This is a genomic window from Rhizobium aethiopicum (assembly GCF_900094625.1).
GTDB classification, from domain to species: domain Bacteria; phylum Pseudomonadota; class Alphaproteobacteria; order Rhizobiales; family Rhizobiaceae; genus Rhizobium; species Rhizobium aethiopicum.
In genome coordinates, this window is record NZ_FMAJ01000005.1 from 393,612 (window position 1) to 446,332 (window position 52,721).

Sequence of the window (52,721 nt, forward strand, 5' to 3'; positions counted from 1 at the left end):
GTCTGTCGAGCGGCTCGCCGGCCATCTGCTCCGGTGATACGAAATCCGGCTGGCCGGCGAAGGCGAGGTCGAGTTGGCCATGCCGGCAGCCTGTCTCGATCGCGATGCCGAAATCGGCAATCTTCAAGCTGGAGAGATCGCCGTCGGCAAAGAGAAGATTGAGCGGCGACAAGTCGCAATGCACGAAACCGGCGGAGTGGACGGCCACCAGGCCGGACAGCACCGAAGTCATGATCGAGATGACTTCATCCGGAGATAAGGGTTTTTCCTGCAAGCGATCCGCAAGCCGGTTCCGGAGCCATTCCATGACCAGGGCAGGACGTCCGTCGGCAAGGCGCAGTACGGTCTGCATTCCCACAATATGAGGATGGCGGAGCTTCATCCCGACTTCTGCCTCGCGCAGCATGAGTTTCCTCAACACGGGGTCATCGGCGTGGTCGGGCCGCGGCACTTTGATCGCGTGAAGCGTTCCGAGATCGCGATGGCGGGCGCGATAGACCTGGGTGGCTGCGCCATCATGAACCAGCGCTTCGAGCACGAAGCTGTTGGCGACGATCTCGGAACCGGTATCGCTCAGGCGGGCCTCGCCACGATCGAGCGCGTCCCTGACCCGGTCTATCAGGATCTGCCGGGTCTCGGGCGAATGGGGACGATCCGCACCGTGGTTCAATGCCTGCCAGAGGTGTGAAAAGCGACGCGCGATCTCCTCGAAATCCACGAAATGATCATGCGTCATCGGTGGTCACGTCGATCACGATGGCGCTCAGGTTTTCCCGGCAATTGGCGATCAGCCCTTCCTGCACGAGAATGTCGGCCGCCGTTTCGATTTTTGCCGAAAGGAGAATTTCGGCGATGCTGCGCTCGGGAACGGCGTTCGGAAGGGCCGCGCTACAGAGCAGGAGCCGGTCGCCGGCCTGCAACCCGCCGAAGCGGGTTTCGGGAACGAGATGCCCGCGCATGCCGATGGCGCGCGAGAGCGTGCGCCGAAGGCCGACGTCCACATGGTCACGGGTCAGGCAGCGCATCATGCCGTCGCGCAGGAGATAGCAGCGGGCATCGCCGACCCAGAGCAGCGCGCAACTTTCCGGAAGGGCTGCGAATACCACGATGCTGGCGGCTGATGGTTCGCGCCCCTCGGAAAGATGGGCCGACTGAAGCAGGCCGTGGGCGCGCCCGAGCTTGCCTTTGATTTCCTGCATCAGAGCTTCGATCGTCTCGTGCGGGGCGGTTTCAGCCAGCACATGGACGGCGAGCTTGCCGGTTTCGGTAGCGGCATTGCCGTCGCCGACGCCATCGGCGACGGCAAAGAGCGAGGGCGTCTGAGAAATGAGCAGCGCGTCGGCATTGACGTTGAGCCGTGTGCCGGGATGTGTGGCGTGGCTGTGCCGGAGAACCAGGGAATGATGATGCGGTTCGACAATCACAGGGCGCGGTGACGCGGGCGTTTCGGGTTGCGGCGGCGGTGAGACCATGCCGGAACTCTCGCGCAGCAGCTTGGCGAAATGTGCAGGTTCCGGCGCGCCGCTGACGCCGAAACCCTTGGCCCGTCGTTCCTCCGGATCGATGTGCCACCAGATCGTGCCTCGGCTGGAGGCTCTGTCCTGCATTGTCTCGTTTTCCGCAAGATCGGCCGGCCGCAAGCTCCGCAGCCGCTTCAGGCTTGCGGTGAATTGGTTGATGTCGAAATCGCGTTTGGCCGAGCTTTCGGCGATCGCCTCAACTGCCGTAAACCATGCGTCGTCGAGGTAGAGCTGGCGCGGGTGCTCGGCGAAGCCGTGAAGCTGGGCGGCGATGATGAGGGGGAAACTGCGGCCGACGCGGTCGAGGCTGGGCAGCAGGACGCCGGCAACGGTCGCCGATCCCCAGAGACCGCGTTCGACGATGAAACGCCATGCCGGCATCGTGCGGAAACGGCGTTCCCAATCCTCGCCGAGCTCCTGATGCGCCGCCTGCAGCCCGGCCTGCAGCCAGGCATCGAGCGCGGATTGCAGGCTGCGGCCGAGCCCCATCGAAACGAAATCGCCATGGCTCGGCAACTTGCCGTAGAAGCCGATCCTGTCGGCTTCGGCGGCATTTCGCTCGAGGGTGGCGCGCTCGTTCATACCGGGCCGATTAGAATTGTGCCGGGCACGAGAAGGCGCCGAGCGCCTCCAGCCGGAAGGGATTGAGCACCGAGCCGAATTGCACGTCGAACTCCGCCGCCTGGTTATCCTGCTGGAATTTCGCCCGGAATAGGTCGTCGCCCTGCATGATGACATTGGCAGCGTCGAACAGCCGGAAGGGCGACCAGTCGCCGTTCTCCGTCAGGGCCTGCTGCCAGCCACCCGGCTGGAAAGCGATGCGCGACGCATTGCTGGCATCCGTCGACGGCCAGGTGATCGATTTCGATTGGATCGGGCCATGGAAATAGACGACACGTTCGCCCTCGATCTCGAGCATCACGGCGCTCGCCGCATCTGTCAGTGACACCGGTTTGACGTTGATCGTGATCGACGGGTTCTCGCTGCCGGCCGGGAAGAAGGCACGGTTGATCTTGTCCGCATTCTCGAATTGGGCGATCGCAGCACTCGGAATGCTCGCCGCGCCGAAGGTGCCCTTCCAGCCCCATGGCGAAGCGCTGGTATCGACGAAGGCTTCGAGATTCTCCTTGAAGAAGGTCTTGAACAGGCCTTCCGGCCCGAACAACCTGACGAAATCGCTCATCGCGACGTCGCGAGCCGAACTCCGGTCGAAAGGATAGCGGCCGGTAACGACATGCGAGCAGAAGCCGGCGCCCTCTGCGGCCCAGGCGTCGCTGATGCGGGACCGGGCGGATTTGACGGCCAGCGATCCGACATCCGCGGCAAGCCCTGCCATCCAGGTGTCGACCGGGGCGGGTAGTTTGCGCGCCTGCTGCAACAGATCCTGATTGGCCTCGGTCAACTGGCTGTCCACGTCGAAGACCTTGGCGACTTCGGCGGTCGAGGTCGTGGCGCGCGAAAGCTGTTCCTGCACTCTTTGCAGGATCGGCTCCAACTGCCCGATCTCCGATCGCGGCGCATCCTTGGACTGGTCGGTGGCTGGAGACCGGCCGGAAGGTGCTTTCAGCGCGTCGCGCAGACGCCCGAAGGGATCGGGCGCATTCGCGGCACTGGCGTGCGCCGTGGTCGATGCCGGCAGATTGTCGCCGGCGGCGGCGATCTCGGCGCCGGGTGCGCGCAGGTCGGTTGCGGCGGCAATCGATTTCGCGATCGTCTCCACCGGACCGGGTTTGCCGGCCAGGATGCGGGTGGTTTCGGCCGCATCGCCGATCGTCTGCGAGGGTTTTACCCTGATATCGGCGAGAAGTGTGGCCCAGCGCTGATCGAAATTATCGAAGTAAAGCTGAAGTGTGGCCAGAGCGACTGTGTCGACCGTGACGCCTGCGGGATTGAGATCGCCGCGAACCCATTGCTCGTCGAGCGCTTCGCGCGCGGCGTCGGTAATCCCGGGCAGAACGACGGTGCGATAGCCCGTCGCGGAGAAGAGGCCGGGAATGCCTTCGCCGAGCGGCGCTTTGGAAGTGCGCTCGAACGCCTGTTCGCCGAGCGGCCCGAGCGCGCCGGCCGGGCTCCAACCGGGAAGGGCGCGGGATGCGCGGTACTCTGCCAGGATATCGTAAGCGCGGCTGGCGATATTCTGCGAGCGAATGATCGCGCGCGCCTTGGCGATCAACGTCTTGTCGAGTTCGATCGGCGGCAGCGCGCCGCGCGCCATGGCTTCGGCATGGGCGATCAGCGCCTGCCGGGCCGCGGCCCTGCCTTCATCGGGATAGAGCCTGGTGAACATGTCCTCCGCCTCGAGCGAGGCAAAGTCCGCATTCACAGGGCCGAGCCCGCCGAGCATGCCGTAGAGCTTCAGCGCGTCGAAGGTTCGGGTGACGTCGGTGGTTTCGGTCATCTCCTTCTGAAGCTGCACCAGCATGCGCGGCAAAAGCAGCGTGTTCAGAGCCCGCTGATAGGCTTCGCGCTGGCGGCTCGCGACCTTGCTCTCCTGGTCCAGGCCGAGGCTTACCGGCCAGACGCGGCTCTTGGAGAAATCGGTGGTGACGGCGGCGAGATTATCGAGCGCCGGCAGGATCCGCAGGAAGTCCGCATCCGAGACGTCGCGAACCGGCACGCCGCGCACCAGCTGCTCATAGGCGTCGATGCGCCTTTCCGCGCCGGCGAGCGCGGTGGTGTTCTGGAAATAGGTAGCCGTCCAGCTTGTCAGCACGACGGCAAGGAGCAGCACCGCGCTCGCATAGGCGGCGCGACGGAAAAGGAGCTGCCGGCCCGAAAGCCGCTTGTCGCGAGCAACCAGAGAGGCCTCGCCGAATATCACCTCCTTGAAGAGGCGTGAGAGAAAGTAGCTGCGCCGCAGGCGGGGAACGGCGACGGTTTCCTCCCGCTGGGTACCGGAGGCGAAATAGATCCCGCGCAGGAGCGGCGACTCCACCAGTTTCGAACCCGAGCACAACTCCGTCATGACGTCGTGCAGGCGCTCCTTCAGGGAGGCGAGCTCGGCCGGAAAGCGGAAGATGCGGCCGCGCAGCTCCGGATTGGGCTCCTGCTGCAGGCGCTCGATCAGCATGGCGTCGACGCGCTGCTGCAGCAGGGTGAATTCTTCGACGAAACGGTCAGGCAGATTTGCCGCCTTGTAACTCTCGTCGAGGCCGAAGGTCGTGCCCCAGACCTGTTCGCGATCGCTCTTGTTGAAGCCGTCGAAAAACTCGACGAAGCCGGTCAAGAGGTCGGCCTTGGTCAGCAGCAGGTAGACCGGCACACGCGCATGCAGGAGTTCGTCGAGTTCGGACAGTCGCTGGCGGATCGCCCTGATTTCCTCGCGCTGCGCTTCGGGGTCGCGCGTCAAGAGATCGCCGATCGACAAGGTCACCAGCGCGCCGTTGATCGGCTGCGAACGGCGGTATTTGCGCAAGAGGCCGAGAAAGCCTTCCCAGCCGGCCTTGGCGGTGCCGTTCAGATCGTCCTGCGTCGTGTAGCGGCCGGCGGTATCGATGAGGATGGCCTCGTCGGTGAACCACCAATTGCAGTTGCGCGTGCCGCCGATGCCCTGCACGGAATTGCTGCCGAGCGCATCGCCGAGCGGGAACTTCAGGCCGGAATTGGTGAGCGCCGTCGTCTTTCCGGAGCCCGGCGCGCCGAAGATCACATACCAGGGCAGCTCGTAGATATAGCCGAAACGTCGCTTGGTGATGCGGCGCAAGAGCTGCAGCGCTTCCTTCAACCGGCTGTGGATCTCGCCGACCTCAGCCTGCTGGCTGGCCGCAGCCTCGGCTTCGGCGTCACGTTCGATCCCTTCGACCAGTTGCTTGTCGCGGCGGCGGTCTCGGATCACCGTGAGGACGAGGTAGGCGAGCCAGGCGGCGATGACAATGCCGATCAGCGTCAGCCGTGCCGAGGCGCTCGCCAGCGGCTTGACGTCGCCGTAGGCGGCGAGATAGCCGTAGAACCAGATGACGATGCAGATCGCCGCCACCCAGATGACCGAGATGAAGCGGCGGCCGAGCAGGCCGGCATAGGCCTCCACATAGGAACGCAGCGTATAGAAGTAGCTTAAGGGATTCATCGCGGAGCGCCTCCTGCTGCGGGCGCCGGTTCATTGGGGTTTTCGGCCTCGATCGGCGACGTCTTGAAACCCGCGTCGCTCAGCCGTTCGCTCGGATCGGTCAGCACCAGGATCTCGGTGCGGCGGTTCATTTCCCGGCCTTCCTGCGTGTCGTTGGCGGCAATCGGATCGCTGTCGGCGCGTCCCTCGGTCAGGATCGCGCCCGGCCCGGTGAATGCGCTCAATATGTCGCCGACCGCCTTCGCGCGGGCTTCCGACAGGTGCCAGTTTGAGGGGAACTGAACGGTGCGGATCGGCACATTGTCGGTATAGCCCACCACGACGGCGCGGAATTTTTCCGCGGCGAGCGCGCCGCCGATCCGCTGCAGCAGATCGTGGAATTTCTCGCTGACTTCGGCGCTGCCGGTGGCGAACAGGCCGGAATTGCTGATGCGGACCAAAAGCCTGCCGTTCGAATCCGACAGCGTGACCAGCTTCTTCTCGACCTCCGGCTGGAGGAAGGCGAGCAGATTGTCGAGCCGGCTCGGCGGCTTCACCTGCGGCGGGGGAGGTGGCGGCGGGGTTTCGGCGACGACAACAGGCGGAGGTTCGCGTGGATGCTCAGGAATGTCGATGAGCACGCTTGGGGTGTCGCGCGGCGGCAGGTTGGCCAGGCGCTCGAAAGTGCCGTCGGAGGCGCGGTTGAGCGAAAGGGTGAAGAAGAGGTAGCCGAGCGCCAGGATCAGCGTCAGGACGGAAAGAAGCGTCCAGAGCGCGGCGGCGGTCCGCAGCGGCTGGTGCCGGGCGGAAACGCCCTTCCAATGCGGGGAAAGCTCGCGTTCGAAGACGCCGTATTGGCCGAGCAGCGTCTTGTAGAGGCTGTCGCGGATACGGGCGAGTTCCAGCCCGCCGCGCGCGGAGACGCGGGTGCGGCCCTCGAAGGCGAGCGACAGGCAGAGATAGATGAGGAGCAGCAGGTCCTTGTTGGCGCCGGGGCTCTGATGGAAATGGTCGAGCAGATCGAACACCCGCTCGCCGCCGGTCACGTCCATATGGAAGGTGGAGACAAGGCCCGAGCGAGCCCAGCCGGCGCGCACACCCCAGGCCTTGCTGAGGACGACGTCGTCGACCGTGGCGCAGACGACATAATGGGCGGCGCGCGCCCGCTCGGGACTGATGCGCGCGCTCGCGAGATCCCGCTCATAGCGGCCGACCGCTGCGATCGCCACCGCGCGCAGCTCATGGATGTCGGGCTGCTCTTCGGTGTAGCGCAGGCCATGGGCAAGGTTGAGAAGCGGTGCTGCCGAGCGCACCAGGGTCGGCACGTCCTCGGCCCCGAAGCGGAAATCCTTGACGAGCGTTTCGACGGATGCTCCGCCCTTTGCAGGCGCTCCCGCCGGTTCCGTTGCCTTTCCGCCTTCGGGAAAATCGAGAACGTCGTCCAGCATCTCCGCCATCTTGCGGGCGGATTGCTTTTTCATCACGCCATCTTCTGTGAGTTCGACGATAGTCGGAAGATTCTGCCAGTTGGAAGCGGATTCGTTCTTCATTCTCTGAGGGCCCACAGTTCGATTTCGAGCCCGGGGAAATCGCCGGCGAGGTGCACGGCGATGGCGCCCGAAGTGTCGAGTTGTTTCCAGAGCGGATTCTTGGTGTCGAGTTCGAAATAGATGGTGCCGGAGCGATAGGGGAGCTGGCGCGGCAGCACCGGCAGCGGCCGCACGGGGATGCCCGGCAGCGCCACGTTGACGAGGTCGGCGATGCGCTCGACCGGGCCGACCTTGATCTGCGCCGGCAGCTTGCGACGCACGTCCTCGGCCGGCATTTCGGCCCGGACCGCCAACACGAAGCCGGCGTCGCGAAGCAGCGTGCGGTCGTTGATCGTGCCGATCCTGACGCCATGCCGGCGTTCGGCAAGCTCGATTGCCACGGCCGCCTGTTCGAGCACCGAGGAAAGCGAGGCTCTGAGATCGTCGAAGACGGCGGCGAAGGTCGCCTTCAGGTCGTCGTGCCGGTAAGGCGGGAAGTCGGTGGCGCGCTTACGGTCGGTCGTGAAGGTGGCGAGTTCGCCGGCAAGCTGGATGCAGTTCTCGTAAAAGACGATAGGATGGATGCGCGTCGCATTGGCCGAAATATGCTTCAGCATCGGATCGGCGCGGTTGAGGATCTGCAGGAGCAGGTAGTCGCCGACCTCCGCCGTGCCGCGGATGGTGGGATCGCCGATCCGTTCGGCGATGGCCTCGGCGCGGTGGCGCACGATGCCGAGAAGCTCGGTGATCAATTCGTTCAACCGGCCGGCGGCCGTGCAGTTGAGGCTCGGCAGGATATAATCGGGATCGAGGATCACCGCCCTGTCGGAACGCACTTCGATGATGCGCGCGAGTCCGATCAGTTCGTAACCGGCAAGCTCGTCCCCGGTCCTGAGATAGCGCAGGCTGAGGCGGCCGACATCGATCGGCGCCATGAAGTCGGTTTCGACATTGGCGTCAGGCGCCTCATAGGGCGAGGCGACAAGCCGGACGCTGTTGCGCTGAGCGCCGCCGTTCAGCGCGACATCCGCCTTGCCGGGCTGGCGGGCGGGCAGCGCGAGATAGATAATCGCATTCTTGGTGCTCTCGTCGAGATCGAGCGGCGGCGGCAGATCCGCATCGACCGGAGCTTCGAACGGCGTGCCGTCGGGCAACACGCCGCGCAGGTTCGACAACGCGAACTGGCCGATCGCCAGCGCGCCGCGGTCGATGCCGATCTCCGTTATGCCCCACGGATAGGGCGACAGGCCGTGCGTGGCGGTGCGCACGAGCCGCTCGGTCCAGCGGTCCGCCTGCTGGAAATGCTGCACGCGAAGGAACATGCCTTCGCTCCAGGCTACCCGGTTCTCATTCCTCATGATGCGCGTCTTTTCCTTCCTGCCTGTCTTGCGGACGAGGTCCTGCCTCTCTGCCGTTGACCGCGCCTGATATCGCGTCGCGGAAAACATCCTGGATCGACCGGTTCTTGCCGTCCTTTTCGAATTCCGCCCGGTAGGCCTGCCAATAGTTCCGGTCCCGCCAGGGCAGACCCCAGGCGCCGGTCTCGACCCGTGCTTCGACAATGCGCGGCTCCAGCCGGCCCGCCGCCTGGACAAGGGCCTCGAGTCCGGAATTGAGCTTGAGCTGTTGCCCGAGCAGCGCCTCGAGGCGGGCGAGGAGCGCTTCCTCCCTGCCGGCAAGCAAATCCTGCTCCCGGCTGGAGGAAGGCGCATTCATCTCGAAGACACCGTAGGCACCTTCGACGGCCTCTTCGAGCCGGGCGAGCAGCGGCTCCAGACGGTCCGTCAAAGCTTCGGGCCGGCCGATCGTCAGCGTCGGAAACGCCTCGGCTTCGGGATGTGGATCGTTGTCGTTGACGATCGCGATCACATCAGGCCGGCGCTGGGCGATGGGCACGGAGACGTGGGTGGCCGCGCCATGTTCGAGGTGGCTTCCGTAATCGGTCTCGTCGGAGTTCCAATCCTCCGGCAGAAGCTGGGTGAGCGAACGGGTCTCCGGCGGGCCGCTCCAGCCGATCTCGACATTGCGGGAAGAAGGCGCACCCTTCTTGCCGCCCTGTTCGGGCAGGGCCCAATCATCGGCGGCGCGCTCGCCGAGAATGCCGCTTGCGGTACGGCCGCCCGGCGCGATGTCGGCGAGGATCGCGGAAATGGTCAGCGGCTCGTCGCTGAGCACCAGCCCGGCATCGGGATCTTCGATTTCCTGGTCACGGCTGCCTGATATGTGGACGGAAAAGGTTAGTCCGCCAATTTCCAGCCGCGACCGGTCGGAAAGCCTGGCGATCTCGCCTTCATGCACGGTGACGCCGTCGACGCGGGAGCCGTTTGCGCTCTGATCGCGCAGCAGGAAGCCGTCGCGGTCACGCTCGATGATGCAATGGAGTTTCGAAATCGAGCGCCGGTCCTCCGGCAGCCGCCAGTCGCAGTCGGGCGCCCGGCCGAGCGTGCGCCGGCCGCGCTCGAAGAACCATTTCGGCCGGGTGACCGTCGTATCGCTGGTGATCTCTCTCAGTTCGAGCCGCATTCTCGCCTCCTCACCGCATCTTCGGCCGGCAGCCGCTCGACGATCACCGCGTCGCCGCTGTCCTTTGCCGCCGGCGCGATCCGCGCCCAGCTGTTCCAGCCGAGGCGCGGCGGATCGCCGGCCTGCCCGAGCCGGCAGAAGGGAACGTCCTCCTTCTTCAGGATGACCTGAATGTCGAAGTCGAGGGCTGCGCCGACATAGAGGCGCGCCAGGGCGAAGAGTTCGGTGATGGCGCGCCCGCCCGGCGCAAGCGAGAGATAGTCGGCATAACCGAGCGGACCGATGACGATGCGAAAGCCGCCGCTGAAATCGTGGATCGCCGCACCCGCCGTCGCATTGACGCCGAGCTGCACGCCCTGCGGCCGGTCCATGCGGCTGCGCTCCTCCATCGGGATGGTCAGCCAGCGGCCGCGGAACAATTCGATCTCCACCGGCAGGCCGCTGAATTCGGTCAGCATGGCGCGCAGGTTGACGGCATTGCGGTTGCGTGCGGCGAAGAAGCCGGAAAAGCGCAGGATCAGCTCCTCGTCGACGCCGCTCTTTTCGACGAGGCGCTTGGTGCCGAAGCCGGTGAGCGAGAGCAGCGTGGTGAGGAAGGCATTGCTTGCCCATGTGCCGCCCCAGCGCAGGCGCCGGGCGATACGATATTTTTCGCAGGCATCGGCGAAGAGCTCCGCCATGCGCGCGCTGAAGAGGTCGAAGAAACCGGCGAGCGCCCGCGACCGGTTGCGCTCCTCTCGCATGATGAGTTCGTTATAGGCCGAAGGCATGGAACCGAGCGCGCCGACGAGGCCGGCAAGGGCGCTGCGCAGGCTGGCGCGACCGGCCTTGCGCTTGTAGCCGCTGACCGCAAGCGGCGCCGGCGAGACACCGACATGGGCGGCGACATCGAGCCGCCCTTCGCCGACCGACGCCTGCGCGACGCGAAAAGCCGTCACCGGCTCGAAGCGGCCGGGGTCGCGCTCGAGCAGGTCGGTCAGCGCGTCTGGCTTGCTGGCGGTTTGCATGTCCATGATTGGCTGGCGGTCCTTCCTTAGAGAAGCGGGCGTTCGGCGGCGCGCGCCGGCCATCGGGCGATCGGTCTCGACTGCCCTTTCATGCCGACTGTGAGCCGGGTGAAGCTGTTGACCGAGGTGTAGAGGCTGAAGAAGCGGTCGAGCAGGCTCCCGAACAGGAAGGCCGAGGGCCGGTCGATGGCGGCCGGGTCGAATTCCAGTGCGATCTCCGTGCCTGGCACCATGCCGCCGCTGCCGAGACGGGCGGTCGAATTGGCAGCCTTGATGCGGACGAGCGCATCGACCAACTGTTTCGTCTCGGGGCTGTCCCGGAAAGCGTAGAGCGACAGGATGTCCTTCAGCGCCGCGCCGCCATTGTCGAAGAGCGAGAGGTGGTTGAGGACGAGGTGCGAGATCAGCCGCCAGTTTCGGCCCTCCCGGTCGTTCATCCGGACCGAGGGCGTCGGCGGGATCAGCGCGTCGGCCCCGGCCACCGCCTCATGGCCGGAGGCGAGCTGCAGGAACGGGTGGCCGCCGCCGAAGGGAAGCTGTTCCGGCAGGTCGCGGTTGAGGCAGAGTGTATCGACGCTCGCGACCGTATCAACGGGACCGGTAGAGCGGCGCTGCCGGTCGACGAAGGCGATGTCCATGTCGCTCGTTCTGTCGTCTTCGTCGAAACGGCGATAGGCCTGCCAATAGGTGGCACTCGTGCCTGCCCGCTGCGACCGCCCGAAGAAGGGCTGGCAGAATTCCTCCTGGCCGCGCGACCCGGTCAGCAGCACCCGGTCGATCGAATAGATCTCGCGGGTCTTCTGGCGCCGTGCATCGGGCAGGAGCCGGTATTCCGTGCGCGTGCCGTCGATGGCGATCGGCTCGCAGACCTGGCGGAAGAGGTTGACAACCGGCGTCGCGTTGAGTGCGAAGTCGCGGACCGACACGGCGCGCTCGAGCTTTGCGTCGCTTTCCTTGAGATAGATGAAGAGTTCCAGCGTTTCTCCCGACCAGGCATCGAGTCCTTCGATGTCGAGAAACAGAAACTTCCGCGGCAGAGCAAAGAATTCGGTCAATAGCCGATAGCCGGTAAAGCTCGGCGCCGGATAGGGCAGCATGGCCTCTTCAGGCTCGAAGCCGACCGGCTTGAGATTTTTCGCCGGCAGGAAGACCGGAGAACGGTCGTCCGCATGTTTGGCGAGCGCGATGCCGAGCGTGTGGTTGGCCAGCAGTTCGTAAATCGCCACCGCCTGCTGCCAGGGAGAGGGAATATGCAGGCGCAGCCGGCTCACGCCGAGGCTGCCGAAGGGCTTGCGGACGTCGAGCGAACGGATGGAGAGCCTGAGGCAGCCGGCAATGCCGGCATAGGGCGAAAGCGGCGCATTGACTGGCTGGCCGGAAAGGGTGGCGCTTGTAATTTCGATCGGTGCCATCTCCACGTCCTGCGTGGTGCGGAAGCGGCAGGCTTCGCCACGCACCGGCTCGGCCAGGATCTCCGTATGGCGCGGCACGGTCTGGACCGAGGCGAGCGTATCGCTCGGCCGGAACTTGACGATGCTCATCGACGGTAGCGGCGCGAGGTAATGCGGATAGAGCGTTTCGAGAAGGCTATCGGTCAGTTCGGGAAATTCGTCGTCGAGCTTCTGGCGCACGCGGGCGGCCGAATAGGCGAAACTCTGGATCAGGCGCTCCACATGCGGATCGTCGGCGACGTCGCCGGTCATGCGCAGGCGGCCGGCGATCTTCGGGAAGGCATCGGCAAAACGTGCGGCCCGGCGGCGCAGCGCCAGCAGTTCCTCGTTGTAACGGTGCAGGAAGCCTTCAGCCATGCGCGGCCTCCACCAGGAAACGCTGGGTGGACGGGTCGATGGTCGATTCGAAGCTGATCGGCGGCATGCCTTCATGCAGGCGGAAGCTCGCCTGGATGCGCAGGCGCAGCGCCCGCTCGGTCATCGTCCGGCTTTTCAGGATCGTCACCCTGACATCAGAAAGCCGCGTTTCGAAAAGCGCGATGCGCCGCTCGATCGCCGCCGCCAGCTTGAGCTTCGCCTCGTCGGTCATCAGATTGGCCGAAACGACGCCGTCGACACCGTAGCTCACCAGCGCGTCCTTCAGCTCGGCAAGGGCAGCCGGCGGCGTGGCCGGGCAGCGCCGCGTGTTGAGCAGCGCTTCGAGATCGCGGCGGATCGCCTCGCGCATCTCGCGAACTTGGTCGACGAAGCTCATCGGTGGATCGGCGGCGCGATCCGGAGCCTCGTCGATCAGCCTGTCGAGGATCGAGCGGGCAAGGACGCGGTCGCGTTGCCGGTAGCGTTCGAGCGGATCAACCATGCGCGGCCTGCCTGTCGGCGGAGCTTGCCGGCACGATCTCCAGCTCCTGGGTATCGTGGAAGGAGACGAGTTCGTCGCCGGCGAGGAAGCAGCGCTGGCCGCGGCCGGTGGTGATGCCGGTCGCTTCCTCGATCCACGCGGTTTCGCGGCCGAGCCTGAGCGCCGCATCCTGGCCAGTGCCGTGATAGACCGCCGGCAGAAGCACCGACGCAGCCGCACCATCGATCAGCGACAGTTCAGCGCGACGGAAGGCGAGATCGCGCGGCCGGGCGATCGGCTCTATGGAGACTGCCGCGATCTTGGCGAAATCGATCCAGAGATAGGCGCCGCCGGTCATGATGACCTCGAGGGCATGGGGAATTCGGTCGTCGAGGTCGCGGAAATCGGAAATCGCCTTGCCGTTCCAGATTAGCGGACGTTCGCCCCTCACGGTTTCCAACGCATCGAGTGCATTCCTCGTATCACGTGCATTGCCTTCACGATGGGCGATGCCGAGGCGCAGCGCCAGCTTGTCGAGGTCGCTCGGCCCTTGCGGAAATTCCGGTACGGCGCCGCTTGCAAACCATGCATCGCGCGCCGCCATCGCCCGAAGCTCGTTGCGCAGCAGGGCAAAGCCCATGGTCGCGTCGGGGGAGAGGGTGGCGGCGAGGCTGCACTGATTGTCGGCGCGCTCATATTCGCCTGATAGCACCAGCAGATCGATATAGAGGTGCCGCGCCTCCTGATCCGATGGCTTGGCCTTCAGGTGCGCCTTGACCTCTTCCAGCGCCTCGTCGAGAGCGTCATTGCTGAGCGACTGGGCGATATTGGCGGAAAGCGTCATGCGGACATCCTCTGGGGCATAGCGACGGGGCGGCTCAGGATCTGGCCTGTGGTCGCGGTCTCGGCGATCAGGTGGAAGCTCGTGGCGACGTCATCGAGCTGGAAATGCGGCTGCAGGCGGACCGTGCAGGAAAAGCTGCCGGGCTTGCCGGGAATTTCGGCGACGCTGATGCCGGCGGAGCGCAAGGGGAAACGGGTGCGAAGCGCTATATCGGCGTCGTCGTTGCCGAGCGTATAGGCGGTCAGCCAGTCCGCCAGCTTCCGCTCGATCGAGATCGCATCGGAGAGCTGGCCGATCTCGTCGCGCATGATGACCTTGAGATAGTGCGAGAAGCGCGAGGCGCAGAGCACATATTGCAGCATGGCGGCGAGCCGCGCGTTCTGGCGGGCGTGCTCGTTGGAATAATGCGGCGGCGCATGCAGCGACTGGTTGGAATTGAAAATCGCCGAAGAGGAGAGATAGGTGGTCGCGGCAGGAATGATGCCGAGATCGCAGAGCTGTTGCTCCTGGCCGCTGGTCAGGTGGAGTTCCACCGGCGCCTGGGCTGATAGACCGTTGCTTTCGGTGCCGAAATCATAAGGCGGCAATTCGCTCGCACTCAGCAGGCCGCCGTCGACGGCATCCTGCGTGACGCCGCGGATATCGGCGAACCAGCCGGAATTGATGAAATTCCGGATGACGACAGTCGCAAAGGCGAAAGCGGCATTGCCCCAGAGCAGCGAACTGCCGTCGGCGGCAATGCTTTCGCGGAAGGGAAAGCCGTCATTGCGATGGCGCGATTGGGGCGTCAGTGGCGAGCGCATCAGGATGCGCGGCGCGGCGAGCCCGAGGAAGCGCGAATCCTCGCCTGCGCGAAGGCCGTTCCAGCGGATGCGGTCGGTATCGTTTGCGAGCCAGGAGAAGTCGTTGACCCGGTTCAGCTCGTGAAAATCTTCCAGACCGATCGCCGCCGGCGCAGCGCCGGCGACGAAGGGGCAGAAGGCAGCGGCCGCCACCATGCCGATCTGCGACAGCGTGCTGACCGGATCGCCATCGGCGGGATCGGTTGGAGAAAGGTGATAATCACCAACAAGCAGGCCGAAGGGCTCGCCGCCCGGCATTCCGAATTCGCGGCTGTAGATCAGTTCGAAGAGATGGCTCTGATCGAAATCGCTGGCGCGCTCCATGCTGCGCGCGAGTTCGCGCCAGCTGACACTGAGCAGCTTGACCTTGACATCGCCGCTGCGGCTTGCCTCGTGCACGAGCATGGCAAGCCCACGCCATCTCGCCTCCATCGCCTGGAAATCGGGATGGTGCAGTATGGCATTGACTTGCCTGTTCAGCGCTTCGTCGATCAGCGTAATCAGCTGATCCGCCCGGCGCCGCCATTCAGTGCTGGAACTCATCGTCAACCTGACACAGATTTAAATGCAGGGTCGGGCGCGACGGAACGCCCGTCGCGCCCGAGCTGATTTCATCAGTTCTTCGAAGGAATCCGGGCCACCATGCGCAGCGAAGTGGTCAATTCCTCCATCTGCAGCCACGGGCGCATCCAGGCGACGGCGTTGTAGGCGCCTGGCCTGCCGGGGATTTCCTGAACAGTGACTTTCGCCTCGCGCAGCGGATATTTCGCCCGCGACTCCTCGCCGGCGTCGTCATTGGCGTTGACATAGTTGGAGATCCAGCGATTGAGCCAGGCCTCGCAATCCTCCGCTTCCATGAAGGAGCCGATCTTGTCGCGGCCCATGACCTTGAGGTAATGGGCAAAACGCGAGGTCGCCATCATGTAGGGCAGGCGGGCAGAAACGGCGGCGTTGGCATTCGCCTCGGGCCGATCGTAAAGCTTCGGCTTGTGCGCCGTCTGCGCCCCGAAAAACACGGCATAGTCCGTGTTCTTGTAGTGGCAGAGCGGCAGGAAGCCGAGCTTGCCGAGCTCAGCGTCGCGGCGGTCGGTGATGCCGACTTCCGTTGGGCACTTCAGGTCGAGATCGCCGTCGTCGCTCGAGAAGATGTGCATCGGCAGGCCTTCAACCTTGCCGCCGTTTTCCGCCCCGCGGATGGCGGTGCACCAGCCGTTCTTGGCGAAAGCCTCGGTCAGACGCGTGCCCATCACATAGGCTGCGTTCATCCAGCAGTAGGAATCATGCGGCAGCTCGCCGGTCTTGGAGCCGCCGGTTTCGTCGAAATTGAACTCCTCGATCGGGCTGGTCTTCGGACCGTAGGGCATGCGGGCGAGCACGCGCGGCATGGCGAGCGTCACGAAGCGGGAATCGTCGCTATCACGCAGGCTGCGCCACTTGGCGTATTCCACCGTCTCGAAGATCTTCTCGAGATCGCGCGGTTTTGCCAGCTCACGAAAATCCTCGAAGCCGAACATGCGCGGGCTCGCGGCCGAGATGAACGGGGCAAAAGCGGCAGCGGCGATCATCGAGACGCCCTGGAGGAGCTGGACGTCGTCGAAGGAATTGTCGAATTCGAAATCGCCGATCAGCGCCCCCATCGGTTCGCCGCCGGGCGTGCCGAACTCGTCTTCATAGACCGACTTGAAGAGCCTGGACTGGTCGAATTCGACCGCCTTGGCGAGATCCTTGGCGACATCCCGCTTGGAAGCATTGAGCACGCGGATCTTCAGATTGGCGCTGGTCTCGGTGTTTTTGACCAGATAATGCAGGCCGCGCCAGGCACCTTCGAGCTTGGTGAACTCGGGCGACTGCATGATTGCCGCAAGCTGGCTCGATATCGCTTTGTCGATCTCGGCAATGGCGTTGTTCAGGGTGATCGTCAGGTTGCGGTCATAGGTGACGGTGCCTTTGAGGGCTTGGTCGGTAAGGGTACGCAGAAGGTCCTGCGCACGATCGGGCTCGGTCTGGCGGGTTGCCGCAACAACCTTCGAAAGCAGGTCCTGGTCGGGCGCGAAGTCTGCTTCTTCCTTAGTCTGCAATTGTGTTTCAGCGGTCATCTATCGATCCTTTTTCAGAAAGCGGCGGCCCTCGGGATGAGGGTTCCCTTCAAAAAGGGACCGCTGCCGGACAACGACTTTTCAGGCATCCAGGGCGCGGGTCGCTATCGGGCCCGCGATCCCATGCACTCAGTTCAAAACGTCCTTTGCCTCGTCGGCTTTGCCGCGGCCAAGCTCAGCCACCAGCTGCGAGAGATCGGCTTTGTTCTGCAGAATGTCCTCGAGCAGACGCTCGAGCTCTTCGGAGCGATCTGCCTTGCTCATCAGGTCGCGCAGCTGGTTGCGGGCGTTCAGCAGCGCTTTCAGTGCCGGCACCTGGTCGACGACGGCGCCAGGTTCGAAATCCGCCATGCTTTCGAATTTCAGCGAAACGGGAAGCTCGGTTGCGTCCCTCACCAGGGTGTTCTCGACCGATATGGTGAGACCGGGCGTCATGCGCCGCATGACGTCATCGAAATTGTCGCGGTCGACCTGCACGAACTTGCGCTCGCCAAACGGCTTCAGCGGCTGCGTGGGATTGCCGGAAAAATCGCCGAGCACGCCGACGACGAAGGGCAGTTCCTTCACCACCATCGCGCCTTCGGTTTCCACTTCGTATTTGATGTGGACACGCGGCTTGCGGACCCGTTCCAGTTTCTCATGCACACTTGCCATCGAGATTCTCCTTCGTCTCATCGGCGGATTGCGGATTGAGGATGCTCCCCGGCCGAGGCCGTTAGCCTCCCCTGTCGATTGCGGGCTGTATGCCGGCTGCGGTCAGCACCGCGTTGCGCGCGTGCTGTTCCGGCAGAAGCTCGGCAAGAAGCTCGGAAAAATCCATGCGGCCGCGACGCACCAGCGTCTCGATCGACATGGAGATCGGTGAATGGGGTTCGGTGCGGCGGAAATAGCGCGCAACGGCAGCGAGCAGTTCGAAGGCCTCCTCGCGTGAACGAATCATCTCGGCGCTGACGGGACGCATGCGGACGGCCTCGGCATCGGCGACATTGGTCGCGTTGGGCTCGGAGGTTTGCGAGGGAGAGGTTTCAGACGCGTCCGAGGCAGCCTCGATGCCGGCGAGCATCCGGATTGCAGATGCCGCTTCCTGCAAAACATTGCGTGTGTTCGAACTCGGCGGCGCCTGATCACCGCAGTGTATGTCAAGTATTTCGACGATTCGATCGAAAGCGGCGATGCACTCGGTCACCACGCTGAGATGAGCTGACATCTGAGCGACACCGGCTTCTGCAGCCGCCTGCTGCAATTCCTTGCGCCGCTCGGTTTCGTTCGGCCGCTGCGAAAGCTGGAAATCCCACAGCGAAAACTGCGCGAACTTTCCTTCCGGGATCAACGAAGTCAAACGAATAGCCTGGATCAGCGTTCCCTCGCCGCCAACACCGTTAAGACCCGCAAACGGCGCAAACCGCTCCTCGAAATCGCCATCTCCGATCGAATGCAGAGTGTCGAAATGGTTGCCCAAAAGCGACATGGTTGCAACATAGACGTCGCGCAATCCTGAGAAGCCACGCAGGCGCAACTGTGCCTCTGCAAGCCAGGCCAATACTTCTATGTCTTTGCTACGGGAAGAAAGAATTTGCAATCCAAGATTGCTAACGTCGTGCCAGGCAGGTGCAAGCGCAATAACATCACCCGGAGAAATACTACGCTCGGCTGTACGCGCGGCATTCCTGGCGTCCTTTATTCTGTAGTATATTTCACGTGACGCAGTATTAATCCGGACGTTTTCTCCGCACGGACAATCCTTTTCGAGTGGCTCTATGATTTCGCTCACATTCACGCTTATAAATACCTCAAAAATGAAAGCATACTGCCGAAGTCGGACATTTTGTGCGGCCTGTATTGGGTTGTCAACCATCTCCGGCTGATGACGGATTTATGACGAGCTTTAGATATGTTCATCTTCAAAAATAGAGTCGTTTTTCTTCTGGACAAGGGTTTATGTGCGCCCTAGTTGTTGCTTCGCATCATGAGGGCGCACTGAATTTCGTCGTTAAAACGGGACTTGCGGATGTCGAATATCGATCTCAATCGTCTGATAAGAACGCTTGAGCCCAATCTACGTGTCGGTCTTGAGACAGGGGCGTCGCTTGCCGCGCGCCACCAGCATGCCGTCGTGGACATCCCCCACTGGCTTCGTTCCCTTCTTGATATCGCAGGACTTTCGGCTGTCCTGGATGAGCTCAAGCTCTCCGCCGAAACGCTGAGGACGGAGCTCGACGCAGCGATTGCCGACATTCCCCGGGAGGACGGCGCTTCGCTGGCGCTCTCGGCGAACCTGCTTGCCCTTGCGCGTGAGGCCTGGCTGGTTGCATCGCTGCAGTGCGGGCGCCAGGTGGTGCTTTTTGCCGATCTGCTTTCCGCGCTGCTGAGCGATCCGGCATTGCGGGCGGTTGTGCGCGGCATCGCCCCGTCGATCCGCAATGTCGATAGAGCAATGCTCGACAGTCTGCTGGAGAAGGCGGTTCCCGCTCAGCCGGACCATGTATCCGTGCCCGGCCCACGCTCCGGAAACAACGAATTCCTGCGGCTCTACACCCGCGACATGACTGCGGACGCTCGCGCGGGGCGAATCGATCCGGTGATCGGCCGCGACCGCGAGCTGCGGCAGTTGATCGATATCCTGATGCGCCGTCGGCAGAACAACCCGATCCTGGTCGGCGAGGCGGGTGTCGGCAAGACCGCGGTGGCGGAAGCACTCGCACTCGAAATCGCCGACGGCAATGTTCCGGACCGGCTGAAGGATGTGAAGCTGCTGCTCCTGGACCTGAGCCTGCTGCAGGCGGGCGCCGGCGTCAAAGGCGAGTTCGAGCGGCGCCTGCACGGCGTGGTCGATGCGGTGAAGACGTCGCCGGAACCGATCATTCTGTTCATTGACGAGGCCCACGGGCTGATCGGCGCCGGCGGACAGGCAGGGCAGGGCGATGCCGCCAATATCCTGAAGCCGGCTCTGGCGCGCGGGGAACTGCGGACGATCGCGGCGACGACATGGGGCGAATACAAGCGCTTCATCGAGAAGGATGCCGCTCTCACCCGCCGCTTCCAAACCGTTCATGTCCGTGAGCCGGACGAGGAAGCCGCGATCCGGATGCTGCGCGGTGTCGCGCAAAGCCTGAAAATCCATCACAGGGTGCGCATCCGCGATGAGGCGATCGTCGCCGCCGTCCGCCTTTCGGCGCGATATCTGCCGGATCGGCAACTGCCGGATAAGGCGATCAGTCTGATCGATACGGCCGCCGCTGCCGTGGCGCTGGCGCGCCAGACGGTGCCGGAGGCGCTGAAGCAGCTTGCCGACGAGCGCGATCTGCTGGAAACGGAGGCGAGCTGGCTTGCACGCGAACCTGAGACGCCGGAAAAGATTGCCCGGCTCGGCGAGATCGCCGGCAAGCAGCAGGAAATCGTCGCGGAGATCGAGGCGCTCCGCTCGCGCTTCGAGGAAGAAAACCGGCTTGTCCGGGAAGCCGACCGGCTGGAGGAATTTTTCTCGCCGGATGATGCCATCGTCCCGCTGGCGCCGGACAATGCCGGCGACGGCACGAACGTCGCGCCTTTCCCGCCGCAGGCGATGACGGCGGAAAGCGCGCGCGCCGCCCTTTCCGTGACCGAACGGAGCCTTGCGGCCGTGGCGGAGCAAACGCCGCTCCTGCCGCGGGTGGTCGACAAGGAGGTCGTTGCCGCCATCGTCGCCCGCTGGACGGGAATCCCCCTGGGCAGGCTGCTCGCCGATCAGATCGAAACCGTCAAGACGCTCGAGATCAGGCTGAAGGAGAGGGTACTTGGTCAGGATGCCGCGATCGATCGGATCGCTGCGGCCATGCGGGCGGCCCGCGCCGGGCTTTCCGATCCGCGGCGCCCGCCGGCCGTCTTCCTGCTGGTCGGCATGTCCGGCACCGGCAAGACCGAGACGGCGCTGGCGCTTGCCGACATGCTCTATGGCGGCAGCCGCTACCTCACCACCATCAACATGTCCGAGTTCAAGGAGGAGCATAAGATTTCCATGCTTCTCGGCTCGCCGCCGGGTTATGTCGGTTACGGCGAAGGCGGCGTGCTCACCGAAGCGGTGAGGCGCAGGCCCTACGGAGTGCTGTTGCTCGACGAGATCGACAAGGCGCATCCGGGCGTTCAGGAAATCTTCTACCAGGTGTTCGACAAGGGAACCCTGCGTGACGGCGAGGGCCGGGACATCGATTTCAAGAACACCACCATCGTCATGACGGCGAACACCGGTTCCGAAATGATCGCCGCCCTTTCGGCCGATCCCGACACGATGCCGGGAGCCGACGCGCTCGAGGCGCTGCTGCTGCCGGAATTGCAGAAGCATTTCAAGCCCGCCTTCCTCGGCCGCACGACGATGCTGCCTTTCATGCCGCTTGGGCTCGAGACGCTGTCGGGCATCGTCGATATCCAGATCGGCCGCATCCGCGAGCGGGTGGGTGCCGCCTACGGAACCAGGCTTTCGCTGTCGCCGGCGGCCCGCGACGCGCTGATTGCGCGCGCACAGACCAGCGAGATGGGCGCCCGTGCGATCGAGGTCATGATCGCGCGCGACCTCTTGCCTGTACTTTCGACGTTTTTCCTCGATGCCGTGGCAGGGGGGAAGAAGTTTACGGGGATCGTCATCGGATATGACGGGCAAAGCTTCGGCCTCGAGGCCGAAGAAGCCGCCCCGCAGGAATTCGGCACGCCGGGGGAAAACCGGTTGTCGGATGAAGTAACCCCGAGCCGCAAGCGCGCTCGGGGAGCAGCGAAAAGAAAGGCAACTACGCCTTAGACGCAACTAGGCACTCAACCGCCAATAGGAGAGCTGACAGCATGCCGATTTATCTTCAGATCGACGGTATCCAGGGCGACGCTACCCACGAGCAGCATCGCAAATGGATGGACATCGAAGCCATCCACTGGAACGTTTCCCGCAACATGAACACCTCCGCTGGTTCGGCGGCCAACCGCGAAGCTTCCGAGCCGACCGTTTCGGAAGTGATCCTCACCAAGGTCAGCGACTCCTCGTCGACCAAGCTCTTCCAGGAGGCCTGCTCGGGCCGCACCGGCAAGCGCTCCGTCATCCATCTCGTCACCACCGGCAATCCTGGCGACACCTATATCGAGTATTCGCTCGAGAACACGCTGATCGCCAGCTACTCGATCGATTCCAACGGTGACCGCCCGGTCGAGACGATCAAGCTGAACTTCACCAAGATGGAAGTGAAGTACACGCCTTACGACGACAAGCACTCGCCGCAGTCGCCGATGATCGCCTCTTACGATCTGGCCACCACCAAGGCAGCCTAAGGGCTTCTCGACATCGGCAGTGCCGGCCTTGCGGCTGGCACTGCAGCTCGTGTTTCCGGCTGCCTTCCCTGCTCTCGGGGAAGGCTGAAACATGCTGTTTCCGCAGATGAATTGAGAGACATCCTTGCGCTTTAGACAATGGAGATGATCGTGTCGGCTGCAATTGATCGTTTGAACGATATTCTTGTAGAATTGCCCAAGTACAAGTCCCAATGGGAGGCGAATGTCTCCAGTCCCTATGTCAGGGCTTACGATCTCGCCATCGACAATTACCAGAAAACCACGAAGGCTCAGGAAGCCCGCGACCGGATGCTGGCCGAGCTCTTCGTGTTTTCCGCTTCGATCCTGACGGGCAGCATTATGATGGCCGCCTTCGCGACGACCTCGGTGCGTGTGCTGGCCGGCCGCGCCGCGCTGAGCGTGATCTGCAACAACAACCTCAACCGCACCTTCAACGTCATGCATGCCGCCGCGGGCAACAAGGTGGTGATGTTTGCGCTCGGTGGTGTGCTCGACGAGGCCAAGAAGCTCGCCAACAAGCAGGTGACCAGCGCTGCGGAGAAACTGACGAGCAGCGCGCCGATCGCCGCGGCGCCGACCGCTCTGAACTTCAAGACCCGGATCGACGATTTCATCGCCATCAACCACGTCTGCGTACACGATTTCGTCAGGGGCGTGCAGCACGACAACACGATCAGCGAAGCTGGCAAATCCAGGCTTGCCGATCTTGTCGGTCAGACGCCGTTCTGCAATCCGCCCGAGAGCAGGCGTGTGGACGAAAACCGGCTCTCTCAGAAGATGGAGCTTTTGTTCTACATGAGCGCGGTTCTGGATTCCGATAAGCTCGTGACCTATGCGCCTTCCACCGGCGGCACTGTTGGTGGCACCGGCCGCGACATCGAATACAGCAAGAAGGCCATCCCGCAGCTGCCGTCGGCAGCCGATTATCCGAAATCCATTTCGCCGCGCCTGACGGGCCGGCCCTTCCAGCCCTACGATCCCGGTCAACGTGTCGAATACGACAATATCGGATCGGTCGTGCGGGATCGCATCAACGCGCTCAGCCGTCTCACCGGCAATTCTTCCTTCTATCCGGAGCAGAATTCTCTCGAGAAGCTGTTCATCGACCCGACCGGCGGCGCCCAGATGGCAAAGGCGGAACAGATCATCAACCGCCTTTCCACCGATGCGCGGCCGAAGCAGCTCACCGACGTCAGGATGATCTAAGGCGGTGTCGATGCGGTTAACCGGTCTTCTCAAGCACGGGTTTATGAGGCGCATGCGATGGCCGCTGGCCGCGGTCGCTCTCGCGGGCGTCATGGTCGCGAGCGCCGCCGCCATGGTCGGCGCATCCGACTCCACCGATCGCTCCCTGTTGCAGATCGAAGCGGTGTCGTCGCGCCTTTCCGCCGCGCCGGCCGCCGTCGAAAGCGTCGCCAAGGCTGCCACCGACCGGAGCGTTCCCACGTCGGATGCGCAGCCGCTGCTCGAGACCGCCGCGCGGTCTTCCTTTAACGTCGACGGCATGCTTGCCGAAATTTCGAAAGCGGTGGCTGCGGCTGGCAGCGATGCCGTGGACCCCAAGGCTTTCGCCAAAGCGGCCGCGGCATGGCAAGAGGGGCAGGCAAAGGTCGCGCGCATGTATCAGGCGCAAGATCAGGTAGCGGCGAAGGAGATCGAAACACGCCTTGCCGACCCTGACAAAGGCCCCGGCATCAAAGCGCTTGCCGATCTGATGGCCGGCCCGGATCTTGCCGTGGAAAGCGCGGTCACCTCGCAGCTCATGTATCTGTCGCTGGAAGCCGTTTCCAGCGCCGATGCCGGAAAACTGGCGTCGGTTTCGCGGGACAAGCTGCAATCCGAGATGAAGGGTGTGATCGCGTCGCAGCGCGCGAGGAGCGAGAACGAAAAACCGCTGCCCAAAGATATAGCGCGGGCGGACGAAAAGATGCGGCTGACCTTCGTGCTCGCCACACTTTCCCAGGAAGATCTGTCGGTGCTGACGGATTTCTACCGGAGCGCAGGCGGAAAGGCCAAGCGCGACGCGCTCGTCGACAGCTACAGGCGGGTGTCCGACCAGGCCAATGGCGAGATGCTGGGACGATATTTCCAGGCGCTGGCGGATTACCTCAAGACCCATCCTCGGCCGCAACAGCAGCAGTAATCGGCTTTTGAAGACGGAACACGATGTTATGGACGATTTGCAATCCTTCGCCGCCGATTTCATCCAGGCGAACCGCATTCTGAAGATCGTCTCGCCGCTCGGCGAGGACCAGCTTCTGCCGGAGCGGGTGACGATCGAGGAAGGCATTTCTTCGCTCTTCGAGATCAAGCTTTCGGCGCGCGCGAAGAAGCCGTCGGTCAAGCCGGAGGAACTGATCGGCCGGCTGATGGATATCTCCGTCGAGGTGCAGCAGGGCGATGGTGAAGGCGCCGTGCGCCGGCCGTTCAACGGCCTGGTGACCGAACTGAACGAGGGGCCGCCGATCACCCGCGGCCTCAGATCCTATTCCATGGTGCTGCGCCCGCAGATGTGGCTCTTATCGCGCCGTTCCGACTGCCGCATCTGGATGGACAAGACCTCGATCGACATCGTCGAGACGCTGTTTTCCGAGCACGGCATCCCGGCGCCGGACACATCGGGCGTCATCACGCCACCGCCGCCGCAGCATTATTCCGTGCAGTGGAACGAGACGGACCTTGCCTATCTCACCCGCCGCTTCGAGGAAGACGGCCTTTTCTACTGGTTCTCGCACGAGGACGGCAAACACAAGCTGCATGTGGCCGACAGCGCAAGATCCTGGCTCGGCCCGTCGCCTTCGGCGCAGGGCGAGGGCCGGGTTCGCCTGGCGCAGGGCTCGGCCGACCGCAACCATATCACCGAGTGGAGCCGGCGCTATTCCTACGTGCCGGGCCAGCGGGCGGGTGCGGACTGGAACTTCGAGACGCCACGCATGGTGCCGGGCACCATGACCCCGTCGCTCGTGCAGATGCCGGAGGCCACCAAGCGCGAGCTTTACGAATACCCGGCGCGCATCTCCTCGGTAGCCGAGGCGGAGCGGGCGGAAAAACTCCGGATGCAGGCTTCCGAAGCCGACCACGACCGCGTCTTCGGCGGTTCGACGTCCCGCATTCTAGAGGCCGGGCGCCGCTTCACCCCTTATGAGGTCGCCCATCCCGACCATGTCTATGAGGAGCATGTCGTGGTCAAGGCGGTCCATACCGTCGTCGACCGCTCCTATGAGACCAACAGCAACGAGCCCGAATATACCAACACCTTCGAGGCGGTGCCGTCACGCGTGCCGATGACGCCGCATCGCGAGACGAAGCGGCCGCGCATCGAGGGAGCGCAGGTGGCGATCGTCGCCGGCCCCGCCGGCGAGGAGATCCACCCAGACCAGTACGGCCGCATCAAGCTGTGGTTCCCCTGGGACCGCAAAGCGAAGAAGGACGGCTCCGACACCTGCTGGGTGCGCGTCAGCCAGGTCTGGGGCGGCGGCACCTGGGGCGCCCAGGTTATTCCGCGCATCGGCATGGAGGTGATGGTCGCCTTCGTCGATGGCGACCCCGACCGGCCGCTGGTGACCGGCGTTGTGCCCAATCCCAGCAACACGGTCCCTTACGATCTGCCGGCTAATAAGACGCGCATGGTCATGCGTTCCAACACCCATAAGGGCACCGGCTTCAACGAAATGACGTTCGAGGACGAGGCCGGCCAGGAGAATATGTTCTTCCATGCGCAGAAGGACCAGACGACGCGGGTGCTGAACGACCGCACCAAACGCGTCGATCGGCACGAGGTGTCGGCGATCGGCGGCAATCGCGCGGTGGAAGTCAGTGGTAATCAGAAACACGAGGTCGGCGGCTCGATGAACACCGTCGTCGGCGGCACCGGGCCGATGGCGATGGCGTTGATGGGTTCAGTGCAGGGAATGGCGGGACAGACGGCGAGCCTGCTTTCACAGGCTGGTCAGATTGCCGGAGGCGGTGGGCCTGGCCTCGGTGCTTTTGTCGGTACGCTTGCTTCCTCTGCGCTGGGCTTCCTGAGTATTGGCGGGCTTGGTAGCCGCCAGGGCGTCGTCTCAGGTCCCAGCCCCCGCTCCGATGCGGGCACGGCTCTTGCCGGGTCCGGTACCGGCGTCGGGGAGGACGCCTCAAACCTGTTTCCGTTGCCAGGCATCATGAACACGATTGTCGGATCATTTCAGTCCACCAGCGTCGGTGTGGCGAAGGCCGAACAGATTGGCGTGAGCAAGGTCACCAATATCGGCCAGACGGAGATGATCAACGTCGGCAAGCAGCAGAACCTGGCGATCGGAAAGGTACAGAGCATCACGATCGGCGAGGAGCAAAACACTAATATCGGAAAGGCTCAAGGCACGGTCGTCGGCGAGAAAATCACCGTGAATGTCGGGAAGCTCTATGGCCTCGTAGCAGGTGAAAAATACCGCGGTGAATCAAAGGTCTGGGAGGTGTTCGCAGAAGACAAGATCTTCCTGTCCGCCCCCGGAGGCTACATCGAAATCAACAAGACCGGCATCCGCCTTTACGCATTGAAAATCGATATCGAAGGCAATCAAATCAACTTCAAGAAAGGCGGTCCTGGGCAGGAGCCGTCTTGCCTGCGGCAGATGTCGAAGTCGTCCACCCCGTTTGTAAGGATCTGATGATGGAAGCAACCCCAGTAATCGATCTGCCGGACATCGCCGAGTCTGCTGGAGTTCTAAGGAAGGCTGTCGATGAGATGAACGGGCCTGTCGTCGTGGTGCTGGACGGCGGCGCCTTTGACGATCTGCCGGATGCACTTGCCTCCGAAGCAATCTCCTGCCGCTCGCTGTTCCTGGAGGGGGTACCTCTCGATTTTCGTCGTGCAGGACCATGGATGGCCGAGGCGTTGTCGGCATCGATGCGATCACATGTCGAATGGCTCGATACGCATCACAACTGCGCGGTCTATTGGTCGTGCCCCGCAGGACCGGACGCGCTCTATCGCCACCTCAGGACGCTGAACGAGGTCATGATCCCGCGCGAAGATGGGGAGGACAGACAGCAGGGTGGGGCACAACAGCAGCGTTACGAGCGGGTTCTCTTCCGCCATTGGGATCCAAACGTCCTCGGCGCGGTGCTGCCGATCCTGACGAGAGCGCAGTTCGCCCGTTTTCTGGGACCAGCAGATAGCGTCGTCTTCAATGGGCCTGATTACGGGGGCGTCCGACGGGCGCGCAAGGCCGACAACATGCCGGATGCGGCGATCGGCCCGCTTCGGCTGGAGCCGGACCAGATGGAAAGGTTGAAGGCCGCCATGCTGCACTCATCGCGGCTGCGGATTGCCCGTTACCTAAAGAAGAATACACCGCCACATTTTTCGGGCGTGGACGACGACTTCGTGTGGGGAGCCACACTGGCCAGCGAAAGAACGGCCGATGAGCTTAAAATTCGGACCGAGCGAGGACGTGCGCGCTGGGCATATGTAATGGTCGTGTCGGACGGCAAGGCGGCGGATCTTCCGGAAGTTCGAAGCTTCATCCAGGAAAAGGGAGCGTCGCCGGACACCCGGGTCAAGGAACTGATCGGTCACACGGTTGACGCGCTACGTTTCGGCAACGTCCTTAATGGTGCGGCATCATGACCTCAGTGGCGGCAGGAACTGTAGGCCAGATCGGCGGCCAAATCGCGGGCGGCGCTCTGGGTGGAGCTATCGGAGGCGTTTTCGGCGGGCCGGTTGGAGCCTGGATCGGTCGCGCGATCGGGTCGAGAGTCGGAGGCATGGCCGGCCGCGCGGCCGCGGAAGCCATCGCGAGCTACATGGAAGGCGCTAACGAAGCCGCCGAGACCGAGACCAAGGAGCAGGAAGCGGCCAAACCGTGTGTCGACTGTGGCGAGATCGACTGCTTCAATCCGCCGGAAGGGTCGACGCCAGAGCAGATCGAGGAATTCAAGCGCCAGCTCAAAGAGCAGCAGGACGCAATCAATGAGATCCCGCCGGATACGCTTGTTAAAAATATGGATACTTACGAGGACCTCGGTCGAGGCGCCAAGGATGCTGTGGATCGGGCGAACGCCCGGGAAGCCTGGATCAAGAATAGAGCTGCAGAAATCGTGAAGCAGGATCCTAGCACGACGGCGAAAGCTGCTAGGGAAGCGGCGGCGAATGATATCAAGACGATGGATGTCATTCACACGCCGGATTTGTCCGCCGGTGGTACGGGACGGCTCTCGACGGAAAACGGCGGCATGGGTCCGAGGTCTACTAATCGGTCGATCGGTTCGCAGTGGTCCAAAACAGGGCCTAATTCCGACAAGACAAGGTTGCAGCAACTCAAGGAGCATGCGCAAAAGGCCAAGGAAAAAGGCGAGCGTACCAATGCCGACTTGAAAATCTGCGAGGATGGCAAATCTTCCAAATCGGGCAAGAAGTCCGGGGGCTCCAGCGGCGGCGCAGGTAAGGGACAAGGTGGTCCCGGCAATATTCCCATGTCATAGTCCCCAGCCACTGGATTTTCTGGGTATGTCTGTTTTTTATTGGAGGTCGCGTGAATAACTATCAAGCAAGGCTCGATTCTATCGTCCAGGACTTTGGCTCCCCAGAAAGTGGGGCTGCGGAGCCTGATCTCGGACACTATCGCGGCAAGGTTCCGGAGGCGATGATTGACTTTTGGCAGCAGAATGGCATCGGTGCTGTTCTCGATGGCTATTTTCAATTCTGCGATCCTGGCCAGTATAGCGGCATCTTGAAGCTCGTCTTCGATGGTGACACCGATATCCGTGCCGAGCAAACCCACGCTCTGGGTTTCGGCGCGTTCGGAACGATCATCGCATGGAATGAAGTTCATCAAGACGTGACCATCGATCTGGTGAAGGGGCAGGTTTCATGTTCGGCGCTGGTCAACGGCAAAAGATACGACCCCAATCTTGCGGTTACTGGCCAGTTGATGCTGATCGACGATCCGACTCTCGACGAATACGATGCCAACGCCAAGAAGCTTTTCAAGCGGGCGCGTTCCAAACTCGGCAAGCTCGGCGTAGGGCAGATCTATGGATTTAAGCCGATCCTGGCGCTCGGCGGGAGCAGGGCTCTCGCCAATTTGTCGATCTACGAAGCGATGCCCCATATGGCGATCTTGGCGCAGGCGCACGAGATGCACTTGATGGACAATGCTACTTTCCCGCCGCAGCCGGTGCGCGTGATCGGAGGCTGATGCCAGACGCCTGTTTGAGCAGTTCGCAGGCCAAAGGCTTGTGGCTCGAAGCAGGTTTGTCGGTCTCAAAACGAGGAGTTCTAGAATGGTCGGGAGTCCAGTCACGCTCAAAGGCCATATGCATGTCTGCCCGATGGTCGATCCCGGTCCAAGGCCGCATGCTGGAGGGCCGGTGTCGTTGACATCTCAATCTTTCGTCTGCGTCGAAGGCGTGCCAATCGCAACGGTCGGCGACAAATGCACATGCACGGGCGTTCCGACGACGGCCGGTATTACAAGTGGATCGTCGATCGCCAATATCGGCGGCCAGAAGGTCGCCCGCTTCGGCGATGCCTGCGAGCATGGCGGCCGGCTGGTCCAAGGCATTCCTTGGCTAACATTCGATTAGTACGCGGCGGTCGCCCACGACATCTTCGTTATCGCGACAAACCGGGGACGGCGCGCGGGATAAAATTGGGAACTGTCGAGAACATCTGCGAACCGATCGGGCGTGCCGCGCATGTTCGCTGCGAAGGTTCGCCAGTGTATCCCGGCGGGTCGCAACAACAACAAATAACCCGCTCCAGGTGCCGTCGATGCGCCGCACAGGGATTTGGGCTGCGATTGTCGATGCATTGACTTCCGGCGGGGGGCACGCGGGCGCAAATAGAGACAATGTTGTCCGAGCTGGCCAAACAATATCCGCCGTTGCCTGGTGATACGCTTCACGCGTTGCGGACAGGTGCTAAGAGAGGTGCAAATGCAAGACCTTAAGAGCGCGAACAGCACGATCGAATTCACTCGCGCCTGTGCCCGCTCCGACGACGTCGTTATAGTCAATGCCGTCATGACAGGGTCTGACGTATATACTCCTGAATCCCGTATATTCCGCTTTGAACACGACGCTCGGATCGGAGAGCAATGGTATTTCGACGACTTCGATTTCCATATGCAGGACATCATCTTGTTCAGAAATCCGGAAATCGACGCTACGGCAGACTATCTCACCTACCTGTCGTCTGAAGGTGACGTTTACCATGGTTGGTGGAAAGGAACTTTCGCGAAAAAATCCCTGGCGCGGGAACCTGGGTCACCGACGCCAAAGGACATGGACGAATGTCTGCCATCACCCAGGTCGGCGACAAACTCTATGCATGTGGTCAGGGCGGTCAAATATATCGGCGACAGGGTCGAGACAATTGGAACCTGCTGACCCATAAATTGCTGTTCGACATGGCCAGTTATCAAAAGAAAAAAGAAGGGCGGCCTCGCACTGATGATCCCGGTTACCTCTCGTGGCTAAGAGAGTTTCAGCAACAAGCGCCCAAGAACATCTCCTTGAATGCGATAAAAGGCTTATCAGAGGATGCGATATATGTGTGTGGATCAGAAGGGACACGGCCGGTCCTCTATTTCTGGGACGGCTCGGCGCTTCACGAACTCAAGGTTCATCTTGCAGAAGCTGCGTTGACGGGCATCTACATCGAGCATGTGGATAGCGTCTGGATCTGCGGACGCGAAGGCGTGCTGCTGCACGGCAGCTACGCACGCGGGTTCACGCCTGTCAACCTGCGTCGACAGCTCAATCTTTTTCACATGATCACGCCCTATCGAAGCAAGCTAATATTGCCTTCGAGCGTTCGACCGGGCGGCCTATTCGAACTCGCTCCCGGCACGTCCGATCTGCGTCGTTTTTCTCCCGCGCTGCCGAAGCTGCGCGGTGAATATATTTTCTATGCCGGGCTGTCGGCGATGTTCTTTGGGTGTTGGTCAGAAGGATATTCTGCGGCTCGATGGGAATGAATGGGGGATCGAGCATCCTGATCTTTAGAGCGAGGTGGTGACGCCAAAGGACTGCCCTGACCATGTCGAGCAACCCGAGCCAATATGTCTGTTACACCTCGGCGCCCCCTGTCGGAAGTACTGGATGAATGCGGGCCACGCAAAGACGGTACGGCGGTTTCTGCTTCGCAGGCTGAGGGATATCGCGGGAAGCTGCCTGACGCCATGGTTGATTTCTGGATCGAACATGGTCGCGGACAGTAACAAGGGTCTTTTCTGGATCTGCGATCCCGAGCCGATCATGCCTGTTTTGCACGTGTTGTTTGCCAGTGATCCGGAATTCGATGCCGGGAAAATGGTGCCATTCATGCGTGATGCATTCGGCGAAGTCAGTGTCTGGCATCCCAAGTTCAAGCTGATCACGCTCAATATGAATCGTGGAACCGTCACCACCACCGACATTACCACCCAGGTCATTGAGGGTGTCCCACCCCTCGATGATGATATGGCGGTAGCTTCCGCCGTGGACGCCAGTGTGTTCGATGGTCATGGCTGGGTGGATGCGAGAACCGGCAAGCCCGTTCGATGCCGCGCGCAGACGGCTCGGGCTGATCGGTGCCGATCAAGTGTATACCATGGTCCCACATTTCCGCCTCGGCGGTACTCTGTCGCAGTTGAGCGGGGTATTCCGCCGAGAGGATGTGGCGGATATCCAGGCCTCAGGTTACCCCGGTGGTGCTGTTATTCCCTGGGCGGCGGAAGACTTGCATCTCTACGATCTCGATACGCTGCAGGAGCATCAAGTCGGCTACCGGATCGATGCTAAAGGTGGTTCGGCCTCTGCCGGCTGGCCTGACGTTTGCTACGTTTTCGCAGACGCGAGTGCAAATCCATTCGTCCCTACTTCCGATGGTGCAGTGCATTTTACCCGCCATGGCGCCGGAAGCTCGCGTTTCGAAAGGATCGCCGATGATCTGCCGACCTTCATCGAAGATCATTGCGGAATGGATAACGTTCTTCGTGGTGGAGAACGGCAGAAACATCACGGACGACGATTTCGAAGTGTTGCCCGAAAAAATGGCCGATATTGGCACAAGAGTTTTGGCGAAGCTCGATGACCACGGAAAGGCCGCCGCCTTTATCAAGGCGTTGGGAATCTAGATTGTAGCTGGGGGCGTCTGGGACGGGTGAAGAAGAAATGCGCGAAGCAGGAGGACGCAAGGGCCGCAACTCTGATTGCCGATGGTCGAACCGGAGCCGAAGCCGCATGTGGGCGGCCTGATCTCGGAAACGCGGACACTGGCGACGGTGGAAGAGGTTCCCGGTTGCAGTCGTCGGGAGCCGACATCAGGGTTGGCCGCAGGCGGGCGGCAGCAAAGCTCATCGCCTGATGACTGGAGAGCTGAATTGGGAGCCAATGCCGTAATCCGTCGCCCGCCTCGTCGAGGCGCTTAGTTTCTGATGGTACGGACGTAGCATCGCAGCGCGCTCCAACCGACCAGCGCGGGAGAGTGTGGCTCTGTGGGTGCATGCGCAGCTGCCGGCGCCCTGATCCAATTCGCGCCGCTTAGTCATGATCAAAAAGCGCAGAGACTATCCGCTCTGCGCGAAAAAGAGCCAGCCTGCGGAGGCGGTGAAGGATTTCGTTAAGCGTTACCGCCTTGGATGGGGTCGCTTCTGTCACCCAGCTTTGCTCGAATGTGGCGGCGGCGAGATCGGTCGGCAGGCTTATGGGAATACGACATGGTTCATAGCAGTTTTGCTCTCATGCCCCACTGCGGGTCCTGCGGCAACGGTGTTTCCTTCTAGGGCCGGTGCGCATGGTCGAGACAACGAACGGCCCCGGCCAGGGTATGAAGTATCGCGACCGCGAGGCCGGGGAAGCGGTGACCGATCCCGATCAGAAAGCCAGATTCTGTGCTGAAATCGCGGCATTGGTCCCTGCCGTCATCTGCGGTGATCTGACGAGGCGCATGAGTGACGACTATGCGGATTCGGATTTTCGCCGTTCGGCAACCATTCTCAATGAACTGGTCGCGGTGATTCATGACAATCTGTCCGATTTCAATGCGGCGATGGCCGCTCTCTCTCAAGGGGATCTCCAGGCCGGCATGCGGGACAAACATCGCGGCGCGTTTGGACAGTTGCAAAAGAATTTCAATCTGGCTCTGGCGACGGTCCGCACGGTGCTTGGCGAACAAGGCTCCGATCAGTCGCGGAGAGGGCGACGAAGTTCCGCCGCATGCTCGCGCGCTCCGGATCGAATGAGGTCGCTTTCGAAATCCGGGCCTCCGACGAGGATTCTCGGCCGATTCCTTCGCCGCCGCACGATCTCTGGCTGACGCTTGCCGAGGCTCTGGCGCGCTTGTCGGTCTGAGTGCAAACGCACCACGATGGACTAACCTCTGCAGTTCGACATTGCCTTTCCCTTGGAAGGGCCGATTGTTAATGTCGCCTCGAAATGTCTTTGAGACCGAGGAGATATCCTGTTCTTGATTGGAGGTCGCGTGAACAACTACCAAGCAAGGCTCGATTCCATCGTCGAGGACTTCGGCGCCCCGGAAAGCGGGACTGCCGCCCCTGATGTCGGATCCTATCAGGACAAGGTACCGGAGGCGCTGATCGACTTCTGGCAGCAGAATGGCATCGGTACCATTCTCGACGGCTATTTCCAACTCTGCGATCCTGCCCGATATAGCGGCATCCTGAAACTCGTCTTCGCTGGTGCCCCCCATTATCCATCCCGAGCAGACGCATGTCCTGGGCTTCGGCGCATTCGGAAGGATCATCGCGTGGAATGAAGTTCATCAGAATGTGACCATCGATCTTGTGAAGGGACAGGTGTCGTGCCAGGCGCTGGTCAACGGCAAGACCTACGATCCTAATCTTGCCGTTACCAGCGAATTGATGCTGCTCGACAGTCCGACATTCGACGAATACGATGCCGACGCCCAAAAGCTTTTCAAGCCGGCGCGTTCAAAGCTTGGCAAGCTCGGCGTGGGGCAGATCTATGGGTTCAAACCAATCCTGGCGCTGGGCGGCAACCGGGATTTGGCAAATCTGGTGATCTGCGAAGCGTTGCCGCATATTGGATCTTGGCGCAAGCGCATGAGATGCTATTGATGGACAACGCCTCTTTCCCACCGCAGTCGGTACGTCCGATCGGAAGCTGATGCTAGGCGCCGGCTTGAGCAGAGGGAGCCAAGGCTTTTCATGGAGCAATATCGGGAAAAACTGGAGGCCGTAATAGCCAAGTTCACTGCCGCTGGGGCCGAGAAGGGCCACGGCGGTGCGGCGGATCCGCGCAAGTACGAAGGACGCCTCCCCACATCGGTCTTCCAACTCTGGGAAAGGCTCGGCTTCGGTGTTTTTCTGGACGGCTATTTTCAACTTTGCGACCCGGACACCTACCGTCCGATCCTTGATCAGGCACTGGGGCGCGACTCTGATCTAGAGCCAAGCCGGACACATCCGGTCGGCTTCAGCGCATTTGGCGAAATCATCGCCTGGAACGAGGACCACCGTGATGTCCGGGTCAATCTCGTTGACGGCCAGGTATCCTGCCGTTGGCTTTTTGCGCCCAAGAGTGGAATCGATCCAAATATAACGCTTTTGACGCGCCTGCTGCTGGCCGACGACGCTTCCTTCGATCCACTCGACGCGAAGGGGAAGCCACTTTTCAAGTCCGCCCGGTCGCGGCTCGGCAAAGTGGGGCCTGGGCATATGTACGGCTTCAAACCTATTCTCGCTTTCGGCGGCAATCGCACCGCCGCTTCGCTCGTTGCCTGCGAAGCCTTGCCACATATGAGCATTCTGGCGCAGGCACAGAACCTCAAACTCATGGGCATGAATTCATATCCGCCGCGTGTGGTGCGGACGATCGGGTGATCGGCGACCGGCGCCTGCGTTGTTTGCATGAGCCCGAAAGATAAGGCAACAATAATGAGCGAACTTTTCGTTACCTATCAAAATGCTTTGAAGAATTTTGGCGAACCGCAGGGCGGATCATCGTTGCCGCCAGCTATCTTGGATGCCTACCGCGGTCGTATTCCGGATAGTTTTCTTGACTTTATGAGCCTTTATCCCGCTGGAAAATGGCTCCAGGGCTATTTCCAGTTCTGCAATCCGGAGGAGTATAAATCGGTCCTGGCGCTAATTCTTGGCGGCGATGAGGACCTGAAGCCGGAGCGAACGCATGTTCTCGGATTTTCGGCTTTCGGGGAGATAGTCGCCTGGAACGAAGATTATAAAACCATCAAAATCAATATGCTTTATGGACGCGTCAGCTGCTCGGAATTGTTTTCGCCCGAGCCTGATATGGACTCTAAAATCACGTTGGGCATCGTGATCGGCAATGTGAACGCAGAGTCCTACGACAATCCCGACGAGCAGGGAAAGCCGATGTTCAAACGTCTCCTCAGCGCACATGGCGAATTGGAGGTGGGGCAAATCTATGCGCCCAAACTCCACCCGGCTCTGGGCGGGCCGATCACTATCGACAACCTCCGCCCGGCAGGCGCACTCGCGGCGATGACGATTGCGGCCCAAGCAGCGCCCTTCACTCTTTACAACACCACCATACCTGCGGTCCCGGCGGTGCGCGACGTAGGTGCATAAAGGAGGTAAGTCGGAGTCCTATGGCTTGATTAACCTCCGACCGGCGCATCACCTCGCATCAGTCCGAGCGATTTCAGCTCCTCCCAAAGCTCGCGAGGGATATGTCTGTTCCGCGCCCGGTCGTTTGACGCCACTTGATCGATCGACTGGCCGCCTGGGATGACGGAAACGACAGCCGGATGGAAGAGTGGAAAGTTGAGAGCCGCGTCCGAGAGGGCGAGATTGTATTTCAGGCAGACGTGCTCGATACGCCGGACTTTGTCGAGGATGTGTGACGGGGCGTCGGAGTAATTATATTGCGCGCCGGCAATCGGGCCTGTCGCCAGTATGCCGGAATTATAGGGCCCGCCGAGCACGATGCCGATATTGCGGGCGACGCACATGGGAAGGAAGGATTCCAGCGCCTCCTGCTCGAGTAGAGTATAGCGTCCGGCAAGCAGAAACAGGTCGAAGTCGCCTCGCTCGGCAAGCGTCTGGCACATCTCCCACTCGTTTATTCCGCCACCGATGGCTTTCACCACTCCCTGGTCGCGCAGCGAGATCATGGCCTGATACCCACCGCTCATGAATTGTTCGACATATTGCTCGCAGACCGCCTGGGTGCCGTGATTGAAGACATCCAGATCGTGCACGAACAGAATATCGAAGCTGTCGAGCCCCGTGCGCTCGAACGAGGCTTCGAAAGATCGCATGACTCCATCGTAGCTGTAGTCGAAAACCTCTCGGCGATTGGGAGTGTCGAAGAATTTGCCGATGCCGGTCCGCTGTTCGGGTCGGCAGACTTTGAGGAGCCTGCCGACTTTGGTCGACACCACGAAGTCTCTGCGCTGTTTCGTTGCGAGGAACCGGCCAACCCGCCTCTCGGCGAGGCCAAGCCCGTAGAGCGGCGCGGTGTCGAAGTAGCGGATGCCGTGTTGCCAGGCCGCATCCAAGACTACTTCCGCCTCCTCATCGGTTATCGCCCGATAAAGATTGCCGAGCGGTGCGGTGCCGAACCCGAGTTCTGTAAAGGCCAGCCCGCCGTCGCCCCTGCGATCCCAATGTCGCGTCCTCATGTCAAGGCTCCGCATTCCATATTCGTTTGCTGCTCGTGCTCGACACTGCATTCTAACCAATAACGCTTCTGGGTGGAATCGAGCCTGAGAAACCTCGGTCTGCGATGGTCCCGGACAAGGGCGCCTCATCCAGCCGGATCCCGCAGAAGAGCGGTATATTCGGTGCATTCGCCGGTGAATGGCGCAACCAGCTGTCCGACTTAACGAAGCCCAAACCAGTGTTGTCGTATGACATGTTTGTTACATGGTTTGGAAGGTGGACCCAACGCGGTGAATGGCATCTGGACGCAATTTGGTGGCAACCTTTCCTTCGTGTCTCTGGCGATGTCGCTCTGGGCGCTCTTTTCGATCCAGTTTCAGCGTCGTTCCTTCACGCAGGAGAAGATCGCGTTCGGGATAATAGCCGGCGGCGCCTCCATCGGATCCATATTGCTCGCGATCGAGTTTCATCCCGGCATCTATATCGACCTCAGATTTTCGCCGCTTGCATTGGCCGGCATGTTCGGGGGGCCGATTGCGGCGGCTTTTGCCGCATCGCTGGCGATCGCCTTCCGTTTTGCCGTCGGCGGCACGGCGATGGTCGATGGGATTATTACCATTGCATTCGCGGCTGGCATCGGCGTGGCCGGCCATTTCTGGACCCGCAAGAGATCTCCTAGCTTCACCGACGTTGTTCTGCTCGGCGTTGCCCTTGGCGCCACTCTGGTTGCCGCAATGGCCTTGCTTCCCACCCTTGTGACCGCCCGCGTGCTGGCCGGAGTGGGGTTTCCGCTGACGGCCTTGAATTGTCTGGCAACCGTTCTGGGCGGCTTTGTCCTCCTGAAGACGCAACGATGGGAGCTCGAACGCAGCATTTTGGTGACGGCATTTTCGCAATCGCCGGACTATCTCTATGTGAAGGATCGGAACAGCCGCTTCATCACCGTCAATGAAAACATGACACGCCTCTTCCGTTTCAGAACGACGGCGGAGATGACCGGATTGTCGGATTTCAATCTGATGTCGCAGCCGCTCGCAGAAGAATTGTATCATCTCGAGCAGCAGGTGATGGAGACAGGGACGCCGCTGATCGACTCCACCGAGCGGATCGAAGGCCGTTTCCTGCTCGCTTCCAAAGTGCCGCTCAGGGACAAGCAGGGACGGATCATCGGCCTTGCAGGCGTGACGCGTGATGTGACCGAGCGCACAGCGCTGGAGCGGGAGCTGCGCGAAAGCAAGAACCTGCTGTCACATGCGATGGCGAACATGTCCGACGGCATCGCGATGTACGACAGCAAAGGCTTTCTTCTGTTTTGCAATGATCAGTATCGCGACGCCTTCCCGCTGTCCGGCGATGGCCGCGTGGTCGGCGCGCACATCAGCGACATCCTGCGCCGCGTCGTCGAAACCGGCGAGCGGCCGGCTATCGCAGAGGGTGATCCGGAAGAGTGGATCAAGGCTGCCAGTGCGACGCTGCACAGCAATAAGGATGAAGAGGTTCAGCTTCACAACGGCGACTGGCGCGGCATCCGCACACGGATTGCGGGAGACGGTACGGCGATGGCCGTCGTCTCGGACATTACGGCGACCAAGCAGGCGGAAATCGCGCTCAGGCTGTCGGCGGAGCAATTGAAGAATCTTGCCGAGACCGACGGGCTTACCGGCATCGTCAATCGCCGCGCTTTCGACGAAGCCTTCGCGCGTGAGACTGCGGGCAGCGCCAGGAAAAACACGCCTTTCAGCCTGTTGATGGTCGATATCGATCGCTTCAAAGCCTATAACGATACCTATGGCCATCCCGCCGGCGACCAATGCCTGCGCGTCGTCAGCAAGTGTCTGCGCCAGTCCGTCAGTCGGCCGGCGGACATCGTCGCGCGCTACGGCGGAGAGGAATTCGCCGTGTTCCTTCCCGATACCAGTGCCAAGGGGGCGATGATCGTCGCCGAACAATTCGCGCGACGCCTCGCCCAGGAGAATATCATTCATTCCGGCAGCGAATTCGGCCGGGTCACCGCCAGCATCGGCCTATCCTGCGCGACCGGCGCGACCCTGCGGACCAGCCCGAACCGGTTGCTGGCCGAGGCCGACGCCGCGCTCTATGAGGCCAAGACACACGGCCGCAACCGCATCCTGGCACATGCCCCCGAAAACGGGCATGCCATGAAGGAAACCGGTTAGACTCGAATCCCGACAAGGCTTCACTCTCTTGATAGGATTCTTCTATCGTGCCATCGCGCGCACGCCCTTGATGTTTATCGCAGTTCGACAATACAGGGCGCATGGACACAAAATTCATTGGGAAGAAATCGGCGGCAGCCGGCGGCTGGGGCGCTCTGAAAAGCTGCGGCAAGCAATTGCTGCAAAGCGGCATGCCCATTTCCGGGGCGCGGGCGATGCTGAAGGCGAACCAGCCGGATGGCTTCGATTGCCCGGGCTGCGCCTGGGGCGATCCGGAACACGGATCTTCGTTCGAATTTTGTGAAAACGGCGTGAAGGCCGTCGCCTGGGAGGCCACGGAAAAGCGGGCGACACCTGCCTTCTTCGCGGCAAGGACGGTCTCCGCGCTTCGCCAGCAGTCGGATTACGAGCTCGAGCTCAACGGCCGCCTGACGCATCCGATGCGCTACGATGCAGCAAGCGACCGTTACCTGCCGGTGGCGTGGGAGGATGCTTTCGCTGAAATCGGCAGCATCCTGCAGGGTCTCGATAATCCCGACCGGGCGGAGTTCTATACCTCCGGCCGCGCCAGCAACGAGGCTGCCTTCCTCTATCAGTTGTTCGTGCGGATCTACGGCACCAATAATTTTCCCGATTGCTCCAACATGTGCCACGAGGCGAGCGGCATCGGCATGCGTCAGGCGATCGGTGTCGGCAAGGGCACCGTGCTGCTTGAGGATTTCGAACAGGCCGACGCGATCTTCGTGATCGGGCAGAACCCCGGCACCAACCATCCCCGCATGCTCGGCGACCTGCGCCGGGCGGCGATGCGCGGAGCGCGGATCGTCGTCTTCAACCCGATCCGCGAGCGCGGCCTGGAGCGTTTCTCCGACCCGCAGGACAAGGCCGAGATGCTGCGTGGCGGCTCAACCGACATTGCCAGCCATTATCTCCAGCCGCAGCTCGGCGGCGACATGGCCGCGGTCAGAGGCATGGCGAAGGCGGTGCTGGCCGCCGAAGACGCGGCGGCCGCGGCCGGCCTATCCTCCGTTCTCGACCATGCCTTTCTTGCCGAACATTGCGCAGGTTTCGCCGAGTATCGGGCGGCGGTCGAGGCGACGAGCTGGGCTGAGATCGAAGATCAGTCGGGACTGAGCCGGGAGGAGATCGAACGGGCGGCCGATGTCTATATCAAGGCCGAACGGGTTATCTGCACCTGGGCGATGGGTGTCACCCAGCACCTGCATTCGGTGGCGACGATCCGCGAGATCGCCAACTTCATGTTCCTGCGCGGCAATATCGGAAGATCAGGCGCCGGTCTTTGCCCGGTGCGCGGTCATTCCAACGTTCAGGGCGACCGGACCGTCGGCATCAATGAAAAGCCGTCGGATGACTTCCTCGATGCGCTGGAGACGCATTTCCGCTTCACCGTTCCGCGCCAGCATGGCCACAATGTCCTTGCCGCGATCGGTGCGATGCTCGACGGCTCGGCCGAGGCCTTCATCGGGCTTGGCGGCAATTTTGCCCGCGCAACGCCCGACAGCTCGCTTGTCGAAAAAGCACTTCGGCGGCTGAAGCTGACGGTGCACATCGCGACCAAACCCAATCATTCGCATTTGATGCCGGGCGACGCGTCCTTCATTCTGCCCTGCCTCGGCCGCACCGAGATGGATCTGAACGCCGCCGGCAATTCCCAGCTCGTCAGCGTCGAGGATTCGATGAGCATGGTGCATGGTTCCGCCGGCATCAATCGTCCGGCATCGCCGCATCTCCTCTCTGAAGTCGAAATCATCGCCGGTATTGCGCAGGCGACGGTCGGCTCCGCCGTGGTCGACTGGGCGGAACTTGCCGACGACTACGACCGCATTCGCGATCATATCGAGGCGACGATTCCCGGTTTTGAAAACTACAATGTTCGCCTGCGCAAGCCGCGCGGCTTCCATCTGCGCAACGCGGCTGCCCATCGGGAGTGGGAGACGCCGGAAGGCAAGGCATCATTCTCCTGCCAGCCGCTTCCAGAGGAGACGGTGCACCAGCGTGCTCGAAGGGGCGAGGGCCATTTCGCCCTGCAGACGTTCCGGTCACACGACCAATACAATACGACGGTCTACGGCCTCGATGACCGATACCGGGGCGTTTATGGAGAGCGCCAGGTCATCTTCATTAATCCGGCCGACCTGAAGGCGATGAACGCCGAGGCCGGTGACCGCGTCGATGTGATCGGCGAGCATAGTGACGGCATCGAGCGCGTCGCGCCGGATTTCCGCTTCGTGCCCTATGATATCCCGCGGGGCAGCATTGCCGGTTATTATCCGGAACTGAACGTCATCGTGCCGCTTGGCAGCGCCGGCGAGGAAAGCGACACGCCGACCTCGAAATCGGTCATGGTGTCCTTCCGCAAGCGAGATGCCGCGTGAACGAAGAGGCTTCCGCCGCCGACCGGTTTCTTGCCCTTGTCGCTGCGGCGCAGGAGAGTGACGTCGCACTGACCCCTATACAAGCCGGTCTGCTCGTCGCTGCCGAGCTCGGGATAGCATCCGACAGCCGCTCCTTTGCGCGCATGCTGGGGATCGCGCATGCCCTCGTGTTGCGGGACCTCAGCGCCCTGGCGGAGCATGATGATAGGCTTCAGATCGTCAAGCGGGATCCGAGAACGATGCGAGTGCACTATAGGCTGGCAGCGCTCTGAAAGACGAAAACGCAAAGAGCGAAGCTGAAAGATTGCGATGCGCTGATGCGCGTTATCGGTGGCTTACGCGCTTTCTCGTCTCGGACGGATATTCGCCATAAGTGGTCTTGTAGACCGCGGAAAAGCGGCCGAAATGAAAGAAGCCCCATTTCAGGCAGATGGCCTTCATCGTCTCGGTGCACTCGGGATCGAGCAGATCCTGGCGCGCCGCGCGCAGACGAAGCGTCAGCAGGTAAGCGGCCGGGGACGTTCCCTTGAATGCGCGGAAACCGGTTTCGAGCGCTCTGCTGGAGACGCCGGCCGCTTCCGCCACCTTTGGCATGGTGATCGGCTGATCGATATTGGCCTGCATGAATTCGATCGCCCTGCGCACATGCCTCGGAGCAATCAGCGCCGGACCCTTTTCGAGGAAATGCGAGAGTCGGTGCGGCACCATGCGCACGACCAGATCGGCCAGCGCCTGTGTCATGTGCGCCATGGCGATCGGCGACTGCAGCAGGGGACCGTCGTCGCGCATGCCTGACATGATCGTTTCCGTAAGGTTGCCGATCGTCCGCCCGACCGGCGTCGACAGATCCAGTTCCGGCAACAGGTCGAGTGAACCGCTGAACGGCATTTCGAACGTCTGGCCGATCGTCTGGAGGATGACGGGCCAGTTGATCAGCAGCTCGTCGATGACATTGCCTTGCCCATGCATGAGGACGCTGTCGGGTTCGAAATTGTTGTAGAGAAGCAGTTTTCCTTGGCCGGCCTCCGCCTTGCGCGCTCCGTAGGTAACTCCCATGCCGCCGCGGCGCGGGACGACGAGCGACAGATACTCCGCCGTGCTGACGGTCGGCTCGATGTTGAATTGGAACTCCGCCTCATGGTAGCCGCTCAGTAGGACGGCGCTCCCCGCCACTGAAAAATCCAATCCCCATTGGAAGTCCTTGGCGCGGCCGACAGGCTCGGCATCAAACGAGCCAAAAGCGCCGCCGAGGGTTTCCACCATGTTGTCGAAGGACGAACCATGGAATCGGAAGGAGAATGGCTGGGCGCTGTTTTCCGTCATGCTGTTTCCCGCAATTTCATCTGACGCGCCGCCTCGGTCGCATGGGTCTCAGATGAAGTACGTCCCTCTTTTTGCCTGTGCGTCGCCAGCATCACCTCCACCTGAATCGTCAGGGCCTGATGGAGGGGATGATGAAAGGGGTTCGGCCGTATATTAACGAAAAAAGGGCCGGAGCGCAGCAAGCGGCAGCGAAGCTTGCCGATTTCAGCGTGATGGGGGTGTGGGTCTTGCTGGATGGGACAAGCCGATTCAGGTGGAACCCCAGCCTGACGGGGCCGGAAATTTCAACCTCTTAAAGGCTTTGTCGGAAGTTTTCATCTGTCGGTTTTTCCTGGCCGGTCGGCAGGAACTGACAGACCCGGCAGCGCTCGGCAAGGCCTTTGATCTGCTGCTCGGACGGTTGCCCGTTGATGAAACGATTAGCCAGCTTGCGCAGGTGGCACATTTCGATGCGCCATTCAGAAGTCGCCTGCCGAAGGTTCTAAAGTGGACCGCTCGAGATCGCCTTCGGCAGGCTGACAGGCAGTTGGCATACGCACGGGATGGGGTGCGTATGGATGTAAACCCTTCCATCGTTTGGGGTCATCGATGAAGGGGTTGGCTTGTAGACCGCGAACCATCATGGCCCCGGTCGGGGTCTACTTTAGTGTTCCGCGCCCATGGAGCAATTGTCAGGCGCCAATATTGTCGGCCAATCGGCTTTTCGTGACGCAGTATGGACTGGTCTTGCGCAAAACGTATAGGCGGGCGCTTCCTGCCCCCTCTTTCGTTGCCCTGGAAATAAAGCTCCACTCCGACTCGCCGGGTTCCGGAGAAGGCATAGAGCTCTGGTGTAACGACACTTCCTTTCTCAATGCCGGGGGAGTGTCCAGACAAGTGGCATGAGCCTTCTGGAAGCAGGCTTCGGAGGAGTCCGTTGGCAGGCAGCATCGGTACCGATGGCCTCGGCATCCGATGCGTCGATGAGCCTGACGGCCACCCGAAAGCTTTTGCCAGGCGCCTCCCGTACCGGCCGATGATGTCAAGGATCTGCTCCCGACGAGGCCGCATTCGTGATCTCTGAGGCAGCCGGCTTGCCGGTTGCGGGGCGTGGTGACGCGCCGACGCCGGTGCCGGCGGCTAGACCGAGAGAGCCGGCGTGCGCAGGTTCAGAGCGCGACCGAAAGGGCGCTTTCGCGTGGGGCAGCGACCTCCTGCGAGTTCACCATTGCACCGGCGAGCTGGCGGAAAGTGACAAGGCCCAAGGTTTCTCCCGACGCGGAAACCACCCTGGCATCATCGTTCAGCGTCGAAGCCAGCATTCGGACGGCCTCTTCCACCGTCGTGCCCGATGCGATCGTCAAGCCGCCTGGCGCCGCGGCAGAGTGCAGAGGTGTCATGACGGCTTCGACATGAACGACCCGACCTCGGTTCACCTCCTTGACGAAGTTGGCAATGTAATCGTCGGCCGGGCGCAGCACGATGTCCTGGCTGGTGCCCTGCTGGATGACTTCGCCGTCGCGCAGGATCGCGATCTGGTCGCCCAGGCGCAGAGCTTCGTCGAGGTCGTGGGTAATGAAGACGATGGTTTTCTTGATCTCCTTCTGAATGTCGAGGAGGACCGTCTGCATATCGGTCCGGATCAAGGGGTCGAGGGCCGAATAGGCTTCGTCCATCAACAGAACCGGGGCATCGTTGGAGAGCGCCCGCGCCAGGCCGACACGCTGCTGCATGCCGCCGGAAAGCTGGTTGGGATATCTCTGCTCGAAACCTTTCAAGCCGACCCGCTCCAGCCAGCGCATGGCGACGTCGATGGCTTTCGCGCGCTCCATGCCCTGCACTTCAAGGCCGAAAATCGTGTTGTCGAGAACGTTCCGGTGCGGCAGAAGCGCAAACTTCTGAAACACCATGGCCGTCTGCTGCCGGCGGAACGTCCGCAATTCGGTCTCGTTCATCTTCACGACATCGACGCCGTCGACCAGCACTTCGCCGGCGGTTGGATCGATGAGCCGGTTGATGTGCCGGATGAGCGTCGACTTGCCCGATCCGGAAAGGCCCATGATAACCTGGATGCGGCCGGAGGGAATCTCGATATTGATATCCCTCAAGCCGAGCACGTGCCCGTGCTTTTCGTTGAGCTCGGCCTTCGTCAGGCCTTTCTGAACCGCTGCGACATACGCAGCGGGGTTGGGACCGAAGATCTTGTAGAGATTGCGGATCTTGATGCCGCCGAAACGTTGCTCAACCATGGACGGTCTCCCGATGCTTCTGGAGCCTTGTGCCGTATGCCTGGCTGACCCGGTCAAAGATGATGGCGATGCCGACGATGGCAAGCCCGTTGAAAATACCCAGTGTGAAGTACTGGTTGGCGATGGCTTTGAGCACCGGCTGACCAAGGCCCTGGACGCCGATCATCGAAGCGATAACCACCATGGCGAGCGCCATCATGATCGTCTGGTTGATGCCGGCCATGATGGTGGGAAGCGCCAGCGGCAGCTGCACCTTGAAGAGCTTCTGCGACCGGGAGGTGCCGAAGGCATCTGCAGCTTCCAGCACATCCTTGTCGACGAGCCGGATGCCGAGATCGGTCAGGCGGATCATCGGCGGAATGGCATAGATGACGACGGCGATCAGGCCGGGCACCTTGCCGATACCCAAGAGCATGACGACGGGTATGAGATAGACGAAGCTCGGCATCGTCTGCATGACATCGAGGATCGGATTGACGACCCGCTGCAGCCGGTCGGAGCGGGCCATCAGGATGCCGATCGGAATGCCGATGGCGATGGAAAGGACGGTACAGACGAAGATCATCGAGACCGTCCGCATCGTATCGTCCCACATGTCGAAATAGCCGATCAGCATCAGCGTCACCAGACAGCCGAGCACGATCTTCAAGCTGCGGCTTGCAAACCAGGCAATGACGAGGATGATCAAGGTGATGATCGGCCATGGCGTCTGTGTCATGAAGCGCTCGGCGGCGATGAGGAAATGCTGCAGCGGGACGAAGAGGCTTTCGATGCCGTCGCCGTAGCTGCGGGTAAATCCGCGAAAGCCGTCATCGATCGCTTTCTTCAGATTGCGAAGCGCGTCATCGTTCATGTGTGGGAATTTATAAAACCATTCCATCTCGGTTCCCCTTTCGTCAAAGAGCCGTGGCAGTCTTTTTGCTTTTGTCGGCGTGTGAGAAGCGGTGCGCTTTTGGCGCACCGCAATTTTGGCTTAGAGAGCAGCTTCGATCTTCGTGGCCGCCTCGGGCGAGACCCATTTGGTCCAGACGTCCTTGTTTTCTTTCAGGAAGTGCTTGGCACCGTCTTCACCGGTCGCCTGGTTGTCGGTCATCCACGACATCAGCTTGTTGACCGTTTCGTTGGACCAGGAACGTTTCGCTAGATAGTCCATGACTTCGGGGCCGGCCTTCTCCGAGAAGGGCTTGGCGACCAGGGTCACGATCTTGTCGACCGGCCATGCATTCGGCTTCGGATCAGGGCAATCGGCGACGGTGTTGCAACGCTTCCATTCGGCAGCGTCGTTCGGCACGCCGGCTTCGAGCTTCACCATCTCATACTTGCCGAGTAGAGCCGTCGGAGCCCAGTAATAACCGACCCAGCCTTCCTTGCGCTCGTAGGCTTTGGAGATCGAACCATCGAGCCCGGCAGCCGAACCGGTATCGACGAGGGTAAAGCCCGCCTTCTCAGCCTCAAACGCCTTGAAGAGCTGCGTGGTCACCACGGTGCCGCCCCAGCCCTGTGGCCCGTTGAAGATGGCGCCTTTCTTCGGATCTTCGGGATCGGGGAAGAGTTCCGGATGCTTCAGCACGTCGCCAATGGTCTTGATGTCGGGATGGGCGTCGGCAAGATATTTCGGAATCCACCAGCCCTGGACGCCGCCGTCGGGCAGCGGCGAGCCGACCTGAACGATGCGGCCTTCATCCGTTCCCTTCTTGACGACGTCGGGCAGCAAGTCGATCCATGCTTCGGGCGCGATATCAGGCTGTCCCTTTTCGGCCATGGAGGTGATCGTCGGAACAGTGTCGCCGACGGTGATATCGGCGCTGCAACCGTAACCTTCGTTCAGGATGAACTTGTCCAGGTTCGAGAGAACTTCGGCGCTCTGCCAGTTCATGCTGGCGATGGTGACGCTGCCGCATTCGGCGGCGCCGGCGAAAGACGCGCCGCCGATTAGGCCGAACGTCAAACATGTCGATGCGAGTAGTTTCTTCATTCTCGTTCCCTCTATTTAGCGGCAGATGTGGCCAGGCGGGGTGCCGCAGTACCCGCCCTCGACGGTCGTCAGGAAGCGTCTCCCATACTCACCGATTTCTTGAATGCCGCCGATAATCCATGGGCGACAGAAATATCGAATCCTGCGGCGCGCATGCCTTCGATGGCCGCCGCGGTGGTGCCGCGATAGTCGAGAAAGGTTTGAACGACGTCGTCGGGACATTCGTCGCGGCGCTCCAGCAGCCGGCCGGCGCCTGATATCACCGTATTGACCGCACGCCGTGCTAGCTCGGCCGGCAGGCCGCGGGCGACGGCGTCGCGCATCATCGCTGCAGCAAGCAGCGCCGGAAATGCCGGCCCGGAGCCGGTAAGACCTGTGAGATAATCGATGTCGCTTTCCCGTGCGACTTCGTCCTCAGATCCGCAGGTCTCCAAGATCGCGCGGACGACGGCCCGATCATCTCTGGTAATGCTGCTCGCGCCGATCCAGGGCGTATAGGATTTTGCCACTTCGGCAGCGGCATTCGGCAGGGCGCGGACCACACGGCTAGTCTTGTGGCGCTCGGAAAGGGCGCTCAAACGAATTCCGGCCATGACTGAGATGACGAGCTTGCCGGAGGCGTCGACGGCGAGCCAACGCCAATCGTCGGGGCGGATGGAGAGAAGGATAACATCCGAGCGGCCGGCAAGCTCCTGATTGTCCTTGGTCCAGAAGGAATCCGGGAAACGAAGTGGCTGGTCACCGCGATGGGAGAGGCAGAGATTTTGGGGATCGACCAGGCCGGAATCGAGGATCGAGCCGGCAATGGCTCCACCGAGCCAGCCGCCACCGCCAATAATACCGATCCTCAAGGAAACGCTCATCTCGGTTTCCTCAGCCGGGCCTATAGCCATGCCGTGCGAAGAAGCGGTCGAGCTCCCTCTGCTGCGGCACTTCGCCCGTGTAGATCGCGATATATTCGGGAATCCGTTTCATGCGGACGGCAAGTTCCTCCTTCGACTGCATGGAGATATAGCCGATCTGAACGAGATAAGTTGTCCGCGCTCTGACATCCGATGTCGTTTCTGGTAACCCGAACCGCATAAACATGCGCTTGAGCGCCTCCAACCGGATCTGATCGGCCTGCTGGACCTCGGCCAGAAGCTCGTCCGACTGCAGGGCCCAACTGCGCACTGCAAACTCGAACTTGGCGTCGAAGAGATCGGTGTTCAGCCAGCAATCGAAGACGTTGAGCATCGCTTCGGCCAGCGATTCCGCATAAGCTTCCGATTGCTTGACGATATTGCCAGTGTTTTTCTCACGCCATCGCGCCACCAGCGCACTCAGGAGCTCCTCCCGATCCTTGAAGAACCAGTAGAAGCTCGTTCGCGAAAGATTGAGCTTCTTTGCGAGCGGCAGAATTTTCACTGAATCCACGCCGGATTCCAGCAGTGACTGGTAGGCTGCTTCCAGCCATCCCTCCTGCGATCCGCGCCAACCGGTGTCGTTTAGAGCCTGGTCCATGCATTCTCTCCTACCAAATTCCGCGGCCTCATACAATAAAAATGTACAGTTGTGTCGAAAATAACGACCTCATTGTTTTCAAGATTGACACATGTGTACATTGTGCTTAGCGTCTGCTCCGATGTTTTAATCCGGAACCACGGCCCATGTCGAACGATCCTCTTCTTCAGCCCTACCAGCTCAAGCATCTGACGCTGCGTAACCGTATCATCGTAACCTCGCACGAGCCGGCCTATCCCGAGGACGGCATGCCGAAGGAGAAGTATCGGGCCTATACCGTGGAGCGGGCAAAGGGTGGTGTGGCCTTGACGATGACGGCAGGGTCCGCCGCGGTTTCCCGGGACAGCCCGCCCGTCTTCAACAACCTGCTCGCCTATAAGGACGAAATCGTTCCCTGGGTCAGGGAAATGACTGATGCAGTGCATGAGGAGGGTGCGGCGATCATGATCCAGCTTACCCATCTCGGCCGGCGCACGCGCTGGGACAAGGGCGACTGGCTGCCGGTCGTCGCCCCGTCGCATCATCGCGAGGCTTCGCATCGCGCCTTCCCGAAGAAGCTGGAAGATTGGGATATCGAGCGCATCATCAAGGATTTCGCCGATGCGGCCGAACGGATGAAGGCGGGCGGTATGGATGGCATCGAGCTGGAGGCCTACGGCCACCTGATCGACCAGTTCGCGTCTCCGCTCACCAATGAGCTTGAAGGCCCCTATGGCGGCGCGCTCGAGAACCGCTTGCGCTTCTGTTTCGACGTGTTCAGGGCGATCCGCGAAAGAGTGGGAAACGAATTTATCCTCGGTGTGCGCTACACCGCCGACGAGTGTCTGCCCGGCGGCAATGGGCAGGCCGAAGGCATAGAAATTTCGAAGCGGCTGCGTGATAGCGGGCTTATCGACTATCTGAACGTCATCCGCGGCCATATCGACACTGACGCCGGATTGACCGACGTGATCCCGATCCAGGGCATGGCGAACTCACCGCACCTGGACTTTGCCGGTGAGATCCGCGCCGCCACCCAATTTCCGACCTTTCATGCGGCGAAGATTCCCGACGTCGCCACCGCGCGCCACGCGATCGCTTCCGGCAAGGTCGATATGGTCGGCATGACCCGCGCCCACATGACCGACCCGCACATCGTCCGCAAAATCATTGAAAGGCGGGAGGAGGATATCCGCCCCTGTGTCGGCGCGAACTATTGTCTCGACCGGATCTACCAGGGTGGCGCGGCCTATTGCATCCACAACGCCGCCACCGGCCGCGAACTGACCATGCCGCATATATTGGCGAAGGCCGGTCACAGGAAGAAGGTCGTTATTGTCGGCGCCGGCCCCGCGGGGCTGGAGGCGGCGCGCGTTGCGGGAGAGCGCGGCCACGAGGTGGTCGTTCTCGAGGCGGCGAACAACCCGGGCGGCCAGATCCGCCTCACTGCCCAAAGCGAACGCCGCAGGGAAATGATCAGCATCATCGACTGGCGCATGAGCCAATGTGAGAAATACGATGTCACCTTCCACTTCAACACCTGGGCGGAAACCGACACAATCGAGGCCGAAAATCCTGACGTCGTCATCATCGCCACCGGCGGCCTGCCGCACACCGAGGTGCTCACCAGCGGCAACGAGCTGGTGGTCTCATCATGGGACATCATCTCCGGCGATGTGAAACCCGGTTCCAACGTGCTGATCTTCGACGATGCCGGCGATCATGCCGGCCTTCAGGCGGCGGAATTTCTCGCCAAGGCAGGCGCCAAGGTCGAGATCATGACCCCCGACCGCTCCTTCGCGCCCGAAGTCATGGCCATGAACCTGGTGCCCTATATGCGCTCACTCCAGAAGCACGACGTGACCTTCACCGTCACCTATCGTCTGGAAGCCGTCGAGAAAAGCGGCAATCAGCTTGTCGCCCATGTCGGCAGCGATTACGGCGGAATTGCCCGGCAACACAGCTACGATCAGATCGTCGTCAATCACGGGACCATCCCGCTCGACGAACTCTATTTCGAGCTGAAGCCCAAATCCAGCAATCTCGGTGAGATGTCGCATGACCAGCTTCTCGCGGGGGAACCCCAGTCGGTCGTTCGCAATTCCGAGGGCAAATTCCAGCTGTTCAGGATCGGCGACGCTGTCGCTGCCCGCAACACGCATGCCGCCATCTATGACGGCCTGCGCATCGCGAAGGATATATGATGGCAAGAAAGGAGCCCGCCGGCCCCGATCGTCTCGGGAGGAGATGACATGAGTTTACGCAGGGAGAGCCTGCAACTTTTTTTGGATGCGGCGTCTGTTGCTTTCGACGATTTCGCGAAAGTCCCGGAGGCCCGGCGTTCGATCCGGCATTTTTATGCGGCGCTGGAGCAGCCGGGGGCCGCGCGTGCCGGAGACGGAAGCCGTCTGCCGGTATGCGCTCACCTTGATATGGCGCTTGCCGTCGGTAGCGCCTATTATCCTTCGCTGGTGCGCTTGATCGAGGCGTTCAAAGGCATCGAGCCGATGCTTGAATGGCGTCGGCGCACCAAGTATGACCACTCGGCCAGCGACAATTTCGTCGATGGGCATGCCAATGCGATGATCATCGGCCCGGGCGGATTGGAGGAGCGGAGCGACCTCTGGTTCGGCGTGACGTTGATGGCGCCGCATGTGCGCTATCCGGATCATGATCATGCGCCCGAGGAAGTCTATCTCGTACTGTCCGAGGGGGAGTTCAAGCAGGGGGAGGGGGACTGGTTTTCGCCGGGCATCGGCGGATCTTTCTATAATATCCCAGGGATCAGACATGCCATGAGGTCGGTCGATACGCCGCTCTTCGCCTTCTGGGCGTTGCTAGCCGAGCGGCCGCATCAATAGCGCGCGACGCGCAGAAAAGCGCTCGGTAAGGGCCACCATTCGGAATACAAAGGGGATTTGAAAATGAAGATTCTCGTGCCCGTCAAGCGGGTTGTTGACTACAATGTGAAGATCCGGGTGAAGCCGGATGGTTCCGGTGTCGAGCTTGCCAATGTGAAGATGTCGATGAACCCGTTCGACGAGATCTCGGTGGAAGAGGCGCTGCGGCTGAAGGAAGCCGGCAAGGCGGAAGAAGTGGTGGTGGTGTCGATCGGCCCTGCCAAGGCCGAGGAGACGCTGAGGACGGCGCTCGCCATGGGCGCCGACCGGGCGATCCTGGTCGAGACCGACGACGCCGTCGAGCCGCTCGCCGTCGCCAAGATCCTGAAAGCGGTGGCCGACGCCGAACAGCCGGGGCTTGTGATCACCGGCAAGCAGGCGATCGACGACGATTCGAACCAGACCGGCCAGATGCTGGCGGCGCTGTTGGGCACCGCCCAGGCGACCTTCGCCTCGAAGATCGAGATCGGTGACGGCAAAGCGACCGTGACCCGCGAGGTGGACGGCGGCCTGCAGACGATCGAGGTCAAGCTGCCGGCGGTCGTCACCACCGATCTGCGCCTCAACGAACCGCGCTATGCCTCGCTGCCGAACATCATGAAGGCGAAGAAGAAGCCGCTCGACAAGAAGGCTCCCGCCGATTTCGGCGTCGACACGACGCCGCGGCTGAAGGTGCTGAAGACCGAAGAGCCATCCGGCCGCAAGGCCGGCGTCAAGGTCAAGTCGGTCGCCGAACTCGTCGACAAGCTGAAGAACGAAGCCGGCGTGCTGTAACGGCCTGGAACAGGAGCAACTATCATGACCATTCTTCTTCTGGCCGACCATGACGGCAATCATCTTTCCGACCAGACCGCCAAGGCGCTGACGGCGGCAAGCCAGATCGGCTCTGACATTCACATCCTCGTTGCCGGCAAGGCAGCCAGGGCTGCGGCCGAACAGGCGGCCAGACTCTCCGGCGTCGCCAAGGTGCTGCTCGCCGAAAGCGACGAGCTCGCCAACCATCTCGCCGAGCCGCTGGCCGACCTGATCGTCTCGCTCGCCGGTTCCTACGACACGATCGTCTCGGCCGCCACCTCGGCCGGCAAGACCGTGCTGCCGCGGGTGGCCGCCCTGCTCGATGTCGCCCAGGTCTCGGAGATCATCGAGGTCGTCAGCCCCGATACCTTCAAGCGGCCGATCTATGCCGGTAATGCCATCCAGACGGTGCAGGCCAGCGATGCCAAGAAGGTCATCACCGTGCGCACCGCCTCCTTCGCCTCCGCCGCGGAAGGCGGCTCTGCCTCTGTCGAGGCAATCCCGGCTGTCTCCGATCCGGGTCTGTCGCGTTTCGTCTCCGATGCGCTGTCGGCCTCGGAACGTCCGGAGCTGACCTCGGCCAAGGTCATCATCTCCGGCGGCCGGGCGCTCGGCTCGGCCGAGAAGTTCAAGGAAGTCATCCTGCCGGTTGCCGACAAGCTCGGGGCTGCCGTCGGCGCCAGCCGTGCCGCTGTCGATGCCGGTTATGCGCCGAACGACTGGCAGGTCGGCCAGACCGGCAAGGTGGTGGCGCCCGATCTCTATATCGCCTGCGGCATCTCCGGCGCCATCCAGCATCTCGCCGGCATGAAGGATTCGAAGGTCATCGTCGCCATCAACAAGGACGAGGAG

At 61.7% G+C, this 52,721-nt stretch carries 47 protein-coding genes and 1 pseudogene (1 of these 48 only partly in view); 25 read left to right on the plus strand and 23 right to left on the minus strand.

Annotated features, from left to right (window positions below; genetic code table 11):
• The 14 genes from GA0061105_RS14015 to tssA all read right to left on the minus strand — a co-directional run.
• On the minus strand, positions 1 to 736 hold the 5' portion of the coding sequence (locus tag GA0061105_RS14015) for a serine/threonine-protein kinase (RefSeq protein ID WP_092750792.1). Its footprint begins 185 nt before the window's first position; only the first 736 of its 921 coding nucleotides appear in the window; the start codon lies at positions 734 to 736; the stop codon falls past the left edge of the window.
• Entirely contained in the window at positions 726 to 2,102 is a 1,377-nt protein-coding gene (tagF, locus tag GA0061105_RS14020; RefSeq protein ID WP_092750794.1) for a type VI secretion system-associated protein TagF, read from the minus strand. The genes GA0061105_RS14015 and tagF overlap by 11 nt, the downstream gene beginning before the upstream one ends.
• A 10-nt stretch (positions 2,103 to 2,112) precedes the next feature.
• The gene (tssM, locus tag GA0061105_RS14025; RefSeq protein ID WP_092750796.1) at positions 2,113 to 5,586 is read right to left on the minus strand and encodes a type VI secretion system membrane subunit TssM; all 3,474 of its coding nucleotides are present in this window, start codon (positions 5,584 to 5,586) and stop codon (positions 2,113 to 2,115) included.
• Positions 5,583 to 7,115 (minus strand): type VI secretion system protein TssL, long form, encoded by a 1,533-nt coding sequence (gene tssL, locus GA0061105_RS14030; protein ID WP_092750798.1) that lies wholly within the window; start codon positions 7,113 to 7,115, stop codon positions 5,583 to 5,585. Before tssL ends, tssM begins: the two co-directional genes overlap by 4 nt.
• A complete protein-coding gene (gene tssK / locus GA0061105_RS14035; protein ID WP_092750800.1) occupies positions 7,112 to 8,452 on the minus strand; it encodes a type VI secretion system baseplate subunit TssK in 1,341 nt (446 codons plus the stop codon). The genes tssL and tssK overlap by 4 nt, the downstream gene beginning before the upstream one ends.
• Positions 8,442 to 9,617, minus strand: coding sequence for an FHA domain-containing protein (locus GA0061105_RS14040; RefSeq protein ID WP_092750802.1), 1,176 nt, complete (start codon positions 9,615 to 9,617; stop codon positions 8,442 to 8,444). Before GA0061105_RS14040 ends, tssK begins: the two co-directional genes overlap by 11 nt.
• The gene (gene tssG, locus GA0061105_RS14045; RefSeq protein ID WP_092750936.1) at positions 9,602 to 10,630 is read right to left on the minus strand and encodes a type VI secretion system baseplate subunit TssG; all 1,029 of its coding nucleotides are present in this window, start codon (positions 10,628 to 10,630) and stop codon (positions 9,602 to 9,604) included. The genes GA0061105_RS14040 and tssG overlap by 16 nt, the downstream gene beginning before the upstream one ends.
• Positions 10,631 to 10,650: 20 nt before the next feature.
• On the minus strand, positions 10,651 to 12,432 hold the full coding sequence (gene tssF / locus GA0061105_RS14050) for a type VI secretion system baseplate subunit TssF (RefSeq protein WP_092750804.1): 1,782 nt from the start codon (positions 12,430 to 12,432) through the stop codon (positions 10,651 to 10,653).
• Positions 12,425 to 12,934, minus strand: coding sequence for a type VI secretion system baseplate subunit TssE (gene tssE, locus GA0061105_RS14055; RefSeq protein WP_092750806.1), 510 nt, complete (start codon positions 12,932 to 12,934; stop codon positions 12,425 to 12,427). The genes tssF and tssE overlap by 8 nt, the downstream gene beginning before the upstream one ends.
• Entirely contained in the window at positions 12,927 to 13,757 is an 831-nt protein-coding gene (locus GA0061105_RS14060) for a type VI secretion system accessory protein TagJ (protein WP_092750808.1), read from the minus strand. The genes tssE and GA0061105_RS14060 overlap by 8 nt, the downstream gene beginning before the upstream one ends.
• Positions 13,754 to 15,142, minus strand: coding sequence for a type VI secretion system contractile sheath large subunit (gene tssC, locus GA0061105_RS14065; protein WP_092750810.1), 1,389 nt, complete (start codon positions 15,140 to 15,142; stop codon positions 13,754 to 13,756). The genes GA0061105_RS14060 and tssC (GA0061105_RS14065) overlap by 4 nt, the downstream gene beginning before the upstream one ends.
• 71 nt (positions 15,143 to 15,213) lie before the next feature.
• Entirely contained in the window at positions 15,214 to 16,695 is a 1,482-nt protein-coding gene (tssC, locus tag GA0061105_RS14070) for a type VI secretion system contractile sheath large subunit (RefSeq protein ID WP_064696847.1), read from the minus strand.
• A gap of 129 nt (positions 16,696 to 16,824) precedes the next feature.
• Positions 16,825 to 17,349, minus strand: a complete 525-nt coding sequence (gene tssB / locus GA0061105_RS14075; RefSeq protein ID WP_092750812.1) for a type VI secretion system contractile sheath small subunit — start codon at positions 17,347 to 17,349, stop codon at positions 16,825 to 16,827.
• A 61-nt stretch (positions 17,350 to 17,410) separates the two neighbouring features.
• Positions 17,411 to 18,472 carry a type VI secretion system protein TssA gene (gene tssA, locus GA0061105_RS14080; RefSeq protein ID WP_245304341.1) on the minus strand — a complete coding sequence of 354 codons (1,062 nt, stop codon included), beginning with the start codon at positions 18,470 to 18,472 and terminating at the stop codon, positions 17,411 to 17,413.
• Between the two features lie 231 nt (positions 18,473 to 18,703).
• Here tssA and tssH point away from each other — a divergent pair, with 231 nt between their 5' ends.
• The 13 genes and pseudogenes from tssH to GA0061105_RS33390 all read left to right on the plus strand — a co-directional run bounded on the left by tssH (position 18,704) and on the right by GA0061105_RS33390 (position 32,059).
• Positions 18,704 to 21,463: a type VI secretion system ATPase TssH gene (tssH, locus tag GA0061105_RS14085; protein ID WP_092750816.1), complete on the plus strand. Its 2,760-nt coding sequence runs from the start codon at positions 18,704 to 18,706 to the stop codon at positions 21,461 to 21,463.
• A gap of 41 nt (positions 21,464 to 21,504) precedes the next feature.
• On the plus strand, positions 21,505 to 21,981 hold the full coding sequence (locus GA0061105_RS14090; protein ID WP_009990920.1) for an Hcp family type VI secretion system effector: 477 nt from the start codon (positions 21,505 to 21,507) through the stop codon (positions 21,979 to 21,981).
• 144 nt (positions 21,982 to 22,125) lie between these two features.
• Entirely contained in the window at positions 22,126 to 23,208 is a 1,083-nt protein-coding gene (locus GA0061105_RS14095) for a hypothetical protein (protein WP_245304330.1), read from the plus strand.
• A gap of 52 nt (positions 23,209 to 23,260) precedes the next feature.
• Entirely contained in the window at positions 23,261 to 24,145 is an 885-nt protein-coding gene (locus tag GA0061105_RS14100; RefSeq protein WP_245304331.1) for a hypothetical protein, read from the plus strand.
• 28 nt (positions 24,146 to 24,173) lie between these two features.
• Positions 24,174 to 26,648: a type VI secretion system tip protein TssI/VgrG gene (gene tssI / locus GA0061105_RS14105; protein ID WP_092750820.1), complete on the plus strand. Its 2,475-nt coding sequence runs from the start codon at positions 24,174 to 24,176 to the stop codon at positions 26,646 to 26,648.
• A 95-nt stretch (positions 26,649 to 26,743) separates the two neighbouring features.
• Complete coding sequence (locus GA0061105_RS14110; RefSeq protein ID WP_245304333.1) at positions 26,744 to 27,610, plus strand: DUF4123 domain-containing protein; 867 nt, start codon at positions 26,744 to 26,746, stop codon at positions 27,608 to 27,610.
• A 137-nt stretch (positions 27,611 to 27,747) separates the two neighbouring features.
• On the plus strand, positions 27,748 to 28,464 hold the full coding sequence (locus GA0061105_RS14115) for a polymorphic toxin type 15 domain-containing protein (RefSeq protein WP_245304335.1): 717 nt from the start codon (positions 27,748 to 27,750) through the stop codon (positions 28,462 to 28,464).
• 50 nt (positions 28,465 to 28,514) lie between these two features.
• Positions 28,515 to 29,180, plus strand: coding sequence for a GAD-like domain-containing protein (locus GA0061105_RS14120; RefSeq protein WP_092750826.1), 666 nt, complete (start codon positions 28,515 to 28,517; stop codon positions 29,178 to 29,180).
• A gap of 85 nt (positions 29,181 to 29,265) precedes the next feature.
• Positions 29,266 to 29,568 carry a PAAR domain-containing protein gene (locus GA0061105_RS14125; RefSeq protein ID WP_092750828.1) on the plus strand — a complete coding sequence of 101 codons (303 nt, stop codon included), beginning with the start codon at positions 29,266 to 29,268 and terminating at the stop codon, positions 29,566 to 29,568.
• 707 nt (positions 29,569 to 30,275) lie between these two features.
• On the plus strand, positions 30,276 to 30,962 hold the full coding sequence (locus GA0061105_RS32400; RefSeq protein WP_141130204.1) for a hypothetical protein: 687 nt from the start codon (positions 30,276 to 30,278) through the stop codon (positions 30,960 to 30,962).
• Positions 30,963 to 31,046: 84 nt separating this feature from the next.
• Complete coding sequence (locus GA0061105_RS33760) at positions 31,047 to 31,205, plus strand: GAD-like domain-containing protein (protein ID WP_280949923.1); 159 nt, start codon at positions 31,047 to 31,049, stop codon at positions 31,203 to 31,205.
• 37 nt (positions 31,206 to 31,242) lie between these two features.
• Positions 31,243 to 31,311, plus strand: a pseudogene (locus GA0061105_RS33765) (hypothetical protein); the annotation flags it as partial.
• A gap of 190 nt (positions 31,312 to 31,501) precedes the next feature.
• The gene (locus GA0061105_RS33390) at positions 31,502 to 32,059 is read left to right on the plus strand and encodes a hypothetical protein (protein WP_245304342.1); all 558 of its coding nucleotides are present in this window, start codon (positions 31,502 to 31,504) and stop codon (positions 32,057 to 32,059) included.
• Positions 32,060 to 32,746: 687 nt separating this feature from the next.
• On the opposite strand, the gene GA0061105_RS33395 is transcribed toward GA0061105_RS33390, so the two are convergent.
• A complete protein-coding gene (locus GA0061105_RS33395) occupies positions 32,747 to 33,142 on the minus strand; it encodes a hypothetical protein (RefSeq protein WP_245304337.1) in 396 nt (131 codons plus the stop codon).
• Positions 33,143 to 33,183: 41 nt separating this feature from the next.
• Here GA0061105_RS33395 and GA0061105_RS33770 point away from each other — a divergent pair, with 41 nt between their 5' ends.
• The 5 genes from GA0061105_RS33770 (at position 33,184) to GA0061105_RS14165 (ending at position 35,558) form a co-directional block, all read left to right on the plus strand.
• Positions 33,184 to 33,318: a hypothetical protein gene (locus GA0061105_RS33770; RefSeq protein ID WP_280949924.1), complete on the plus strand. Its 135-nt coding sequence runs from the start codon at positions 33,184 to 33,186 to the stop codon at positions 33,316 to 33,318.
• A gap of 130 nt (positions 33,319 to 33,448) precedes the next feature.
• A complete protein-coding gene (locus GA0061105_RS14150; protein WP_167358552.1) occupies positions 33,449 to 33,742 on the plus strand; it encodes a GAD-like domain-containing protein in 294 nt (97 codons plus the stop codon).
• Between the two features lie 13 nt (positions 33,743 to 33,755).
• Positions 33,756 to 34,064, plus strand: a complete 309-nt coding sequence (locus tag GA0061105_RS14155) for a T6SS immunity protein Tdi1 domain-containing protein (RefSeq protein WP_092750835.1) — start codon at positions 33,756 to 33,758, stop codon at positions 34,062 to 34,064.
• A gap of 90 nt (positions 34,065 to 34,154) precedes the next feature.
• Complete coding sequence (locus tag GA0061105_RS14160) at positions 34,155 to 34,829, plus strand: GAD-like domain-containing protein (RefSeq protein ID WP_092750837.1); 675 nt, start codon at positions 34,155 to 34,157, stop codon at positions 34,827 to 34,829.
• 54 nt (positions 34,830 to 34,883) lie between these two features.
• Positions 34,884 to 35,558: a GAD-like domain-containing protein gene (locus GA0061105_RS14165; RefSeq protein WP_092750838.1), complete on the plus strand. Its 675-nt coding sequence runs from the start codon at positions 34,884 to 34,886 to the stop codon at positions 35,556 to 35,558.
• 29 nt (positions 35,559 to 35,587) lie between these two features.
• Here the strand turns inward: GA0061105_RS14165 and GA0061105_RS14170 are convergent, their stop codons facing one another.
• Positions 35,588 to 36,613, minus strand: a complete 1,026-nt coding sequence (locus GA0061105_RS14170; RefSeq protein ID WP_092750840.1) for an aldo/keto reductase — start codon at positions 36,611 to 36,613, stop codon at positions 35,588 to 35,590.
• Between the two features lie 228 nt (positions 36,614 to 36,841).
• Between GA0061105_RS14170 and GA0061105_RS14175 the strand changes: the two genes are divergently transcribed.
• The 3 genes from GA0061105_RS14175 (at position 36,842) to GA0061105_RS14185 (ending at position 41,438) form a co-directional block, all read left to right on the plus strand.
• On the plus strand, positions 36,842 to 38,770 hold the full coding sequence (locus GA0061105_RS14175) for a diguanylate cyclase (protein WP_208601647.1): 1,929 nt from the start codon (positions 36,842 to 36,844) through the stop codon (positions 38,768 to 38,770).
• A gap of 101 nt (positions 38,771 to 38,871) precedes the next feature.
• Complete coding sequence (locus GA0061105_RS14180) at positions 38,872 to 41,166, plus strand: FdhF/YdeP family oxidoreductase (RefSeq protein WP_092750844.1); 2,295 nt, start codon at positions 38,872 to 38,874, stop codon at positions 41,164 to 41,166.
• Positions 41,163 to 41,438 carry a hypothetical protein gene (locus GA0061105_RS14185; RefSeq protein ID WP_092750846.1) on the plus strand — a complete coding sequence of 92 codons (276 nt, stop codon included), beginning with the start codon at positions 41,163 to 41,165 and terminating at the stop codon, positions 41,436 to 41,438. Before GA0061105_RS14180 ends, GA0061105_RS14185 begins: the two co-directional genes overlap by 4 nt.
• 52 nt (positions 41,439 to 41,490) lie before the next feature.
• Here the strand turns inward: GA0061105_RS14185 and GA0061105_RS14190 are convergent, their stop codons facing one another.
• The 7 genes from GA0061105_RS14190 to GA0061105_RS14220 form a co-directional block, all read right to left on the minus strand.
• On the minus strand, positions 41,491 to 42,489 hold the full coding sequence (locus tag GA0061105_RS14190; RefSeq protein WP_092750848.1) for an AraC family transcriptional regulator: 999 nt from the start codon (positions 42,487 to 42,489) through the stop codon (positions 41,491 to 41,493).
• Between the two features lie 292 nt (positions 42,490 to 42,781).
• A complete protein-coding gene (locus GA0061105_RS32840; protein ID WP_156668649.1) occupies positions 42,782 to 42,934 on the minus strand; it encodes a hypothetical protein in 153 nt (50 codons plus the stop codon).
• Positions 42,935 to 43,637: 703 nt separating this feature from the next.
• Positions 43,638 to 44,717, minus strand: a complete 1,080-nt coding sequence (locus tag GA0061105_RS14200; protein ID WP_064696828.1) for a quaternary amine ABC transporter ATP-binding protein — start codon at positions 44,715 to 44,717, stop codon at positions 43,638 to 43,640.
• The gene (locus tag GA0061105_RS14205) at positions 44,710 to 45,597 is read right to left on the minus strand and encodes an ABC transporter permease (protein WP_092750850.1); all 888 of its coding nucleotides are present in this window, start codon (positions 45,595 to 45,597) and stop codon (positions 44,710 to 44,712) included. The genes GA0061105_RS14200 and GA0061105_RS14205 overlap by 8 nt, the downstream gene beginning before the upstream one ends.
• 93 nt (positions 45,598 to 45,690) lie before the next feature.
• Positions 45,691 to 46,692, minus strand: a complete 1,002-nt coding sequence (locus tag GA0061105_RS14210; protein ID WP_092750852.1) for an ABC transporter substrate-binding protein — start codon at positions 46,690 to 46,692, stop codon at positions 45,691 to 45,693.
• A gap of 68 nt (positions 46,693 to 46,760) precedes the next feature.
• On the minus strand, positions 46,761 to 47,555 hold the full coding sequence (locus GA0061105_RS14215; protein ID WP_092750854.1) for a pyrroline-5-carboxylate reductase family protein: 795 nt from the start codon (positions 47,553 to 47,555) through the stop codon (positions 46,761 to 46,763).
• Positions 47,556 to 47,565: 10 nt separating this feature from the next.
• Complete coding sequence (locus GA0061105_RS14220; RefSeq protein ID WP_064696824.1) at positions 47,566 to 48,195, minus strand: TetR/AcrR family transcriptional regulator; 630 nt, start codon at positions 48,193 to 48,195, stop codon at positions 47,566 to 47,568.
• A gap of 146 nt (positions 48,196 to 48,341) precedes the next feature.
• On the opposite strand from GA0061105_RS14220, the gene GA0061105_RS14225 reads away from it, so the two are divergent.
• From GA0061105_RS14225 to GA0061105_RS14240, 4 genes are all read left to right on the plus strand, one after another.
• Positions 48,342 to 50,378, plus strand: coding sequence for an NADH:flavin oxidoreductase (locus tag GA0061105_RS14225; RefSeq protein WP_092750856.1), 2,037 nt, complete (start codon positions 48,342 to 48,344; stop codon positions 50,376 to 50,378).
• 48 nt (positions 50,379 to 50,426) lie between these two features.
• On the plus strand, positions 50,427 to 51,035 hold the full coding sequence (locus tag GA0061105_RS14230) for a dimethylsulfoniopropionate lyase (protein WP_092750858.1): 609 nt from the start codon (positions 50,427 to 50,429) through the stop codon (positions 51,033 to 51,035).
• A gap of 63 nt (positions 51,036 to 51,098) precedes the next feature.
• The gene (locus GA0061105_RS14235) at positions 51,099 to 51,848 is read left to right on the plus strand and encodes an electron transfer flavoprotein subunit beta/FixA family protein (protein WP_092750860.1); all 750 of its coding nucleotides are present in this window, start codon (positions 51,099 to 51,101) and stop codon (positions 51,846 to 51,848) included.
• Positions 51,849 to 51,872: 24 nt separating this feature from the next.
• Positions 51,873 to 52,721: electron transfer flavoprotein subunit alpha/FixB family protein (locus GA0061105_RS14240; protein ID WP_092750862.1), on the plus strand; the 849-nt coding region annotated here is incomplete at its 3' end.

What these genes read in the sequence shown, in the direction of transcription:
- GA0061105_RS33770 (WP_280949924.1), top strand. Translation starts at nt 33,184, where the DNA reads ATGCTCGCGCGCTCCGGATCGAATGAGGTCGCTTTCGAAATCCGGGCC.
- tssF (WP_092750804.1), bottom strand. Translation starts at nt 12,432, where the DNA reads ATGGCTGAAGGCTTCCTGCACCGTTACAACGAGGAACTGCTGGCGCTG.
- GA0061105_RS14100 (WP_245304331.1), top strand. Translation starts at nt 23,261, where the DNA reads ATGCGATGGCCGCTGGCCGCGGTCGCTCTCGCGGGCGTCATGGTCGCG.
- GA0061105_RS14060 (WP_092750808.1), bottom strand. Translation starts at nt 13,757, where the DNA reads ATGACGCTTTCCGCCAATATCGCCCAGTCGCTCAGCAATGACGCTCTC.
- tssM (WP_092750796.1), bottom strand. Translation starts at nt 5,586, where the DNA reads ATGAATCCCTTAAGCTACTTCTATACGCTGCGTTCCTATGTGGAGGCC.
- GA0061105_RS32400 (WP_141130204.1), top strand. Translation starts at nt 30,276, where the DNA reads ATGTCTGCCATCACCCAGGTCGGCGACAAACTCTATGCATGTGGTCAG.
- GA0061105_RS14230 (WP_092750858.1), top strand. Translation starts at nt 50,427, where the DNA reads ATGAGTTTACGCAGGGAGAGCCTGCAACTTTTTTTGGATGCGGCGTCT.
- GA0061105_RS14175 (WP_208601647.1), top strand. Translation starts at nt 36,842, where the DNA reads ATGACATGTTTGTTACATGGTTTGGAAGGTGGACCCAACGCGGTGAAT.
- GA0061105_RS14205 (WP_092750850.1), bottom strand. Translation starts at nt 45,597, where the DNA reads ATGGAATGGTTTTATAAATTCCCACACATGAACGATGACGCGCTTCGC.
- GA0061105_RS33760 (WP_280949923.1), top strand. Translation starts at nt 31,047, where the DNA reads ATGTCTGTTACACCTCGGCGCCCCCTGTCGGAAGTACTGGATGAATGC.
- GA0061105_RS14115 (WP_245304335.1), top strand. Translation starts at nt 27,748, where the DNA reads ATGGCCGGCCGCGCGGCCGCGGAAGCCATCGCGAGCTACATGGAAGGC.
- tagF (WP_092750794.1), bottom strand. Translation starts at nt 2,102, where the DNA reads ATGAACGAGCGCGCCACCCTCGAGCGAAATGCCGCCGAAGCCGACAGG.
- GA0061105_RS14210 (WP_092750852.1), bottom strand. Translation starts at nt 46,692, where the DNA reads ATGAAGAAACTACTCGCATCGACATGTTTGACGTTCGGCCTAATCGGC.
- GA0061105_RS14180 (WP_092750844.1), top strand. Translation starts at nt 38,872, where the DNA reads ATGGACACAAAATTCATTGGGAAGAAATCGGCGGCAGCCGGCGGCTGG.
- GA0061105_RS14095 (WP_245304330.1), top strand. Translation starts at nt 22,126, where the DNA reads ATGATCGTGTCGGCTGCAATTGATCGTTTGAACGATATTCTTGTAGAA.
- tssC (WP_092750810.1), bottom strand. Translation starts at nt 15,142, where the DNA reads ATGAGTTCCAGCACTGAATGGCGGCGCCGGGCGGATCAGCTGATTACG.
- tssH (WP_092750816.1), top strand. Translation starts at nt 18,704, where the DNA reads ATGTCGAATATCGATCTCAATCGTCTGATAAGAACGCTTGAGCCCAAT.
- GA0061105_RS14040 (WP_092750802.1), bottom strand. Translation starts at nt 9,617, where the DNA reads ATGCGGCTCGAACTGAGAGAGATCACCAGCGATACGACGGTCACCCGG.
- GA0061105_RS14200 (WP_064696828.1), bottom strand. Translation starts at nt 44,717, where the DNA reads ATGGTTGAGCAACGTTTCGGCGGCATCAAGATCCGCAATCTCTACAAG.
- GA0061105_RS14165 (WP_092750838.1), top strand. Translation starts at nt 34,884, where the DNA reads ATGAGCGAACTTTTCGTTACCTATCAAAATGCTTTGAAGAATTTTGGC.
- tssC (WP_064696847.1), bottom strand. Translation starts at nt 16,695, where the DNA reads ATGACCGCTGAAACACAATTGCAGACTAAGGAAGAAGCAGACTTCGCG.
- GA0061105_RS14125 (WP_092750828.1), top strand. Translation starts at nt 29,266, where the DNA reads ATGGTCGGGAGTCCAGTCACGCTCAAAGGCCATATGCATGTCTGCCCG.
- GA0061105_RS14220 (WP_064696824.1), bottom strand. Translation starts at nt 48,195, where the DNA reads ATGGACCAGGCTCTAAACGACACCGGTTGGCGCGGATCGCAGGAGGGA.
- GA0061105_RS14235 (WP_092750860.1), top strand. Translation starts at nt 51,099, where the DNA reads ATGAAGATTCTCGTGCCCGTCAAGCGGGTTGTTGACTACAATGTGAAG.
- GA0061105_RS33390 (WP_245304342.1), top strand. Translation starts at nt 31,502, where the DNA reads ATGCGAGAACCGGCAAGCCCGTTCGATGCCGCGCGCAGACGGCTCGGG.
- tssB (WP_092750812.1), bottom strand. Translation starts at nt 17,349, where the DNA reads ATGGCAAGTGTGCATGAGAAACTGGAACGGGTCCGCAAGCCGCGTGTC.
- tssK (WP_092750800.1), bottom strand. Translation starts at nt 8,452, where the DNA reads ATGAGGAATGAGAACCGGGTAGCCTGGAGCGAAGGCATGTTCCTTCGC.
- GA0061105_RS14090 (WP_009990920.1), top strand. Translation starts at nt 21,505, where the DNA reads ATGCCGATTTATCTTCAGATCGACGGTATCCAGGGCGACGCTACCCAC.
- GA0061105_RS14190 (WP_092750848.1), bottom strand. Translation starts at nt 42,489, where the DNA reads ATGACGGAAAACAGCGCCCAGCCATTCTCCTTCCGATTCCATGGTTCG.
- GA0061105_RS14160 (WP_092750837.1), top strand. Translation starts at nt 34,155, where the DNA reads ATGGAGCAATATCGGGAAAAACTGGAGGCCGTAATAGCCAAGTTCACT.
- GA0061105_RS14225 (WP_092750856.1), top strand. Translation starts at nt 48,342, where the DNA reads ATGTCGAACGATCCTCTTCTTCAGCCCTACCAGCTCAAGCATCTGACG.
- tssE (WP_092750806.1), bottom strand. Translation starts at nt 12,934, where the DNA reads ATGGTTGATCCGCTCGAACGCTACCGGCAACGCGACCGCGTCCTTGCC.
- GA0061105_RS14170 (WP_092750840.1), bottom strand. Translation starts at nt 36,613, where the DNA reads ATGAGGACGCGACATTGGGATCGCAGGGGCGACGGCGGGCTGGCCTTT.
- tssG (WP_092750936.1), bottom strand. Translation starts at nt 10,630, where the DNA reads ATGGACATGCAAACCGCCAGCAAGCCAGACGCGCTGACCGACCTGCTC.
- tssL (WP_092750798.1), bottom strand. Translation starts at nt 7,115, where the DNA reads ATGAAGAACGAATCCGCTTCCAACTGGCAGAATCTTCCGACTATCGTC.
- GA0061105_RS32840 (WP_156668649.1), bottom strand. Translation starts at nt 42,934, where the DNA reads ATGTGCCACCTGCGCAAGCTGGCTAATCGTTTCATCAACGGGCAACCG.
- GA0061105_RS14215 (WP_092750854.1), bottom strand. Translation starts at nt 47,555, where the DNA reads ATGAGCGTTTCCTTGAGGATCGGTATTATTGGCGGTGGCGGCTGGCTC.
- tssI (WP_092750820.1), top strand. Translation starts at nt 24,174, where the DNA reads ATGGACGATTTGCAATCCTTCGCCGCCGATTTCATCCAGGCGAACCGC.